Genomic DNA, 55,652 nt, shown 5'->3' on the forward strand with positions numbered 1-55,652 from the left:
CCGTCGACAAGGGCCTGCGCATACACGGGTGCGGGTGCGGCCGACGGCGTGCCGTCACGTATGGCGAAGGACGCGCTGGTCAGCCGTGCAAGGGTTCGGAGAACGGCATGGCGATGAGGTGTGTGTTGCGGCCCTCACTTCGACCTGACCGGCATCACCCGATCCGTGGCCGCACTGAAAACGCTCACCGGGCCAACTCGCAGCTCTTTGCCGATGACGGGGAGAGTCGGTCGCGGAACATCTTCCGGTTCCTCATGCGGGCGAAGACGTGCCCGACGCGGGCCCGGTCCCGCCTGTGGGACTTGTTGCGGTCCTCTTTCCGGTCCGGGAATTCGGTCTGGCCGCGCCGCCGACAGCGCGGCCGGCCGAGGCGACCGGGCGTGTGCCGGCGTCGGTGACGTCATGGTGGTTGGTGGAGTACCGGTGGCTCTTCGACCGCTCGGCGACGGCGTGGTCCCGGGTGGGTCCGCGTCCTCGCGCCGCGACACCGCCACCAGCTTCCCGAAGGCACGCGCGCTCGGCCCGGAGAGCGGGGGCGTCCAGGACGGCTCCGGCGTCGTGATCACACCGGTCACGGCAAGATCGTCGCACTGCTTCGGGTCCATCCGGCTCGAACGCGATACGGCAGCGTTCTACCCGGCCGGTCGCCCGATCCGTGTACCCGCGCATGACCTCGTAGGGGACGACGCGCTCGTCAGGGGTTCAGACGCGGACAGTCGGGTGCGGATTCGGTCCTCGTCCGGGACGTCTGTACCGGGGAGACAGCGCCGGGCACGTGGGCCACCGTGGCATCGGGGTTCTCGGCCGCCGCAGGCGCAGCCTCACTCGGCTCCACAGCCCGGGCGTCGTCGGGCAAGGCGCGGTGGAACGGGGCAGCGCAGAGGCGACCTGCGTGTCCTTCGGGTTCCCGGGACATGTCGGCAGGCTGCCGCAACCGCCGTGCCGGAGTCTCGCGGATGTCCCGGCTCTCACCCGGGCGCGACCCGGCCGGGTTTCGCGGGACGGCCCTCAGGCCCGGTCCGACGCCGCGAGACGCAACCGTTCGTACCGCCGCGAGATCGCGTCGAGTGCTTCTCCCAGCCCGCCGGGCCGCAGTACGCCGGCTTCCCGGGGCCCGCCCGCCCAGCCCGGACCGGCTAGCAGGACCACGGGCGATGTTCGGGCTCCTCGCGGTCCGAAGGCGGTGCCCGCCACTTGCGCGGCCAGGGGGCGGTCGGCCGTGGCGCGGGCCTGGGACCACAGGGCCACGACCGCGGGGCCGCACCGTCGCACCGCGGCGTCGAGCGCCTCGGCCGGGACCCCGTTGCCCAGGACGAGGACCGGTAGGGCCCGTTGGGCGAGTCCCGCGGCCAGCGCCTCCAGGGGGAGGGTGTGGTTCTCGGTGGGCGTGCACGCGAGGACGACGGGCGGTGTGCCCGAAGGGGCTGCGGGTCCTGCCACGATCATCTTGCGCAGGGCCGTCGAGACGTGCCACGACAGCAGGTGCTCGACCTCGACGTAGCGCTCCTGCGTCGATTCCCACTTCTTGCCGACCGCGTGGAGAGCGGGCGCGACGACCTCCTCCCAGGCGACGACCAGCCCGTGCTTCCGGAAGGCCCGCTCCAGCAGGTCGTCCATCGTCGGACCGTCCAGTCTCACCGCGGCGCGCGCCAGACCCCGGCATTCCGCGCGCACCGTGTCCGGAGGCGGGCCCTGACGCGGACCGGGCCGACGGGCACCTTCTGGAACGGCCGGGCTTTCGCTCGCGGCGGGAGGATCCGGCAGCCGGGCGGGGTGAGGGGAGCCACCGGTGGCCGTGTCGCGTTTCGTCAGGATCGCGCGCGCGGCCTCGGCGGGGGAAACCCCGGAGGCGGTCAGCCGGCACAGCTCTTCGAGCATCGAGACGTCCTCGGCCGTCCACCGCCGATGCCTCCCCTCCTCACGCGACGCCGGACGCAGGCCGTACCGCTGTTCCCAGGAGCGCACGGTGGTCGGTGACACCCCCAGGTGCCTGGCGACGGCCCCGGTGGTCATTCCGTATCGGTTTCCGGCCATGCCTTCGCTCCCCGTCGTGGAGCCGGTGGAGGACGGAACGTCCTCCTCTTCCCGGGTGCGGTGTGCTCACAGGTCTTCGTGCCCGGGACACCGGGCCGCTGTCCTGGTTTTCCGGCGGAGAGGGCGTACGGATGCGCCCGGCCGCGAGGACGAGTGGAGTCACCGGGGCCACCGGGCGCGTGGGCGAGGCGTCGCAGGGAGAGTCGACCGGACTGCATCCGCGTGGCGAACTTCGAAGAAGAATGTCCTGAATGAACCTTACGGGAGCTTTCGGAAGGTGAGGAGAGGGAATTGTCCAGAACCGAGTTGTTCCATCCCGGTGGTTGCACTCCGGGCGCAGGCACGTTCGTGTGCGACTGCTCCGAGGGGCATGTGTGGCGGATCGATCTGGCCGGCCACGTCTTCCCGTCCCTCCCGCCCTCGTGTTCCGGAACTTCGTGGCGGTTGACCGAGGAGTACGGGTCGTCACGGGATCCGGAGTCGCGGATCCCCGCCTGAACGGACAGGAAACCGGCTTTCGGAACCGGAGGCCCTCACGACGCAGGAGGAAAGATGATCGTCAAGAAGCTGCACGAGTCGGGTGTGCGCAGTGAGCACGCGTATCTGGCCGCCGTGGGATCGATCGGGCTGTCGTTGGTCTCGTGGTTGACGTCCAACCGGCAGGAGAACCTGGAGCGGGCCGACCGCTGGGGCATCTTCGTGGGGGAGTGGGCCCCGACCTTCTTCGCGCTCGGCCTCGCGCTCGCGAACTACGAACGTGACGAGACCGCACGACCCGACGGTCTCGGGGCGGACGCCTGACCGGCGGTCGTCGACCCGGCGCCGTGAAGCGCCCGCAACCTCCGGAGGCCCGGTGGGAAGGAGCGTTCCTCTTCTCACCGGGCCTCCCGGACATCATGCGTAGGGGCTGTCGGCGCCGGCCGCCGCGGGTCGTTCCGTCCTTGCCGGGCAGCAGCCGATGGGGCACAGGTCGTGGGAGGGTCCGAGGGCGCCCAGGGCGCACCGCTCCACCCTGGTCCCCCGCTCTGTCGCGGCCCGCTCCAGGACGAGGTCGCGGACGGCGGCGGCGAAGCGGGGGTCGGAGCCGACGGTGGCCGAGCGCCGGACGGGCAGGCCGAGTTCGGCCGCCTTGGCCGTGGCCTCGGTGTCGAGGTCGTACAGGACCTCCATGTGGTCGGAGACGAAGCCGATCGGGACCATGACGGCGGCGGGCGCCCCGGCGCCGTGCAGCTCCTCCAGGTGGTCGCAGATGTCGGGCTCCAGCCACGGGACGTGCGGGGCGCCGCTGCGGGACTGGTAGACGAGCTTCCAGGGGCGGTCGACGCCGGTCCGCTCGCGGACGGCGTCGGCGATCGTCCGTGCCACGTCGAGGTGCTGGCGCACGTAGGCCCCGCCGTCGCCGTGCCCGGTGGCCGGTCCCGAGGTGTCGGCGGCGGAGTCGGGGATGGAGTGCGTGGTGAAGGCCAGGTGGGCGCCGTCGCGCACGGCGGGGTCGAGGTCGGCGAGGGAGGCGAGGACGCCCTCGGTCATGGGCTCGACGAAGCCGGGGTGGTTGAAGTAGTGGCGGAGCTTGTCGACGCGGGGCAGCGGGAGCCCCTCGGCCTCCAGGGTCGCGAGCGCGTCGGCGAGGTTCTCGCGGTACTGGCGGCAGCCGGAGTACGAGGCGTACGCGCTGGTGGTGAGGACGGCGATGTGGCGCCGTCCGTCGGTGACCATCTCCCGGAGGGTGTCGGTGAGGTACGGCGCCCAGTTCCGGTTGCCCCAGTGGACCGGGAGGCCGAGTCCGGCCTGCGCGAAGTCCTTGCGCAGCGCGTCGAGGAGGGCGCGGTTCTGGTCGTTGATCGGGGAGACGCCGCCGAAGAGGAAGTAGTGCTGCCCCACCTCCTTGAGCCGTTCCTTCGGGATGCCGCGGCCGCGCGTCACGTTCTCCAGGAACGGGACCACGTCGTCCGGGCCCTCGGGACCGCCGAAGGAGAGCAGCAGCAGGGCGTCGTACGGGGCGGGATCGTGCTGATCGGACATGGGGAAGGGGATCTCCGGAAACGTCGCGGTGTGGTTTCCCCTTCTTCCGCGTGCGGGCCTCCCCGGATGCGGGCGACGCGGGACGACGTGCGGCCCCGCCTCGTACGCGAACGGCCACGAACGGCGCTTCGGTTTCCCCCTCGTCCGTACGGGCCACGGTCCGGTGTCGCGCGCCACGGGAGGTGGCTGGAAACCGTGCGCGATTGCGCCATGACGCGGTGCATCCGGAAGGGGCATATCGTTCGAAAGGTCCTCGAAGCGGCACTTTCGAGGTGTCGGCCACAGGAGGAACGGCGAACGCCGGGTACGGATCCGGCGGCCCCCCTCCCGACCACAGGAACGTGACATGAGCGTATGCGCGTCGGGCTCCGCGCCCTTCACGAACGCCGCGGCCGTCTGGCAAACGGGGCTGGCCCAGGCGTCGGTCGGACTCGTCGTCGTCGCCGTGATCATCGGCGCCTTCTTCCTCGGTGCGAGGATCAGGGACGAGGAACTTCCGCCTCCCGACCCCGGCTCCCAGCCCCGGCGTCCCGCGACCGACCGGCGGCCCGGCAGGACGTCGGAGTACCGGCACCCCGTCCGGGCGCCGTTCGCGGACCCGACGCGCCGGCTCAGGCCGTACCAGCTCCTGGGCGGCCGCACCGAGACGTCGTCCGAGCCGCCTGCCGAGGAGCGGCGCAGGTGGTGAGCGGCCCACGGGGGGCCCGCCGGCCGGCCCGGGTACGGCGAAGGCCCTGGCTACGGCCGGGCCGATCGCGCGAAGCGGGGACGACGCTTCGGCGAGAGCCGTCCCGGGCGGCGGAAGCCCGGCGCGTGCCGCATGCCTCTCGCGTCGCGTTTCGACGCAAGAACGACGCGGCTGGTACCCCTCTCCCGGTCGAGCGACGGTGGAGACGGCAGCGAATCCGCCCCACCGATCGGAGGAGAGGTCATGGCCGAACCGCTCGTGCCCCCCGAGGAGACCCCGCCCGTCGAGGGTTCCACCTCCTCCGCCCATCCCGAGCGGCCCGACGGGGGCGTCTGGGAGCACCCCATGCTCTGGGTGTCCCTCATCCTCCTCGGCTCGCTCTCCGTGGCGCTCTTCTTCGCGCTCCGGATCATCGACCTCTGACTCCGCGTGGGGGCTCCGGGACACCGACCGGGTCCTCGGACGCGGACGGCCGCACGGATCGACCGCGGCCGCTCCTGCGCCGGACCGGGTCCCGCGCGGGTGACGAGTCCTCCCTCGAAGGGGTGTACCGCCGTCGGGGTGGTCTCGTCCGTACGGTCGCCGCGCACAGGGTCGGGGACGTGGGGGAGGCGAAGGACGTCATCCGGCAGGTGTTCGTCGGGGCGCGGCGGAGCCGCGGGAACTTGGACCCGCAGCGCGGAGCGCTCAAGACGTGGCCCGTCCCAGGTCCGGATCGCCGAGTGCACCGGACTTCCGACCGGAACGGTGAAAGCGCGCGCACGGCGCGGTCTGACGCGTCTCGACAAGCGGTGGGAGGCGGGCGGTGGAGCAAACCGAGGAAGACATCCTGGCGGTGACGGCCCTCGGGGGAGGAGGCCGATCCCCAGGCCTCCTTTCACCTGTACGAATGCGACGCCTGCGGCCGCTGGTTCGAGCGCCCATGCCGTGTCGTCGCCGCGTCGCCCGCCGTCCCCTCCCGGACGGTGCGCTGATCGGCCCTCTGGACGGCACCCGGGACGCCATCGCACCTGAACCTGGCCTCCACAGCCGTGCCGCCGCCCCCGGCGCCCGCCCCGTCCGGGTGGCCGGACCCCGCCCCGAGCGCCACGGCACTTCGCCGTCGACCTGCGCGAGTGTTCCGTCGTGGACGTCTCCGGCCGGCCTTGTGACGGCACATCGGACCACTCCGGTGAAAGCCTCGTTCGGGGTGCCTGCACCGGGGTCCTGCTGCGGCTCGATGCCGTGAGCGGCACACCCTGACTCGTAACGATTGATTCTTTGAGTCTCTTGCATCTCCAATCCGTAATGCCTGATACTTCGTGGTGGGCGGCGCGCGAGTCGCCCGTACCGACAGCGAGGGACGGACATGCGACGCGAAGAGCGCGATCTCATCGGCGTGCGAGAAGTGCCGGAAGACGTGTACTGGGGCATCCACACCCTGCGCGCGCTGGAGAACTTCCCCCTCACGGGCATTCCGCTCTCGTCGCACCCCGAACTCGTCGTCGCGCTGGCCGCGGTGAAGGAAGCGGCCGCGCTGGCCCACATGGAGCTGGGGACCCTTCCCGGGGAACGGGCCGGGGCCGTCGTGGCGGCGTGCCGCGAGATCCGCGCGGGCCGCCTCCACGACCAGTTCGTCGTGGACGTCTTCCAGGGCGGTGCGGGCACCTCGGCGAACATGAACGCCAACGAGGTCGTCGCCAACCGGGCACTCGAAATCCTGGGACACCCGCGCGGATGCTACGAGCACCTCCACCCCAACGACGACGTGAACCGCTCCCAGAGCACCAACGACGCGTATCCCACGGCGGCCAAACTGGCGTTGTACGCCTCCGCGGGCCGGCTGCTCGACGCGATGACCGTACTGCGCGACGCCTTCGGTGACCGGGGCGGGCGCTTCGCGAAGACGGTGAAGCTCGGGCGCACCCAGCTCCAGGACGCGGTGCCGATGACGCTGGGCCGGGAGTTCGACGCGTTCGCCCTCACCGTGCGGGACGACGCCGAGCTCATCGGCCTGGCCGCCGCCTCCCTCCTGGAGGTGAACCTGGGGGCACGGCGATCGGCACCGGGCTCAACGCGGACGAGGGCTTCGCCCGGCTGGCCGTCACCCACCTCGAAACCGTCGCATCCGTGCCGGTCCGGCCCGCCCGCGACCTGGTGGAGAGCACGCAGGGCATCGGCGGATTCGTCCGTCTCTCCGGCTCCCTCCGTCAGTTCGCCGTACGGCTGTCCAAGATCTGCAACGACCTCAGGCTGCTCGCCTCGGGCCCCGGGGCGGGCCTCGGCGAGATCCGGCTGCCGGAGCTCCAGGCCGGGTCCAGCATCATGCCGGGCAAGGTGAATCCGGTGACGCCCGAGGCCGTGAACCAGGTCTGCTTCGACGTCATCGGCGCGGACGCCGCGGTCTGCGCGGCGGCCCAGGCGGGACAGCTCCAGCTGAACGCCTTCGAGCCCCTGATGGTCCACCACCTGCTCAACTCGGCGAACCGGCTCGCCGCCGCCTGCCGACTCCTGGCCGAGCGCTGCGTCACCGGCATCGAGACCGACGAGGAGCGGCTGCGCGCCCTGGTGGAGCGGAGCGCCGGCCTCGCCACCGCCCTGAACCCGGTCATCGGCTACCAGCGGTCCACGTCCCTGGCGCGGGAGTGCCGCGAGTCGGGGATTCCCGTCCGGGAACTGGCGGCCCGCGACGGGCTGCTCACCGACGGCGAACTCGACGAGCTGCTCGACCCGTGGCGCCTCGCCCGCCCGTGTCAAGGCCCGACGACGTGACCTCCCGGCCGGGCTGAGCCCGGCCGGGAGGACACGTGCGGTACGCCATGCGCGACGGGGGTTGCCCGTGGTGCCCGGGCGCGCGTGCGGGGGCCCCACGGCGGGGGAGGGCGTTAGCTTCTGGTGAGGGTGCAGGCGTAGGTGGCCGTGCCGGAGCCGCTGTAGGCTTCCACGTCGAGGTAGTAGGCGCCTGTTCCGGTCGCGGTCCTGGTGAACGACAGGGACTCGTCGGTGCCCGCCCCGTCGTTCACGGACCGGGTCAGGGTGCTGCCGTTCGCGTCGAGCCAGTACGCGTCGGCGTCGTAGGCGGTGGGCACGGCGCAGTTCATTGAGACGGTCTGGCCGGCCGCCACGGAGACCTTGAAGTAGTCGCGGTCGCTGGTCGACTTCATGCTGCCCGTGAGGGTGCCGGGCGAGGCGAGAGCGGTGGCGTCGTCGGCCGTGTCGCGCGTGTCGTTGGGCTCGCTCTCCGCGACCGTGGACCCGCCGCCGCCCTGGCTGCCGCAGTCGGTCAGGGGCGTCCCGTTGTAGGGGTTGGCGTCGGTCACGCCGTTCGTGACGCTCCGCAGGTAGTAGCCGCAGGTGGGGCGGTTCTTGAAGTCGAAGGTGGAGCCCGGCGTCAGGCGCCAGATCTTGAAGCTGCTGTAGGTGAGCGGCTTCCTGTCGACGGCCTGCTCCGGCTGGTGGTCGGCGAGGACGACATAGGCGTCCCTGCCGTACTGCGTCGCCATGCCGTTGCGGTCGAGGAACAGCGACCCGCCGCCCTCCTCCACGCCGACGCCCCAGGCGGAGCCGCCCGGCGCGAGGCCGTCCTTCACGGCGCGTGCCAGGAAGGACATGGTGCGGCCCATGCGATCGCGGGTCACGAAGTGGGAGTCGTTGATGACGGCGCCGTAGTTCGCCCACGTGAACATGCCGGTGGTGAAGCTGACGTACCGGTCGTAGGGGTTGGCGAGCGCTTCCGCGCTGGTGACGCTGCCGTTGCAGGCGTCGTACACGATCGGGCTGTTGATGTGGTGGCCTGCGCTGCCCCCGCCGGAGCCGCCGCCCTTGGCGGCGACCGCCTCGACGGAGGCCTCCAGGGCGGTGCCCTTCCAGGCGGTGTAGCGGCACTGGTCGCCGCCGGCGAAGTAGACGAACTCGGCGTTGCGGACGTCGGTGTTCATCTGGCTGTTGTTGCCGTCGGACGCCGTCGTCAGCGTCCACGTCGTACAGGAGTTCACGCCGGTCAGCCCCGTGATCGTGTCGCACTCCGGGGTCCTGCTGCCCGACGTCGGCGCCGACCCGGCCAGGACGACCACGTCGAGGCTCCCGGTGCCGCCGCGGATCTCGTCGATGGCCCGGGTCATCGAGGCCGTCACGATGCCGCCGGCTCCGTTCATCGTGAACGCCGGACCGTTCCACGCGCTGCGGCTGACGTCGGAAGCGCTGCCGAGCCGTGTGCGTTCGGCTGCCGCCTGCGCCGGCTGATGCGCCATCAGTACGGAGGCCGTCGTGGCGAGGAGGACGACGGCTGCCGCGGGGGCCCTGAAGGGATGGTGTGTCATGTGCACTCCTGAAAAGGGGCTGACTCGATGCCGCGGCCGTCGGATGAGGGCCGCGGGATTGGTAGCGGAACATACAAGTAATGGCCTTGGTGGGGAAGATGTAAGTCCGGAACGGCGCCCGACCGCCGAAAATGAGCCAAGAATGTGCGTCATAACGCCCAAATCACCCCCGTGGCGCGGCCGGATCTCTCGTTACGTGAACGTAATGCGGTTTACATCTAGTCATTGTGTTGGTTCATCTGTAACTTCGCAGCAGTGCCGGGCGGTCAGACTCCGTCGGCAGATAACCACCGAGAGGTTCCAGGCGATGAACGCTCTTATCGCACGCCCCGCGGCCGCCGCCGCCGTCGCGGCGACCGTGCTCCTGTCCCTGTCCGCCTGCGGCGGCGACGAGCCCGCCGCCCCGTCGGCCAAGGTCGTCATCGGCGGCACGGAGATCGTGAAGGACCAGAAGCTGCACGACCTGCTCCCCGAGAAGATCAAGAAGGCCGGCGAGGTGCGCGTCGCGACGGACGTGCCGTACCCGCCCTTCGAGATGTACGTGAAGGAGGGCGAGACCGAGCTGACCGGTCTGGACTACGACCTCGGCCAGGCCCTGGGCGCCAAGCTCGGCGTGACCTTCGCCTTCTCCCCCCAGAAGTTCGACGGCATCGTCCCCGCCATCCAGGCCGGCAAGTTCGACGTGGCGATGTCTGCCATCACGGACAACAAGGAGCGCCAGAAGGTGGTCGACTTCGTCGACTACTCCCAGTCCGGCTCCGGCATCCTCGTCGGTGACGGCAACCCGGCGAAGGTGACCACCCTCGACGACCTGTGCGGACGGAAGGTCGCCGTCCAGGCCGCCACCAACCAGCTCGACCTGCTCAAGTCCCACCAGGCCGCCTGTTCCGGCGCGGGCAAGGGAAAGATCGACATCCAGACCTTCCCCAAGGACTCCGACGCCCAGCTCGCGCTGCGCTCCGGCAAGGTGATCGCCCAGGTGCTGACCAAGCCGGCCGCCGGCTGGGTCGCCAAGACGGCCGACAGCGGCAAGGCCTTCGACCTCGTCGAGGACCCCGCGGCCCCGGGCGGCTACAACGCCTCGCCCAACGGCATCGCGGTCAGCAAGCAGCTGCCCGAGCTGACGGACGCCATCCAGAAGGCGCTGCAGTCCCTCATCGACGACGGCACCCTGACCAAGATCTACAACAAGTACGGCGTCCCGTCCATCGCGGTGAAGGAAGCCACCAAGAACGCGGCGGTGGACTAAAGATGGCCGGCACGACCAAGGTCCCGCAGAGCACCACCGCCACGGACCGGCCCCCCACCGGGGAACTCGAGATCGTCCCCGTCCGCAACTACGCGCGCTGGATCGCGGCCGTCGCCTCGGTCCTCGCCCTCGCCGGACTGGTCGGCTCCCTCGCCAAGAACGACAACCTGCACTGGGACGTCGTCGGCGACTACCTCTTCGCCGGCCTCATCTTCGACGGCCTGGCGACGACCCTCTGGCTCACCGCCGCCGCCATGCTCCTCGGTCTGGCCCTCGGCACGCTGATCGCCGTCATGCGGCTCTCGTCCAGCCCCGTGCTGTACGGACTCGCCAACGCGTTCGTCTGGGTCTTCCGCGGCACCCCGCTGCTCGTCCAGATCATCTTCTGGGGCTACGCCGCCGCGCTCTACAAGTACGTCAAGATCGGCGTTCCCTTCACCGACATCACGTTCTTCCAGGCCGAGACCAACGCGCTGCTGACACCGGCGATCGCCGCCCTCCTGGCCCTCGGCCTGAACGAGGCGGCCTACGCCTCGGAGATCGTCCGCGCCGGCATCCAGTCCGTCGACCCCGGCCAGGCGGAGGCCGCCCACTCACTGGGCATGCGGCCCGCGCTCACCATGCGCCGGATCGTCCTGCCGCAGGCCATGCGCGTGATCATCCCGCCGATGGGCAACGAGACCATCAACATGCTCAAGATGACCGCGCTCGTCTCGGTCATCTCCGCCCACGACCTGATGTCGAACATCCAGGACGTGTACGCCCAGAACTACCAGGTCATCCCCATGCTGGTCGTTGCCAGCATCTGGTACCTGGCCCTCGTCACCCTCCTCAGCGTGCCCCAGGCCTGGCTGGAGCGGCGTTACGGCCGCGGGACCACCCGCGCGGGACACGTCTCGCCCTTCCGTCGCCTCCTCGGCGGAACGGTGGAACGGCTCGGCAAGAACAGCAAGGAGCAGAACCGATGAGCACCCCCATGGTGCGCGCCGAGGGCGTACGCAAGCACTTCGGGAACCTGGAGGTCCTCAAGGGCATCGACCTCACCGTGGAACGCGGCCAGGTCTGCTGCCTCCTCGGTCCCTCCGGATCCGGGAAGTCCACCTTCCTGCGCTGCATCAACCATCTGGAGCGGGTGGACGGCGGCAGGCTCACCGTCGACGGCGAGCTCGTCGGCTACCGCCAGCAGGGAGACAAGCTGTACGAGCTGCGCGAACGCGAGGTCGCCGACCGCCGCCGCGACATCGGCATGGTCTTCCAGCGCTTCAACCTCTTCCCGCACATGACCGCCGTCGAGAACGTCGTGGAGGCCCCCGTCAAGGTCGCGGGCGTCTCCCGCGCCGACGCCCGGGAGCACGCCCACGCCCTCCTCGACCAGGTCGGTCTCGGCGACCGCGGGCACCACTATCCTGCCGAGCTGTCCGGTGGACAGCAGCAGCGCGTCGCGATCGCCCGCGCGCTCGCCATGAAGCCCAAGCTGATGCTCTTCGACGAGCCGACCTCCGCCCTGGACCCCGAACTCGTCGGTGACGTCCTCGACGTCATGCGGCAGCTCGCCGCGGACGGCATGACCATGGTCGTCGTCACCCACGAGATCGGCTTCGCCCGAGAGGTCGGCGACACCGCCGTCTTCATGGACGAGGGCGTCGTCGTGGAGGCGGGCGACCCCCGCCGGGTGCTCGTCGACCCGGAGCAGGAGCGCACCCGCGCCTTCCTGTCCAAGGTCCTGTGAGCGCCCCCGCCCGCCGCCAGGAGGGGCTCGACGACCTCCTGGACCTGGCCCGCGCCCGCCGCGCCGACTACCTGCGCGACCTGGAGGAGCTCGTCTCCGTCGACTCCGGCTCCTACAGCGCCGGGGGCGTCAACGAAGTCGCCGACTGGATCGAGCGCAGGCTCGAACGGATCGGCTTCACCGTGGAACGGGTCCGCCTCCCGTCGACGCCCGACGGACACCGGACCGGCGACGCCCTCGTCGGCCGCCGACGCGGCACGCTGCCCGAGGCCGAGGGCGGCCGCAGGATCCTCCTCGCCGGCCACATGGACACCGTCTTCGAGAACGGCACCGCCGCCGCCCGCCCCTTCCGGACCGACGGCTCCACGGCGTACGGCCCCGGTGTCAGCGACGACAAGGGCGGTCTGCTCGCCGGACTCACGGCCCTGGAGATCCTCGGCGACCTCGGCGTCGACGCGTACGACGAGTTGGTCCTGCTCGCCACCCCCGACGAGGAGATCGGCTCGCCCGCCAGCCGGCCGCTGATCGAGGCGACGGCCGCCGGGGCGCACTTCGGACTCGGTCTCGAATGCGCCCGGGAGAACGGCGACCTCGTCATCGCCCGCAAGGGCGTCGCCGACTTCCGCCTCACCGTCACCGGACGGGCGGCACACGCCGGCATCGAACCCGAGCGCGGTGCCAACGCCGCCCTCGCCGCCGCCCACCTCACCGTCGCCCTCCAGGACCTCAACGGCCACTGGGACGACGTGACGGTCAACGTCGGCGTCGTCCGGGCCGGAACCCGCGCCAACATCGTCTGCCCCCGGGCGGAACTGCGCATCGAGGTGCGCGCCGCCACGACGGCCGACATCCAGCGCGTCACCCGGGCCATCCGGGAAGCCGCCGACCGGCCCGGCGTCCCCGGCGTCACGGTCCAGGTCGAGCAACTCGACCTGTGCCCGCCGATGGAGGACACCCCCGCCTCCCGGCGGATGTTCGACCACGCGCGCGCCGCCGCCCGGACGGCCGGCATCGAGCTGGGCGCCGCCGCCACCGGCGGCGTGGGGGACGCCAACCTCATCGCCGGCGCGGGCATCCCCGTCCTCGACGGCCTGGGCCCGGTCGGCGGCGCCGACCACACGCCCCAGGAATGGCTCGACGTCACCTCCGTCCCGCAGCGCGTCGCCCTCCTCGCCGACCTGATCGCCTCCCTGGGCAGGGCCGGCACCACCTGAACGACGCCGACGCCTCCGGCGGCGCCGACCCCTACGCGTGGCGGAGGGAAGCTCCCCTCCCCTCCGCCACGGGTACGGCGCCGACGCCGCCGGAGGCGCCCGCCACGGGCCCCGGCCACGCGCCCCCGCCCCTCGCACAGTCCCGCCACTCATCCGACCCTCAACGGAGGCACCATGCGCGTCCCTTCCGCACCCGCACGCCGCACCGTCCTCGCCGGCGCCCTCGCCGTCTCCCTCCTCTCGGTCTCCTCGTCCGCCCTCGCCGACGCCCCGAAGGACCGGACCCAGGCGGGGGCCCTCGTCCTGATCGGCGGAGCCCTCGAGGAGAGCAACACCCAGGTCTACGGCGAGATCATCAAGCGGGCCGGCGGCCCCGGCGCCCGCATCGGGATCATCACGGCCGCCTCCGTTCCCGAGAGCCAGGACCCCCACGCCGGCGACCCCGAGCGGTGCAGCAACTCCGCCTGCAACGGCGCGTACTACGCCGACGTGTTCAAGCGGCACGGCGCCGCCGACGCCCAGTGGCTCCCGCTCGACATCGACCACGTCGTCAACGCCGACTCGGACGCCGTCGTCGCACAGGTCAACTCCATGACCGGTTTCTTCTTCGGCGGCGGCGACCAGTACCGGTACGTCACCACCCTGCTGCGCGGCGACGCGCACCGGGACTCCAAGGTGCTGGCCGCCATCCGCGCCAAGCTCGCCCGGGGCGCCGTCGTCGCCGGGTCCTCCGCGGGCGCCCAGATCGCCTCCGGCCCCGACATGGTCACCGGCGGAGAGTCGTACGAGGGGCTGAGGGACGGCAGCGCACCCGGCTACTTCGACGACGCGACGCGCCTCGGCCACCTTCCCGAGGGCGGCTTCGGATTCCTCCGCTCGGGGCTCGTCGACACGCACACCGGCGCCTACGGGCGCGAGGGCCGTGCGCTGCGCCTCGCCTCGGACACGGGCCACGACCGCGTCTACGGCCTGGAGGAGAACACCGCCCTCGTCGTCGACCGGCCGGGCAGCTCCCGTGAGCACCTCAGCGTCCTGGGGCCGAACGGCGTCGCCGTCCTGGACCTGCGCGACGCCCGCGCGCACGAATCCCGGGAAGGCTGGTCCCTGCACCGGGCCCGTTACAGCTACCTCACGGACGGGGACCAGTACGACGCGCGCACCTGGACGCCGCGCGTCCACCCGTCCAAGCAGCCCCTGAAGCCCGTCGGCACGGCGCCCGTCCCGGTCAACGCCGACGTCTTCTTCTCCGCGGCCAACCCGGACGGCGTCCCGTACGGCTTCCGGACCACCGCGCGGGCGCTCGCCTCGACGCGCGCGCAGAGCAGCGCGACCGCGACCACGTTCGAGAGCGGGCCGCGGTTCACGGTGACGTTCACCAAGGCGCGCGGCTTCGCCGCCTTCACCGGCGACGGCACGGACGCCCGTACGCTCCTCTCCCTGCGCGTCGACATCGCGCCGCGCTGACCGGCCGGCTCCTTTCGCGTCGTCGAGCGGACCGCGGCGCGCGGGCCGCTCACAGCAGGCCGGTGCGCCGGGCGACCCTCTCCGCTTCCTTCATGCGCTCGTGGCCGCTGCCGCCGATCCGGTCGAGGACGGCGGCGACGAGGGCCTCGACGACCGCCAGGGCCGGGACCAGACTGTCGTACGGGGAGTCCGAGGAGACCTGCGTGATGAACACGACGTCCGCGTGGGCGGCGGCGGGCGAGAGCCACGGGTCGGTGAACACGACGACCTTGCCGCCCCGCTCCCGGGCCAGTTCGGCGATCAGCGTCTTGTCGGCCTCGTAACGCCGGTAGTCGAACAGGACGGTGACGTCGCGTCGGGCGAGCTGCGTGAGGAAGGAGGTCCGCTCCACGTCCTTGTGCGGCAGGAAGCTCACCCGGTCGCGGAACTGCATCAGGTGCAGGCCCAGGTACTCGGCCATCAGGTGCGTGAAGCGCCCGCCCGCCACGTGCACGCGACGGCGGGGGTCGGCGAGAAGGCCGACGGCGTCCTCGAACTCGTGGGCGGCGACCTCGTCGAAGGTCTGGGCGACGGCCTGCCGCACGAGCGAGGAGCGCTTGCCGAGCTGGGTGGCGGCGGCGTCCTGCGGAGCCTCCGCCCCCTCGTGCTTCGGCGTACCGGCGACCGTGTAGAGCGTGATCGGCGAGGCGTTGCGGGCGTCGAGCTCGGACCGGAGGGCGGCCTGGAGGTCGGGAAAGCCCCGGTAGCCGAGCCGGGAGGCGCACCGCAGCACCGTGGGTGCCGAGACGCCCGCCCGCTCGGCGATCGTGGCGACCGTCTCGAAGACCGCGGACGGATACCCCGCCAGCAGCACCCGCGCGACCTTGCGCTCCGCGGGACTCAGCTCTCCGAGCCGACTGCGGATCTCGTCGGCCAGCGTGGGGCTCATGGCGTTCCCTTCTGCGGCGTGGGACCGCCGAGGTGGAAGGCAGCCGCCGAGGCCGCGTCCTCCGGCTTGCCACGTTTCAGATCAGCGAGTTTCAAGGATCGAATGTACCGTCTATTACGGAATCTGCCCAGTCCGGGGCGACGGTGCGACGGAGCGCTCACGGCGACGTCCCGCGCGGTGGCGCACCGCGCGGGACGTCGACGGCCGAAGAGCGGCCCGGGCGGGGGCCTGCCCCGCTACGGTCAGAAGACGCTGACCCCGTAGGCGCTCAGTGCCTCTGTGACGGGCTGGAAGAACGTGGTGCCGCCGGAGGAGCAGTTGCCGCTGCCGCCCGAGGTGAGGCCGAGGGCGGTGGTGCCGGAGAACAGGGCGCCGCCGCTGTCGCCGGGCTCGGCGCAGACGTTGGTCTGGATGAGTCCGTAGACGATGTCGCCGCCGCCGTAGTTGACGGTGGCGTTCAGGCCGGTGACCGTGCCGCTGCGCAGGCCGGTGGTGCTGCCGCTGCGCTGGACGGACTGGCCGACGTAGGCGTTGCCGGCGCCGGTGATGTCGCGGTAGCTGCCGTTGTAGAGGTAGACGCGCCCGTCGGCCGCGGAGGCGTTGGAGTGCCGGATGATCCCGTAGTCGTTGTTCGGGAAGCTGGTGCCCGCCCGGGACCCGAGCACGGTGGTCTGGGAGGAGTTCGTGTACCAGGTGCTGCCGTTGTTGGTGCAGTGTCCGGCGGTCAGCGCGTAGTACGTGGAGCCGCTGCGGACGTTGAAGCCGAGGGAGCAGCGGCCGCCGCCGCCGTAGATGGCCTGTCCGCCGGCGATCAGCTTGGTGATCCTGCCGTTGGTCCGTTCGATCTTGAGGTTCTTGGCGTTGGCTCCGGCGGCCTTGGCCAGGGCCGCGATCTCGCCCTCGGAGACGGTGCTGTCGACGCTGACGACGATCTTGCCGGTCTTCTGGTCGGTGTACCAGGCGGAGCCTGCCACGTCGGCGCGCAGGACCGCGTCGCTGGTGGCTTCCAGGGCCGCGGCGGAGGCGCGCGGGGCGTCGAGCTGCTGTGCGGACGAGGACGGGGCCGCCAGGGCAGAGGCGGCCACGAGGGCGCCGGCCACGGCGAGCATGCGCGTGGCGTGGGCGAGCTTTTCGCGGCGCAACGAACGGGACACTGTTTCCTCCGGTGGGGGAAGGGGGGCCGCTGGGTGGGCGGCCGTGTGGGGGCGGGCGGTGCACGGCGACGGGTGTTCGCCATGTACCTGCCAACTTGCACCCCGAATCCTTGGGGCACCCGCCCCTGGTGGCAAGGCGTCCTTTCGGCCACCTGCGGTCGTCCGGGAGTCCGATGCCGCACGTGGGGTCCCACGGGTCCGTGGCGATGGCCGGATTCTCGTTGACGGAACGTCGGAAGTTTCTGCAGCCGATTGCGGACTCGAAGGAATCGAGCCCCCCGTCCCGGTGGCGAGCCGTGGTGACGCTCCGGAGTCCACGCACGACGCGCGGCCGTGACGTCGCCCTCCGCGGGTCGCCGGCCGGCGCGCCCCCGCCCCTCGCATCCGCTGCGTCCGTGCAGAACGAGCGACGTGATGCGGGAGGGCCCGCAGATGCGCCGACCTGACGGCCGCCCAGGGCGGCCGACCGGAGGGGCGTCCGGTTCCCCACCCACGGTTCATGTTTCAACCGGTATGCGCCGTGGCCGGATCGGTGCGTCGGGGGCGGGTCATGTCGCGCACGGCTCCGTGGACGGCGCGCGCCGGTGCTCACCGGGCGGGTGCTCCTCGCGGAGGACGGAACCCGCTGATCGTATGCGTTCCGTACGAACGCGGGACCGCCCGGTCGACCACCGCCCGTGCCGTCGCGTCCCCTCGGAGACGACGCGACGGTGTCTCGCACGGAACCACCGTGCGGGACACCGTCACCCCCCGGCGTACGCGGCCCTACGCGAACGTCGCTCTCCACGTGGCGGGGCCGACGAGGCCGTCCACCGCCAGGCCCCTCCTCGACTGGAAGCTGCGACAGGCCGCGTCGGAGCCCGGACCGTACTGTCCGTCCACGGCGAGGCCGTAACCGTGCGCGCTGTTCATGCGGTACTGCCAGGTCGCCACGCTCGCGTGCACGGTGACCGGGGACTGCCGGAAGGTGACGCCCGGATGGGGCAGCGGGCCGCCCCCGGGGTTGACCTCGCCGCTGATGACCCGGGAGTACAGGTTCCCCGGGCAGCCGGTCGCGTGGTGGTCGCGGTGGCCGGTGATGGCCTGCGCGGCACCGCCGGACACCCGCAACCGGTTGACCCCGTACCGGATGGCGTCGATCAGCCCGGCGGGCCGTCACGGCCTGGAGACACCTGCCGAGCCTGTACCGCGGCATCGACCAGATGTCCGCACAGGCCCCCGGACAGGCGGCGATCCGGGCCGTCGAAGACCTCGCCGAGGCCGTGTGCACGTGGTGCGCAGGCGGACCACCGGCGAAGGCCCGGCTCATCACAGATGCTCCCCGCCCCGAGACCCTCGACCCCGACGCTCCGCCCGCCCTGGTCGCGCTCGCCGCTGCGGTGGCACGACTCCACCGTTGCCTCGGCACACCGGAACGCGTCTGACCCGCCAGGCAGGCAGCCGAGGCCCGCACCACCGAGTGATGCGGGCCTCGATTGAGCTTGTTCCGCTTTGACGGACACCTTTGGTGTGTTGGTCAGGCTGCCAAGGCAGTCTCGTATTCGGCGGGGCTGCGGTAGCCGAGGCTGCTGTGGAGGCGGTGCAAGTTGTACCAGCTCTCGATCCACTCGAATATCGCGGTGTGCGCAGCGGCCCGACTGGGCCAGGGCTGACTGTCGCCGAGCTCGTTCTTGAGAGTGGAGAAGAACGATTCGGCGAGGGCGTTGTCCCAGCACTGACCAGTGCGTCCGACCGACAGCCTGATGCCGAAATCCGTTGCCAAGGTGGCAAGTTCGCGACTTGTGTACTGGCAGCCGCGGTCGGAATGGAAGATCACCGGGCCGGTCGGGCGGCGGGTGCGGCAGGCGGTCGTGAGGGCGTCGGCGACGAGTTCGGTTCGCAGGTGGTCGGCGGTTGCCCAGCCGACGACGCGACGGGAGGCGATGTCGATGACGGTGGCCGGGTAGAGCCAGCCCTCGTCGGTGGCGATGTAGGTGATGTCGCCGCACCAGCGGGTGTCGATGGCGGCGGGGTCGGGCTGGAAGTCGCGAAGCACCAGGTCAGGGCGGGTCACCGCGTGCGGGTCGGGAACGGTGGTGCGGTGGCGGCGCCTGCGGTGCCGGCCAGCGAATCCTGCCGCATCAGGCGTGCCACCCGGCGGCGTCCGCAGCCGGCTCCTTCGCGTTGGAGGACCACGTGGACGCGCGGGGCACCGTAGGTGCCGCGGGAACGCTGGTGAACAGCGGTGATCTGCTCGGTCAGCTCCGCGTCCCTCACCGCCCGGGGGCCGGGGAGGCCGTTGCGGCGGGCGTAGTAGGCGGTCCGGGAGACCTTGAGGAGTTCACACGCCCGTTTGACGTTGTGACCTGCGATTTTCTCCGCCTCGATGAACGGGTCCATGTTCACCGGGTCTCCGTCGCGAAGAAAGCCGTCGCACGCTTGAGGATGTCGACGTCCTCGCGCAGCCTGCGGTTCTCACGCCGCAGGGCCACCAGTTCCTCGCGTTCGCTACTGGTCAGACCGTCACGTTCACCGGCGTCGACCTGGGCCTGGCGGACCCAGTCGCGGACCGCGGTCTCCGTCAGGTCGAAGTCCTTGGCGACCTGACCGACCGAGCGGTCACCACGTCGGCACAGCTCGACCATCTCGGCCTTGAACTCCGGCGTGAACGAGCGCCGAGGACGCGCCTTCCTCTTCCCCATGCTCTCCATGATGAACATCATCCTTCCGGGGCCCAAGCCCCTGATCTCCGATGTCCGTCAAAGCGAAGCAAGCCCATGCAGGCGATGCGTGACTACACGCCGGCCGACCTCGGGCAGGGCGGGGTGATGTGGACCCGGGCCTCGGTGCGGACCCTCATCCGTCTGGTGTGCGGGGTGTCGATGACTGAGCGGGGTGTGGGCAAGTGGCTGCGCCGGCACGGGTTCACCCCGCAGCGGCCCGCCCGCCGCTCCTACCGGCAGAAGGACGACGAGGTCGGCCGGTGGCTTCAGGAGGAGTATCCGGCGATCCGGGCCCGGGCGAGCGGGGAGAAGGCAGAGCTGGTCTGGGCCGATCAGTGCGGCCTGCGCTCGGACACCGCCCCGCCGGGACGCTCGTGGGCCCCGGCGGGGCAGACCCCGCTGGTGCGGGTGAACGGCCGCCGCTTCAGGGTCAACGTCATGTCGGCCCTCGCCTCCCGCGGTGCGTTGTGGTCAACCGTCTTCCCCGGCAGGTTCACCTCGCAGGTGTTCTGCGCGTTCCTCGAACGCATCGCCCGGCACGCCGGCCGCAAGGTCCATGTGATCGCCGACCGGCATCCGGTCCACCACAGCAAAGCCGTCCGGGCCTGGCTCGCCGAGAACGCCGAGCGCGTCGAACTGCACCTGATGCCCGGATACAGCCCCGAGCCGAACCCCGACGAGCTGCTGAACGCCGATCTGAAGCACCACGTCCACGCGGCCCGAGCCACCTCAGCCGACGATCTCGCCCACGAGACCCGCCGCTTCCTACGGCGACGCCAGAAGCAACCCCACATCGTCTGTGGCTACTTCGCCGTCCGCCACGTCCGCTACACGATCCAGTAGGAAACCCATCAGTTCCGGGTCAATATCAGTTGTGGGTGTTTGTGCTGGTGGTGTGACTGGGGAGGGCGTGTCTGGTACTGACGTGGAAGTGGTGTTTGGGGTGGCTTTCGCTGTCATGGGGCGGTACATCACCATGGTGTCCACTGCTACGGAAACGGTGCTTCTTACTCGCCACCGTGATGGCCGTCCTGGGCACCCTGTTGGGTGCTGTGGTCGCCGGTTTGATCCAGCACCGCACCACACGCGCCGCCCGGGATGCCGAGCGCGTCGACCGGCGCCGGGATTAGGCGCTGGAGGCTGTGACCGCGCTCGCTTCCGCGCTGGCCACCCACCGTAGGGCCCGGTTCGTCCGCGAGGAACTGCGCCTGGCCGACGCGGACCAGACCCGTCTCGATGCCGCCCGCACCGAGCTGCACGCCACCCGTGCCGCGACCGAGACCCCGCGCGTTCTGGTCGCGGTCCTCGTCCCCGCTCTGGCACCGGCCGTCGACGCGGCCGCGTAGGCCTCCTACGCCCTGCGCGAGGCCCCCGGCGCCGACCCCCTCGCCGCGCTCCGGGTTGTCCTCTGACACGCGATCTCGACCGTTTGCCAAGTGATCTTGACCAGCGCCCGGGTTCCTGTCGCTTGATCTTGAGCCGGGGCTCGCCGTTCCCCGGTCCGCCTTGTGGCCTGCGACGGGGATTCTCGGCTGCGGTGATGGGCATGGCCGGGCTAGCGTGGTGGTTTTGCGGAGCACGGGAGGGATTCGCGGTGCTGGTCATGCCTGGGCGGCGGACGTCGACGATGGAACTGTTGGCCGTCGAGGCGGCAGGCCGAGGGATGTCGGTCAGGGCGGCGGAGGAGTCCGGCCTGGCAGGCCCTGCGTACTGGTACGGCGGTCCGTTCGCGGGCGCGAGGCTGGCAGGCCGCCTCGGGTTCGCGTTGCTGGAACCGGCGGACGGCTGGCTCACCGAACTGTCGGAGGAGTTCACCGGCCGCCAAGTACGGGCGGGGACCGTCGCGGACGCCTGGGCGATCGACCGGCCGACGTTCGTCAAACCTCCCCGCGACAAGTCCTTCCCAGCCGACGTCTATACCGACGGCTCCCGGCTGCCCTCCGCACTGGACCCGGAGACACCGGTGCTGCTGTCCGACGTGGTGACCTTCGCGGCCGAGTATCGACTGTTCCTGCTGGACGGCAGGATCGCCGCGGCGAGCCGGTACGCGGTGTTCGGCCGGCTCGACCCCCGTCCACTCGGTACGGACCGCGCGGACCGGGCCACGGCCGCGCAGATCACAGAGTTCGCCGACCGGCTGGCTGCCGAGGCCGGGCACACGCTGCCGAGCGCCGTCGTCGTGGATGTCGGGCAGCTGCTCGACCCGTACCGCCCGGGCCACCGCTGGGCCGTGGTAGAGGCCAACATGGCGTGGTTCTCGCACGCCTACGCGGCCGACCCGGCGCGTGTGCTGGACGTGGTTCTGCGGGCAGCGGGCCCACGCGAGCACATGCGGCCACGAGATCTGGCGTTCGAACGGCACCACTGATCCATTCTGCGCGAACCGGGCCCCTCTGCGGCCGGCCCTGCCGTCGGACTCCAGGAACCGACGCTCCCCGTTCGTTCAAGATCGCCTGTCAATCAGTCAAGATCAGGTGTCAGAGGACAAAGTTGGACAGCCACTATGTTCCCGCCACTGATGCCACCCGAGACTCGGAGCCGCTGCGGCTGTCACCGACCCGCACCCGGGGACAGCGCCGCACGCAAAGCGAGCTCAGCCAGGGAGGCAGGCTCACCCGAGCAAGACGGCCGTACAGCGCCGGAAGGATTATGTAGGGGGTGCGGACGGCCGGTTGACGAATAGTTCACGGACCTCGGGTCGGTACGGGGCTGGTCAGTGCTGCGTCCTCCCGGCCGTGAACGGGCCGGTCGCGGGGGCCACGCACTTGTCCACGACGGGCTCCTCGCCACCCACCGAACCCTCCAGGCAGAGCCGTCCGCCGTTCTCGCGCAGGTCGAGGAAGAACTGCGTGGTCGCACCGGACTGCTTGAGGTCGTGAATGCGCTCGTCGGGGTAGCCGAGGCCGTTCAGGGCCGCCCTGACCTCGGCCGGGGTGGGGTCCGTCAGCTCTTGGACGGCCACGTAGATGCGCTGCTCGTGATGGTTGCTCGCGCACCAGTCACGCGCGTTCAGCTCCACCTCCGGACCCGCCGTGGGCATCACCGGCTCGACCGTGCCGGCCGGAGCCTCCTCACCGGGAGGAGCCGGCTGCGGGTTCGGCGGCCCCTCCTGGGGGGTTCCCGGAGCCGGGCAGGTCTGTGCGATGTACTTCTGTATCTCGGCAAGGGCCGGAGAGGACAGGCTTCCCACGGGCTTCGCGGGCGCGGCCGCCGTGGCCACCGCGGTCGAGGCCGACTCGCTGCCGCCGCTGGCCTTCGCTGTGCCGCAGGCGCCGAGTACCAGCACCGCAAGGGCCGTCAAGGCCAGGGTGAGCCGCGGCCGGCGCGAGGAGCGGGCGAACGTGCTGGTGGAGCTGTGGGTTCGGGTCATGCGCCCAGTCTCCGATCATGCCGAGCCCGGCGCGTGAGTACACATACTCACCTGGCCAGGGGGCAGTTGCTCAAGCCCGATCCGCCTCCGTGCGATGGCTTCGTGCCGCAGACCTACTCCGGGGACTCACCATCGCTAGGGCTGAACTGCTCGCCGATGTTGTTCCACATGGAGCCGTCCCGCCAGCCCGGCTTCGAGCGGGCCCAACCGAGCAGCGCCCCGAGGACCTTCTCTTGGGAGACAGTGAGCTCTCTCAGAGTGGCCACCAATCGGGTGACGTGCAGGAAGCGTCGGTGCAGGTCAGACCTTGTTGGCTGTCCTCGGCCGAGGCTCGAATTGCAGAAGCTCAGTTGGCCACACCTCGTCTACGCCTGGATCCACCGCCTCAGCACGTCGACCGTGTCCTCCGGCGTCGTGTTGAAGCACAGCCGGATCCCGGGAGCTGCCTCGACGAGGAGGTTGACCAACCGCTCGAACAGCAGAGCGTTCTCCGGCAGCATCCGCACGCCACCGCCGATCATCGCCAAGCCGAACGCGTGCTCCTGGAGCTGCTCCCGGACAGTCGCCTCGGCACGGTCCGGAGAGATGTCGATCAGGCACGGAACAGCATCGAACCCCGCTTCGCGCAGCGCCGCGTTCGCCGCCTCGATCCGGGCAGTGAGCACCGCCTCGTCGACACCGTCGGGCATCCGGCTGTAGTCGAGCGCACTCGGGTGCAGACCGATGGACAGTACCTTCGCGTCGCCCGGCACGGGAGTCGAGGTCATCGGTCGGCCCATGGACGGTGTCCTCTCTGCTCACGTCATGCTGATCGTCCCGGTGTATCAAGGAAGTTGGACAGAGGGCCCGCTCGGTTGGAAATCAGTAGACGATCTCGGCCGGCTCCCCCGGTACCTCGGCGCCAACGACCCGCTGATACGCGGACGGCTCCCGAGCGCAGCTCAGATCCACAGACCTTGACAATTACTCATTCAGCCCTGGTCACCGAGGCGTATGCCTCGATGACTTGCAACGCTCGGTCACTGCTGCATGGAAGCTGTGCCAGAACCGCTTGAAGTGAACGAAGCCGCAGGGGCGATGCGTATCCACCAGGCCGGTCTGGTCTGTGATTGGGAACGCTATGTGCTTACGCGGCGTCGTCGGCGAGGGACTCGTCGGGGAACTCGTCCTCGCCGAGGCCGCTCTCATCGAAGCCGTCCTCCCCGAGGCCTTCCTCCGGCATCATGACGCCGGCGAAGCCGCTCATGATCTCCTCCAGGTCCAGCTCGGTGGCTCCGGCCGGAGCCTCGGGCTTGACGCCCCCGCTCGTCTTCAGTACCAGGCCGAACTTCTTGACCTCGGCGTTCTCGGCCAGCTTGCCGAGGTCGACGTGCACCTCGGCCAGCTCGCCGTTCTTGAGTGTGAAGTGAGCCGCCACCTTGGCGTCGGGGACGTCCTTCAGGTCCTTGTCCGACGGCAGGTCAACACCGGGCGGCAAGCCCTTCACCAGCGGACGGATCTCACCGAGCAGTTCCCCGGCCAGGGTGCGGAACGGAGCTGCGGCGGTGATGTGCTCGGTGCCGTCCTCGCCCCCGGTGGTCTTGAACTCGACCTCACGAGCAATGACCTCGCGAAGGGCCTTGGCGAGTTTCTTCTGGGCCCCGGCGTCAAGGGTAGGGGCCGGAGACGGCACGGCGCTGGGCTCCTGGCCCGTCTCCCGGCCGGCCTCCTCCATCGCCTTGGTGTCGAACATGACCCACTTGCCCTCCAGCGCCTTCTTGAGGCCCTCGGCTCCCGGCGGCAGCTGGTCGGCGGTCGGGAGGGGGGCGCCCATCGTCTTGCTGAGGGTCTTGACGTCGGACCGGACGTAGGTGCGGTCACCAACGGTCCGGTACTCAAGGAGGTCACCGTCAGGAGAGCTGACCTTCACGGCCGTACCGACAAAGTCCTTCCCCTCGGAGTCGGCGATCGGCTTCTTCGACTCCACTGTGACGCTGACCTTCAGACCGCTGATCAGCTCGGCGGCCTCGTCAGGGATCTCCTCGCCGGGCTCTGGATCCGACGAGGCGTCCATCAGCTTGAGGGTCTCGGCGTCCACGTCCAGATCCAACTCGAAGGAGATCGACTTCTCCTTGCCCAGCTTCTCGAAGGCCTTGTCGAGCTTCTGCCCGGCAGACAGCTGCTCCACTGTGCCGCAGGCGGCCGAACCCACAAGGACGGCGCCAATGACTGCGGTAGCGGTAAGGGTCTTGCGTATGGCGGCGATGGTGGTCTCCTTGTAGGTGCGATCACCCATGTGATCGTCAAGGAGACTCGCAACCCTGCCGGAAGGTTGCCTCACCGTTTTCTGCTGACTCTCACTTCAGCGCCTGAGTGTCTTCTCGTTCTGGGGTCCGGGGGAATGCGGACCTGGTGGGTGTGTCCTCGACACGTGGTGAGGCGGCGACGGGCCCCTCGCGAGAATGCCCAGTGCAGCGAAACGAGAATCAGCACCCAGCCCGTATGGCAATGGGCCGGCCTACCCTGGTGCTCCGCCCGGTGCGGGTAGGGTCCGTGCCAACCTGTGCCGGTATGGCGTACACGGGTAGAGCCCGGCACCCAGATGCGCTCTGGGATGCAGTACCACCGGGCCGCCCGCCTTCCGCTCCGCAGAGGCCTCCGCCACTGCCCGCTGGTACGCCGCGTCTCGTTGCCCGTTGACAATCCGTGGAGGCAACGGGCAAACCCTGTCGGCACGGCGGCTCGGCCCCGCTCGCCATCTGTGCCCGTGGTGGGGCCCATCTGTGAGGTGCATAGGCCGTTTTTCCAGGTAGACGTGGATTTACGTGGCTGTGGGGGACTTACTGGGGGGGCCTGATGGAGTGGCTGCGGCTGACGTTCGCCAGGCGATCTTGACCGTTTGCCAGGCGAGTTTGACCGGCCAAGTACCGGCAGGTCAGAGGCTCGGCCGGTCGCGGGGTAGCACCGCGTCGCGCTCTCGGACGAAGTCCATCGCCTCGCGCGCCGTGCAGCCGGAGGCGTCTCGGTACACCTTGATCGCGTGAACGAACCGGCCACTCAGGATCTCGCGATCCACGTTCTCCAGCAGGTTGTCCATGGGCTGACCCTACCGACGTCCGTTCGATGGTGCCGGTCAATATCACTTGGCAATCGTCCAAGATCACCTGGCAAAGGACAGCGGCCGACTTCTGTCAGATGGTCTTGAGCGATTGGCAAGTAGTTCTGACCGTCAGTCGCAGGCACCGGCCTCGCCGGGCAGCGGCCGGGGCTCCAGGGGGCGGACGGCGGGGCCTTGGATCACGGAGCCATCGGTGTCGAACCGGGATCCGTGGCAAGGGCACTCCCAGGCCCGTTCGGCGTCGTTGAAGTGGACCAGACAGCCCAGATGGGTACAGCGCGCGGATACGGCGTGAGCCGTGCCGCTCTCGTCGCGATAGACCGCGCAGCGCCGGCCGCCGACCCGTACGACCGCCCCCGAGCCGGGCGCGATGTCCTCGACGCTGTCCACGTGGGAGGCGCGCAGCCGGTCACCGACGAAGTGCTTGAGGACAGACCCCTGAACCTTAAGGAGGGAGGACGTCTCCCGAGGGTGCAGGCGCCGCGGGTCGTACAGGGAGGTCCAGGGCAGCTCCTCACCCGTGATGCGCGCGGTCAGGAGCTGGCCCGATATGACGCCGTTGCTCATGCCCCAGCCGCCGAACCCGGTCGCTACATACACATGCCGGGCGCCGGGGTGGAAGCGTCCGACATACGGCACCTGGTCGGTGGTCGTATTGTCCTGCGCCGCCCACCGGTGGGTGATCCGCGCGAACGGGAACCGCTCCTCGGTCCAGGCGGCGAGCCGCTCGTAACGCTCACCCACCTCGCCGACACCGGGCTTGAACTTCTCCCCGGTGACGATGAGCAGCCGCTGGTTCTCGCCGTACGGAGCGGTGCGCACCGACCGGGTGTTCTGCTCCTGCGTGATGTACATGCCCCCCGGATCGCGGTCGGCGGGAACGGTCGCCGCGACGACGAGCTCGCGGTGGGGTTCGAGCCGGGAGAACAGCAACGCGCGGTCGAAGACCGGGTAGTGCGTGGCCACCACGACATCACGGGCGACGATCTCCGCTCCCGCTTCGGTGGTGAGCCGGCACGGCTCGCCCTCGTCGAGGGAGACGACCCGGGTGCGTTCGTACACCTTCCCTCCCCGGCCGACGAGGTCGGCGACGAGCGCCAGGAGGTACTTACGTGGATGAAACTGCGCTTGTCCCTCCACCCGGACGGCGCCCGCCACGGGGTACGGCAGGCCGGTGTCCGTCACGAACGACGCCGCCAGTCCGGCTTCGCGCGCCGCATCCGCCTCGGCCTTAAGCTGGTCGACCGCTTCCGTCGACTCGGCGTACACGTATCCCGGCAGGCGCTCGAGGTCGCAGTCGATCCCCAACTCCGCCGCGACGCGCTCGACGTACTCGACGGCCTCCTGCTGCGATCGCCCGTACTGCCGCGCCCCTACCGCACCGAACGACTTGCGCAGCTGCGCGTAGATGAGCCCGTGCTGGGCGGAGAGCTTCGCCGTGGTGTACCCGGTGACGCCGGCTGCGACGCGGTCGGCTTCCAGCAGAGCGACGCTCCGGCCGGCCCGGACTAGTTCCCACGCCGTGCAGATGCCGGCGATGCCACCGCCGACCACCGCGACATCGACCTCCAGACGGTCGGTCAGGCCGGGGTGCCGGGGGCCCTCCGCGGTCTCCATCCAGTACGACTCGTAGGTGCCGGGCAATCGCGTCATGTCAGCGTTCTCCTATCGCAGGTGTCTCCAGGCGCCGCTCCCCGCGCCAGACGGGTCGCCACCGGTGGACGAGGTCGGTCTTTGGGCTGGACGCCCCCTGGATCTGCGGGCGCCGATGTCTGCTCGGCCGGTGTGCCCGACGGCGGCGTCGCGACCGGATCACGGTCGGAGGCGATCTCGACGAACCCGGTGTAAGGTTCCGATGCCATTCGGTCCAAAGGGATGCCCTCCGTACGATCCTCGGTCTTCTCGGCTCCCTCTTCGGACTCCGCCTTGACAGCAGCCAGGAGCTTTCCGTTACCCGTTCCCCCCAGCGGTATCCCTCTTGGCGCTCGCCGTGCCAGGCACGACACGCTCTTGCCCCCGGCTCTCCGAGCTGGGGCGAGCTCCCGGTTCCGTGGTCTCGAACGTGGGCACGGGATTCTCCTCCGGGCAGCACGACGAGGCCCCCGGTGGATACCGGAGGCCGAGTGAAGGTTCGGGGTGAAGCAGGAAGAGTGCGCTACGTGGTGTTCAGTTCGGCTGGAGGCTGCATCCGTCGGCGGTCGTGACCAGCGAGGTGCAAGGCCAACCTGTACGACCGCCGCGTCGGTCGTACAGGTTGGCCTTGCATATTCGATGCCGTGCCTCGTTGTCCCGGTACTCAGTGGCCGCCGCGCGGCTCGAAGCAGCCGGTTTCCAGGAATCGACCGTTGACCTTGACCTGGTAGTTGGTCGATTGCAGGAACGCGGTTACACAGGCGTCGCGACCGATGTTGAGGGCGACGCTGGCACCTGGGTTGCTGTCGAGGTCGTGGGCCCGCACGAAGAGCGTTCCGCGCCCGTCTTCTCTGTCCGGTCCCTCATCTCGGTAGCCGAGCTTGAGCAGCTCCGCCCGCACCCGCTCAGCATCCCAGGCCTTGGCCTTCCAGAGCCGCTTGAGGATGGGCTCGATGCGGGCGGCTTCTGCGCGGGCGGCCTCCTCAGAAGCGGGGGATATTTCCTTGGGGATCTTGGAGCCGTTGTTCTCCCGGTAGTGCGGGGCTCCGTCGTGCGAGTCGGGCTCCACGTTGCCTCGTGCAGGGACGGTGGAGAAGCGGGTGGGCGAGGGAGATAGAGGACCGCTGTGGCTCGGGGCGGAGTCGGCCGCTGTCGCTCCTGCGTGCTGCTGGCCGCAGGCGGTCAGGACCAGGACGGTGCCCAGGCAGAGGCCCGCGGCAGCGTAGCTAGATCTGGATATCCGCATGAGGAGGAGCCTGCCACGGCGTCGATGTGGTCAGCACCCACTTACCAAACCGCATCTGTCCGCAAGATCCGACGGGGATGCGCAGCGTCAGATTCAAGGTGAAGTGGGAAAGTGCAGGGTCCAGCCGGACAGGACACGTGGTGCTGATAGGCGTCAGACAACAGGTAGGGGGTGGTGCCGGAGAACGATGACACTCCGGGCCGGCCCCGGGCCGTATCCCGCCCGGCGGGACGCGGGCGGGAAAGTCGGGCTCTTCTTCCCGCCTGGCGGGACGCGGACTGGATGGGCCTTTTCTTGCCGGTCAGCGCGGTGTGGCGTGGTGGTCATGATGGATGTCAGGTTGATCAGACGCGGTCAGATGTACCGCTACTACCTGCGGCAGGTCGTCGTCGGTGACCATCTCCGCCTCGCCCGCACGTCCCTCGGTGAAGCCCAGGCGAAGGCAGGTGTCCCGCCGGGCCGGTGGATGGGGCGAGGCCTTGGCGACCTCGGCCTGCGCGCCGGGGCGATCGTCACCGAGAACGAGCTCCGCCAGCTCTTCACCGAGGGCCGGCACCCGCACGGCGACCGGCTCGTCGCTGAGCAGCTTGCCGCCGGGAAGACACCGGCGGTCGCGGCCAGGGCCGGGAAGCTCGGCCGCGCGGTGGAGGTCACCGGAGCGGATCTCGTCTTCCGCCCGCAGCCGACCATCGAGCTCGTCTGGGCGCTGGGGGAGGAGGAGACGCGGCGGGTGATCGAGGCCGCGCACGAGTGGGCGATCGAGGCGACGCTCGCCTGGATCGAGGACCACGCGGCGACCATCCGCGTCGGAGCCCAGGGCCGCTACCCCACCCGGCCGGTCCACGGTCTGGCCTTCGCGCGCTTTCGCCACTATGAGTCGAGGGCCGGAACCTCGCTCCTGCACGACCATGTCCTGGTGTCCCTGCGCGGGCTGCGCCCGGACGGGAAGTGGGGTGCGGTGCACTCCACGACGCTGCTGGAGAACGTGGTCGCGGCCTCCTCTCTCTACAACGAGCTCGTCATGGCCGAAGTGTGCGAGGAGCTGGACGTGGCGTCCGAGCCGCGCACCGTCAGTGCCGGGCGCCGGCCGGTGATGGAGATCGCGGGGGTGCCGCACGAGCTGATCGGCTGGATGTCGAAGCGAGGCCGCGAGATCGACCTGTGCCGCAGCGAGCTGGAGCACGAGTACGTCACCGCCGTCGACGAGGACGGCAACCTCAAGTTCGCATCCGTCGTCTCCGAGGAGGCCCGCACGAAGCTCAACCGGATCGCGGCCCGCAAGACGCGCCCGCCGAAGCCGGAGGCCCGCTCCCTCGCGCAGCTGCGTACCGACTGGCGGGTGAGCGCGAAGGAGTTCCTCGGCGAGGCCGCCGAGCTCGTCGACATGCTGTTGGAGCGGGCCTGGGCCGCGGCCGTCGCGATCCGTGCCCGGGTCGCCGAGACCCTGGACGTCGCCCTGGCCGCCCTCGGCGTCAGCGCGATGGTGTTCGTGATGAGCAGCAACGGCCTCCTCCACCGCCGCCACCTGCTTGCCGAGACCCGCCGGTTCCTCGCTCTGGTCCAGCGCGGCCGCCAACGCGAACCCGGCCTGGACGACGAGATCGTGAACGCGGCGATCGCGACGTACTGCCTGGACGTCACCGAGCCGAAGACCACCCGCGGCCTCTTGGCGGACTACCGCCTCTACACCACCCACTGGGCCCACCCCGACCCGGCCCGCAGCCGCCGGCGCGCACCGGAAGCGGTCCCCGACGTCGACCACCGGCCCCCGGCCGGGCTCACCGCTCCGAACGTCCCGGCCCCGCCGGGGAAGCCGGGGAGTGGGATATCCCCCGCGACGCTCCGGTCCTGCCGGTGGAGCTGGGGGAATGGGACATCCCCCGCGTTCCGCTCCGCTACGACCGCGCGGTCATCGCCTCCACCGCCCTCACCCACCAACTGCGCGCCGCGCGCGGCGCGGGACGAGCCCGCTATTACGAGGGCATCGTCGCGCACCAGCAGGCCGCGATGCCCGAACAGCTCCTCCTCTTCCCTGACACCGACGTTGAGGAGCCGGAGGACGGGGGCGAGCCGGCGGACTACATGGAGAGGCTGCGGGCGCTGCGGAAGGAGCGCGCCAGGGCGGGCGTACAGGACCTGACCGTCGAGCAGATCAGCAGCATCCAGATCCGCATCGAGGAGATGAAGAGGCGCGGCGAGGCGCTCCGGAAGCGCTACGAGCGCCGCCCCGAAGCTCCCGTTCCCCGGCTGGTCCTCGAGGACCAAGAGCGCGGACAGCGTCCCGGGCAGCCCGGTACAGGACACGGAGGGGCGAGCCGCTGAGTGGACTCCACCGAGTGGAGCCCATCGGGTGGAGCCCCACCTTTTCGTACTCCGGTCCGCTGGGTGGGCCGGGGGCCGAAGTCGCGGCCGCACCACTTGGGACGCGGCTGGCGGCTGCGCCCTGGCGGTGGGGGAGGGAGACGAGGGTGGGAGGGGCCGGTCACCGATGTACGGAGGTCTTCGTCGTGGTCCACCCGATCTCGGATCTCACGCCCGAGTACATGGAGCGCCTGGAGCAGATCACGGACGCGGTCCGGCTGTGGGCGGTGCTGTACGCGGCGCCCGCCGTGCCTGCGCCGGTGAGGGGGCGCCGGACGCGGCAGTACCCCGGGGGCCGGCCGAACTCGCCCAGGGCCGTACGCCCCCACCGCTCCCGCCGACGCTGACCCCACCCCTCCACCCGGCCCGGTGTGCGCGCCCCGGGGTGTGCCGCACCGTGCCACCAGGTGGAAGTGGGCTCCACCGGCCCCGGGACAAACGGTGCGGTCAAGGGGTAGTCAAGGGGTAAAACAGACACCACCGTTCACGGTCTCCACCCGACGAAGAGCCCGTGCTTACGATGCAGCCCACCCGTCCGCATGCCTCGCCGTCGAGGACGGTGCTTTCGTCGCGGATGCTCGTCAGCGGGGTGGCGGGGGCTGTGGGGGTGTGTGTACGGCCACCCAGCGGCGGGCCTCGGCGAGCGCGGTCTCCAGGGGTCCGAGGAGTTGTGGTGTGGCGGGGACGATGCCGCCGGGGCCGAGGCGGGCGGCGGTGCCGGAGCGTTCCAGGAGCCGGAGCAGGGCGGGCTCGACACCGCACAGGATGAGCCGGCCGCCCTAGTCGTGCAGGCGGGTGGCGTAGCGGCCGAGGAGCTTGAGCATCGCCGAGGAGGGCACGTCGGGCAGGGCGCGGACGGTCAGGACGAGCACCGCGCCCCGGGCGCCGTCGACGGCGGGGAGCTGGTTTTCGATCCGGGGCAGTTCGGCGAAGAAGGAGGATCCTGCGTAGTCCAGGACGGTGACCGTGCCCGGCGTGAGGGCGGCGGGCGGCTGGGTGGTCTCCCACTGTCCGGGGGCTTCGGCGCGTTCCGGCATGCGGCGCAGGGCGACAAGTTTCGCCTGTCGTGCGGCCTGGGCGCAGTAGAGCAGGAGGGAGAGGACGGTGCCCAGGACGATGGCCTGCTGGAGGGGAAGCTGGGTGGTGGCCAGGAAGGTGAGGACCATGGCCGCCGACGACATCCGCGAGGTGTGCAGGACGAGGAGGATGTCGTGGCGCTTGCCCCAGATCAGTTCGCCGCCGACGACCAGGATCAGGCCGCCGATGACGGGCATGGGAATGCGTTCGGCGAGCGAGCCGGCTACGAGGACGACCAGGGCGAGGAAGACGCCGGAGACGACTCCGGCCCAGCGGGTGCGGGCGCCGGCCGAGACCGCGACGCCGGTACGCGAGAGCGAGCCGCCCGACGGCATGGCCTGGAACAGGCCGCCGGTGAGGTTGGCGTAGCCCTGGGAGCGGAAGTCGCCGTTGACGTCGGAGCGGGTGCCGTCCGGGTTCGGCATCGACGGTGCGATCCCGGCGGCCTGGGCGAGGGCGACCAGTGCCACCGAGAACGCCCCGCCGATCAGGTGCGGCACGGCGGACAGGTCGGGTGCGGTGAAGGAGGGCAGGGCCGCGGGGATGGCGGCGATGTCCTTCACCAGCTCTACGTCGGTGGCCAGGAGGGCCACCCCGGCGCTGGTGAGGACCATCGCGATCAGCAGGGCGACGGGTTGAAGGCGCTTGGCGGCCCTGGCCGCCGCCCAGAGGGCCACGGTGACCGCAGCGACGGCGGTGGTCGCGCCCTTCCAGTCCCCGACGTGCGCCAGCCAGTCGAAGAGCTGGTACAGCTTGTTGTGTCCGTGAGGTCTGTACCCGGTGGCGTCTTTGAGGACGCCGGTGATGATCTGCAGCGCGATGCCAGCGGAGAAGCCAGTCATCACGGCGTTGGAGACGAAGCTCATCACCGCGCCGAGCCGCAGGACGCCCATGAGCAGCATCACCGCGCCGACCATCACCGTCAGCACCGCCACGTTGCCCGCGTCCTTCGCATCCAGGCCCGCGTCGGCCAGCACGCTCTGCGAGGTCAGGGCGATCGCGCTGGTCAGGGTGGTGACCATGAGGACGGTGCGGGAGGTCAGCGAGCCCACGACGGCGGGCACGACGCCCGCGTACAGGCCGGCGACCGGGTTGAACCCGGCGATCGAGGCGTAGGCCATGCCCTCGGGGATCGAGAACAGGCCGGTCACCGCCCCGGAAGTCACGTCCGAGGTCCGGGGCCGGCCCAGCCGGGCGAGCGCGCGGCGGGCCCGGCTGGTAACCGTCTGCTTCACGACAGGCCGGTGAGCGCGTCGCCGATGTACTTGGTGCCGAGAACGGCCAGGACGGTGGTCATGATCGCCGCGTTGTGAAGGGACATCCACTCCTTCCACCCGCTCAGCACGTGGGCCGAGCGGCTGCCGCCTAGCAGGTAGACGCCGAGCGGCAGCAGCGTGCACAGCGAGCCGATGAGCACCATCAGTGCGGTGGCCAGCGTCTTGCCGCCGGCCCCGGTGCCACTGGTGGCGATGGAGACGGCGCCGCCTACGGCCAGGACCAGGTTCTTGGGGTTGGCGGCCACCAGCACGACGGCGAGTGCGGCGGCTTTGGCCGCGGTGAACCGGTCGATGGCCCGCATCCACTTCGGTGCCGCGGCCTCGTGCCCCTCGCGTGGCCGGCCCCGCCACTGCTTGAACGCCATCAGCACGAACAGCACGCCCAGGGCCAGCTTGAGCCAGTACGCCCAGGACGGTTTCTCTCCAGTGGTGTGCAGCCCGCTGCCCGCCGCCGCCACCACGACGGCGACGACGGCCGCGAGGCCGGCCACCCAGCCGGCCGTGAACGCGATCCCGTTGACCCGGCCCTTCGGTGTGGCCAGCATCAGGATCACCGCGATCAGCGGCAGCGGACTGATCGCGATGCCCACCGCCGATGTGAGCATCGCCCCGATCGCCTCGCCCATGACTCTCGCTCCCTTCACCGTGGTGACGGCGTATGCGTGCGACGGAGCCACCGACGCGCCCACGCCGTGGACATCATGTGCGCGGCGTCAGTTGAGGGCCTCGAAGTCGCCGGGCCGCCACGAGCCGTCGAACGCCGCCTGTCCGGGGCCGTAGATGCGGAAGTAGGCGAACCAGCCCCGCCCGGGCACCGTCTGGATCCAGCGGCCCTGCGCCCCGGCCGGTTCGGTCGGGCCGAAGTGCAGATCGACGTGGTCCGCACCCTCGGGCGCCAAGTCGTCGAACAGCGAGCGCAGCGCCGCCTGCCCCTGGTCAGCGACGATCTCGGAGCGGGTGGCCGCGTCGTACACGGTGACCGACCAGAACAAGGTCTGCGGGACCGGCAGCGGGACCCGCAGCCGATAGGTACGCCCGCCGTCGAGGTAGGTGCCCTCCGCGTCGCGCAGACCGAGCCAGTACAGCGAACCCGCGCCCACCTCGCGACGGAACATCGCCGGCGATGCCACGATCGCCTGCGCGAACCACCGGTCACGGGCTTCCACGTCCAGTGATCCGGGCCGCTCGAAAGTGCCGTTCTCGGGCCGCAGCCCCGCCCACTCCCAGGTGCGGTCCGCCCACACCATCCGGTCCGGGCGCCGCGAGGCGAACGCGGAGACCAGCATCTCGTCCCGGCCCTGAGCGGCCGCCTCCGCCAGGACCTGCTCCATGCGCGCGTCCGGCGCGAACGGACGGCCCGCCTCGATCCCCAACTCGGCCAGCAGCCCCAGCATCGGCCGCAGCTCCTCCACCGGCGGCTCCGTATCGATCACCGCGTGCAGGACCCGCCAGAACTCGATGTTGTCCTCCCACGCCAGCGGCGTGGTGTCCATCGGCTGCTCGTCCCGGTCGAGGAAGGTGAAGGCCGGCGGGTCGTCGCGGCGGTCGAACGGATAGATCCGCACCGAGGCGAGCAGCGCGTTCGCCGCGGCGACGTCCCCGCCCAGCGGCAAGGCCCGCAGCGCGCACAACACCTGCCAGGTATCGCAGCGCACCACCTCGAAGTCGTCGCCCTCGGCCGGTACCTGCCCCTCGTACCCGGGCGGCAGCAGCAGGACCTTCCCGCCCCTGGGCCCGTTGCGGCCCGGCAGCCCCAGATCCACCAGCCACCGGTGGTAGTGGTCGTCGACCAGACCCACCAGCGGCCCCGCGGGCAGCTCGACCACCAGCGGCCCGCTCTTGCGCAGATCCAGGCCCCCGCCGAGATAGGGGGTGTCGGAGTTCAGGGTGAAACCGGCATGATGCGGGCGGGCCACGACCACGGGCGCGGACTCGTTGTCCACCGCCCCCGCCGCCCGCGTCCCGCGCAGGATTCCCTCCAACGACACCACCGGATAGAAGAACCGGTACGCCTCCACCGCACGGTGCCGGTCACTGCGCTCGTACGACTCCCGCGCACTCGACGCCACCGGATACCCGCCCTGGAACTCCACCCGCTCCACGAACACCGCCACCTTCCCTGCCACGCCGTCCGGCCGGGCCACCATCCATACGCTCCTGTGGCAACACCCTTGCCCGATCCCCGCGCGCGGGCGACCGCTGCCCGCCGAACGGATGATCAGGAATACTGCGGGTACAGCTGTGGCCCCAAGGCATCGCTGGTCAACGCGGGAAGGTGAAGGAAACCTACCGTCAGACGGCCAGCAGGCCAGACGGTCAGCAGGCAAAGGCATCCGACACCCCACCTCGCACCTCGACGACGAACCGATCAAAGAGACACGCCCTAGTCGTGACCCCTTGCCCAGCTCTGCTACCGACCCGATGGCCGACACGTTCTCCAGGGACTGGATCGTGATGCCGCTCACGGACAGACCCGCACGACAGGGGCCTAGTCGAGGAGGAATCGAACATTGGGTGCCGGTGGCGGTCAGACCGCGGTCAAGGGGGTGCTTTCGACGGTGGCCTCGGCCCGTACGCACATCCGCGTACGGGCCGGACGCTCACCGACCCGGCCCGCAGGCCGGGGGAAACCGAGGACACCGTGCCCACCGAACCCATGCCCGACCCCACCCACGAGCACCACGCGGCCCACGAGCGCCAGCCTTCCGAGGACGTCGACCAGGTCCCGCTGGCCCTCTCCACGGGCCCCTCCATCGCCCCCTCCACGGCCGCTCCGCCCGCCGGCCGTGAATCCTCAGGTCAGCCCCGGAAATCAGGGCCCCGCGAGGCGTTCGACAACCCTCCTGGGTCTACAGAGGCATGGAAGCCGACCGGAGTGCGAAGGCAGGAAGTGCTGAGGGCTCTGGGAATCTTCCAGAGGGCTACTCCTGAACACCTGTGGCGGATGCTGCGACCCGGAGACCGGCACGACCGGTGCACCAGGGACACCCTGAACGCGTTGAAGGAGACGGGCATGGTCCGGGTGGAGAGGCGTGTGAAGTCGGGACACCAGTTGTGGGTGCTCACCGAGACGGGTCACAGGGAAGCCAAGGGGCTGCTGCCGAGGAACGTGCGGATCCCCGCGCTGTGCAAGCAGAAGTACGACACCAAGGGCAGGCCGATCCCGGGGCAGGGCTACGACGAACACGCCGCCGCCGTCACCCTCACAGCCGCCGTCCTGACCGGCGCCGGCTACGGCACCCCGCTGTCCTGGCAGACCGAGATCGCCCACAAGCTCCCCTACGGCTACACCCAGTACGCCGACCTGACGATGCGCGCTCCCGACGCCGGGGTGCCCGCGATGCTCCTGGAGGTCGACCGGGTCAACGAGCCCGTCGACGACCTGGTGGACAAGCTGCGCCGCTACACCGACTGGTTCGAGCTCCTGGCACCGAAGGCCGACCCGAACAAGGAGATGGCGGCCTGCTACGAGCAACTGGGTGGGAAGGTGCAGGAATTCAGGCTGTGGCCGCGTCTGTATCCGGCATCCAGCCGGGAGGGCTACGTGCCGGTGGCGTTCGTGTTCACCGGGAAGACCGCCGAGCAGCGCGAAAGCCGCATGCAGCGTTTGGAGCAGGCCGGCCGCCGCTACTTCGCCGGGGAGCCGTATCCGGGCCGGGGCGCGGGGATCACGGCCGTCGACTACAACCAGGCGGTGCCCGTTCTCGTCACCGAGCTGGAGCGGATCACCGCCGACCCGGCCGGGGCCGCGGGGAAGGTGTGGCGGCGTCTCGGCAGGGAGGAGTGGCAGACGCTCACCGAGGCTTTGGACAACCCGGACGGGGACCGGCTGTACCTCGTGCAGTGGAGGGAGGCCAAGCGCCGGCGGGAGGAGCGCGAGGCCGCCGAGCGGGAGGCGCAGCGTCCGGTGTGCACGCAGTGCGGGGCGAAGTTCACCGACGAGCGTTGGGAGTACCTGCTCGGGCGGGGAAGGTCCTGGGGCGACCGTACCGACGAGCTGTGCGGGCCGTGCCGGGGCGAGCACTTCGCCCGGCTCGAGGCCGAGCGTGCCGCGAGGCGGCAGGCGGAGGAGGACGCCGCGCGGGATGCGGCACAGGCGGAGGGAAGGGCGAGGAAGGGACGTGGCCTGTTCCGCCGCCGGACCTGACCCGGCAAGCCGCTCGCGGAGGCGGACAAGCCGGAGACGATCCCGGGCGCTGCGGCAACCGGTGCCGGGCAGGACGAGACGGTAGCGGTGGGGGTGTCGTACGTTCCCGGGCACTCAGCTCCGGCGTGTACGTCTTCACCGTGAAGACGGGCCGGAGAGCGAGCGGGAAGGAACACCACCGTGAAGACCATCGAAGAAGGCCTCTACGTCCACAACGGGTTCGCCTACGGAGTGCTCGCGGACGCGGCGCTGCGCCGTTTCGCCGAGACCGGCCGACGGATCTACCGGCCTCCAGGAGGAGGCGGACACGATGACGGACGCACAGCTCTTCTACGAGATGTACCGCGCCCTGAAGCACTACACGCAGGGGGAGGTGAATGCCACCCAGGTCGCACACCTCGTCGGACAGATACGCCGTGGGGTCCGGCTGGAGTGGAGCGTCCCGGAGAGGCTCCCCTGCGCCTGACCCTTCGCGAAAACGGCCGGGCCCCTCGAGCCGAACAGGCCGAGGAGCCCCCACGGCCTCGTACCGCACCCTCCTGGCGCGCAGACGGTCTGCGGCTGCCACTCTCCGGATGTCGGTGGCGGCTGGGAGGCTGGCCGGCATGAATGGTGACGAGCAGCTGCTGCGCGGCCGGGTCTACGGCCGCGACCACGACGACCCCGACCCGGGCCCGAGACCGGGCCGGACCTACGCCGAGCTTGTCGGCGGTCCGCTGGACGGTCTCCTGCTGGACATCCACGGCTGGCGGGCCGAGGAGGTCGACGACGGCGTCGCTCTGACCACCGAGCTCGGCCGGTGGCCCGGCGGCCGCGCGGCTGTACGACCCCCGCCCCGGCGATCCGCGTAAGCCCGGTCCGGGCGTCGCCTGCCGCTTCTACTACACCGGCGACACCCCCCTGACCGGTACCCCGCTCACCGAGGCGATGACTGCCAGCTGCTCCGGAGTGGGTAGGGTCCGTGCCAGCCCGTGCCGATATGGCGTGCACGGGTCAGGCCCGGTGCCCAGATGCGCTCTGGGGCGCAGTACCACCGGGCCGCCTTCCTCACCCCGTACGGCACCCTTGCGCCCATATCCCGATACACCGCGTCTCGTTGCCTGTTGCCCGTTCTTGGAGGCAAAGGGCAAGCCCTGTCGGTGGCCTTGAAGCCGGGCGAGGCTGGGGGACATGCAGACCACCCACCTTCCCGGGCGCGGCCTGGTCGCCGCCGTCATCTCCTCGATCGGCATCTGTTACCACGGCGCCCACGCCCTCGTCACAGACCGCCTCTACCTCGACCTCGGCCGCGTCCTGCGCAACCCAGCCGACGACCCGACGATGCGCTACCGTACCGGCCTGGACGACGACGTCTACGCCCACGTCCTCAAAACTCCCGGCGCCCTGACCCTGATCAACCGGACCGCCGTCCAGCTCCGCGCCCTGGCCGACGAGGTGTCCATGGGTCGCCTGGTCCGGCTCACGGTGGCGTGTCAAGGAGGCCGTCACCGGAGTGTCGCGGCGGTCGAGACGGTCGGTCGGCTCGTCTGGGAGGCGTGGGGCGGCGCGTATGGAGCTGGTATTGAGCACCACTACGCCGACCATCCCGGCCGGCCTCGACGGTGAACCTCGATCGCCCGCCGTTGAGGCCGGGCATCTGTCCGGCGGGTAGGTTGCCCCCTGATACGGGAACGAGTGGAACGAGGGGTCAATGACACAGCAAAATGGCGAGGAAGAGGGGGTCCTGCCTTCGTCGGTGGTGGACTGTGCGCTGTATGAGGACGGTCACCGGATTCCCGGGCAGGCGAGCCTGGAGGCGATCAAGAAGCGGATGGACCCGCAGACCGGGCGGTTCGCGTGGATCGGTCTGTACGAGCCCACTGCGGAGCAGTTGCAGGAGGTCGCCGACGCCTTCGGCCTGCATCCCCTGGCGGTGGAGGACGCCGTTCACGCCCATCAGCGTCCCAAGCTGGAGCGCTACGGCGACATGCTGTTCCTGGTGCTGAAGACGATCGTCTACGTCGACCACGAGGAGATCACCGCGACCAGCGAGATCGTCGACACGGGCGAGATCATGGTCTTCGCCGGCCCCGGCTATGCCGTCACCGTCCGGCACGGCAGCGCGCCGCCGCTGGAGGGTGTGCGCCGTCTGCTTCAGGAAGACCCCCAGCATCTGGGCTGCGGTCCCGCCGCCGTCCTGCACGCGGTGGCCGACATGGTCGTCGACCGCTACGTCGATGTCGCCGACGCCTTCGCCGGCGACGTCGACACCCTGGAAGCCGAGGTCTTTTCCCCTGACACCCCCGTCGACGCCGCACGCATCTACCAGCTCAAGCGGGAACTGCTGGAGTTCAAACGTGCCGTCATGCCCCTCACCACCTCACTGCAGCGTCTCGGCGACGGCTCCGTACAGGGCATCCCGCCGAAGGTGGCCACCTACCTCCGGGACGTCGCCGACCACCACCAGCGCGTCATCGAACAGGTCCTGTCCTTCGACGAACTGATCACGGGCATGCTCACCGCCAGCATCGCCCAGCTCGGCGTCCAGCAGAACGCCGACATGCGCCGCATCAGCGCCTGGGCCGCCCTCATCGCCGTCCCCACCATGATCGTCGGAATCTACGGCATGAACTTCGAGTACATGCCCGAACTCACCTCCCCCTACGGCTATCCCGCCGTCTGGCTGACCATGATCACGGTATGCACGGTCGTCTATCGTGCGCTCCGCCGCAACAAGTGGCTCTGACCGGCGTTGCCGTCAAAACGGTTTTACCCGATGCCGACGGCGCCGGTCTCGTGAAAGAAGGGCCACGCGGCAGACCAGTCCTCGAAGCCGGTGTCCCTGATCGACACGGGGACAGCAGAGGGGCTGGCAGGACCGCCCCTCGCGCGATGGCGCCCCGTCTCACCCCGGCCCCTTCGCAGGCGGGGCCAAGGAGGCGATCTCACTTCCCGGTGTCCCTGCTTCGGAAGTCCCCCGGCGTCTCCCGCCGCAGCAGTACCCGGGCCGTGCCGTCATGGGCCGCCACGACGGCGGGCGGCCGACGAGGTTGTACCCGCAGGCCATGGACAGGTGGTGGGCGACGGCCACCGGTACGACGAGCAGGCCGTCGGCCTCGCAGTGCCGGCCCACCCCGGTGACCGTACGGGCGGCCGTTGAGCGGCGGCAGACGAGACGGGGCGCGTAGCGCGCTCCGTACAGGGCGGGCGCGGGTTGTCGCTCATGCCGTCGTCCACAGCGGCGAACACCTTCTCGCTGGTGTGCTTGACGGCGAGCACCCGGTACAGGGCGATCCCGGCGGGCCCGGCCACAGCCCGTTCGGGCTCGACGAGGAGCCGGGGGAGGGGCAGCCGGGCGGCGGCGCAGCCCTCGGCGAGCTCCGCGCGCAGCCGCCGGACGAGGGTGGAGACATGCAGATCACACATCTCCCTGGGCGCGGCCTAGGTCGTTTCGTTTGGATCATCTGATCGTTGGTCTTGGTGTGCCATTGACTGACGTGCAGTGGGCGCGGATCGAGCCGTTGTTGCCAGACCGGACGCCGCAGCGGGGTGGCCGGTGGCGGGATCACCGTGAGGTGATCGATGCGATTGCCTGGAGTTCCAGACCGGATCGCAGTGGGTCCACCTGCCCGAGAAGTACGGGAACTGGAGGGGCGTCTACAACAGGCTGCGGATGTGGGCCATCGACGGCACCTGGGAGCGGGTGTTCACCGCACTCATCGCACAGGCCGATGCCGAGGAAGACCTTGGCCGGGCCGTCTCGGTCGACTCCACTGCCGTGCGCGCGCATCAGCACGCAGCCGGGGCCTGCAAAAAGGGGCCCCGGCCGACGAGCCCGATGACAATGCCATCGGCCGGTCTCGTGATGGACTGACCACGAAGACATCTCATGTCGCTGGAGGTCAACTCGGTGGGTAATGGCGTCACGTCCAGCCCCAGCGGTCGGAGGTAATGGGCCTGGCTTGTCGGAGCCGCCCGATAGCATCGCCCCGCGTCATAAGGCGGACACCAGAGAGGACCGAACATACAGATCGCTGGCGTTGAGTTTCGGGTGAATCACCCGGTTCTGGCGCTGGGGTCGACCGACTGGCTGCCGGTGTTGGAGCTGGGAGGCGAGGCCGCAGTCGGGTGCGACACCCATGCGGCGGTCCGGGTTCAGGCTCAGGTGCAACTCATCAAGGTCCGGCTCTTCACCGAGCCGCTCGACGAGGGGCTGGGGCCGGATCCTTCCTTCACGACTGTTTTCGAGGGGCCGATCTCGTTGGCTGACGGACGCCTGGTCGTCGGTGATGTCATGGGTGCGATGTGCCGGCTTCATAACAGTGAGGCCGTGGCAGTGACGGGTAGACAAGAGAGGGATGTTCTTGCAGGTCTTTGGCCTACAGCGACGGCTGGTCACTGAAACGAAGTGGTGTTCGGTGTTCTGGTGGCTGACATGACGTGGTACATCCTCAAGCCGCCCGCTGTCATGTAGGCGGCACATCGCAGCCCTTAGCTTCCCGAACAGGCGCGGGCTCAGCCCGGTGAACGGGGCTATCCAGGACGGCTCCGACGCCGTGATCACACCAGGCACAGTGCATGGGACCATAACGGCCATGTCAGGTCAGGTCTTGGTATCCCTCATATCCTTGGGCGGTGTTGTCCTGACGACTGAGCTGTCCCAGTTGCCCGGCGGCCGTGCCCTGTACGACCCGCGTCCCGGTGAGCCGCCCGAACCGGACCCTGGGATCGCCTGCCGCTTCCACTGCACCGGCCACACCTCCTGCCCGGCGCGCTCGTGTGGACCTGACGGGCTGTCCGTCGACTCTGGCGCCGGGTGGTGCGGCACCGCGAGGATGGGCAAGACACTCAAGGACAGCCACAGGGGGAAGGGCGCTGATGGAGGACTTCTTCGCGAAGGTGGGCCGGTTCTGGCCTGCGGGCCGCCGTGATCTGCACTGGCACATCCTGCCAACTCCGACCGAGGCCGACGCCCTCATCGCTCCCTATCGGGGTGTAGGTTCTCAGATCCCGTGTCATTTTCTCAGTCGCGATGTCATGTGACTGGCCGAACTGACACGGGATTGAGAATCGCTGCCACTGCCGTCACTCATTCGGAAGGCCTTGCCTCAGGTCCGGCGTGGGCCCCTCACGCGGATGCGAACCTAGCGCTCGCGGAGGAGGCTGCCCACGTTCACTCGTTGGGGGAATCCGTTGCCAGCGGGATACCGCACCGCCAGCAGTCGTTCGCGTGGTCGTCCTGGCAGACGTAGCCGATGGCACCATCCACGCACCATTCGGCGGCCTCCTCGGACAGCAGGTCGGGCCCGGCAAGGAGCAGCCGACGAAATTCCGTGGTGTCCGCAATGTCGGCTGGGCGGTTGGTGAACCACTCGTCGAACCAAGGCTCGTCCCGGCGCATGCGCCAGTGCGCATTCTCCCGGTCGTTGACAGCCGCAAGGAAACGATCGACGATGCGCCCCCAACTCGGTGCTCCGAACCAGCCGTTGTCGAACGCGCAGAAGAATTCGATCAGGGTTCGCAGGCCGAACTCCCTCTCGCGAAGGCGGTACGTTCGTCCCCAAGCGATCGCGTCCTGTGCCATCTCCGCGAGTTCTTCGCGCGGATCAACCTCGTGTGCCGGGTCGTCAGGGTTGTGGCAGGCCAGCCCGAGTTCGAGCACGGACTGCCCGGTCGGTAGAACCCGGGACGGGTTGACGATCGCGAGACCGAGACCGATCCAGTCGACATGGTCGAACGACAGTATTGAGCGCACGAGCCGGGTGGTTGCCGTGTTGATCCGCATCATCGTGCCGTCGTGCAGCGGACTCTTCCCGGCATGCCAGTTCTCGACGGGTGTGTTGCGCCACACGGCGAGCGTGATGCGGGTGGCAGCGAGCCACAGCAGGGCGTCGTCGTCGAGGTGCCCGAACCGCTTGGCGCACTCCTGGGCGCCGTGGGTGATCAACTCTTCCGGTTTCGGCCACCTGTGGCTGTCGGGCTCTTCGGGCGCGTACTCGTAGTCGTCGGCGTACTCGTCGAGGATCGCGCTCAGCTCCGCAGCGCTGTGAGCCTCGCTGTACTCGGAGCCGTCCGGCCCCTCGACGGTGTACATGTCGTGGTCCCAGGAGACGAACACGTCGCCCCAGAGCACGACGTCATCGCACTCGTCGGCGGTGTCCGTCACAACCGGCCTGATGGTGATCGGGGCAGTACGCCCGTCGGTTCGCTCGTCGTCCTTCTTGGCGGCCCATGCGGTGATGACCCCGAGCGGCTTCGGAAGGAGAGGACCGACCTCGGTGATGCTGAACGGCTCGACGTCGTCCTCGGTGTCGAACCGGCTGTTGACGAACGCGACTGCCTCGGAGGGCGTGCTGACGATGGACTCGCTACCACTCTCGTTGTCAACTACACGCCACAACGCGCTGTTCTTCACGGTGCTCTCCGATCGCGGTGAGTGCACCCGGGGCGGGTGCGATGCGCCGGGTCGCTCGGCACTGACTCAGATTATGGGTTGATCACCCCGTCCATAGTCCCGCAGGCGCTTGTCGGTGGCGACGCTCGGGATGTTCGTGTGCAACCTTCTTTTCGCGACCGCAGCGACACAAACGAGATCACGCAAGGTGCAACGGCGTGTCCGCGCAACCTGCGCTGCACGTCAACTGGACAGCCTGAGGGAATGACACCGATCTGAGACAGCCGCCTGCCGACAGATCGTGAGACTCAAGGGAAATATACAGGTCACAGGGTCGGCGTCTGACACTGAAGTTGAGACCCTACAGGAGCTGTAGGGTCTCAAAATTCGCGGCACAGTCTCAGCCGCAATGGCACCGCTTCGGCACTTGTGCCATCCATCTGAGATTCGCGGGGCGAGTGCCTCGCCTGCCGGGTGACTCTGCGCGAGGCTGGCACCGTCGCGGTTGCCGGGCTGGCGCCGTGGTCACCAGGGCGGCTGCCAAGGACCGATGGGCGGGCGTCTTGGCCCTGTTCGCCCGTTGCGTCCTGTCCTGTTTTCAGGTCGGCGGGAGGTGCGTGGTGCGCTCCTGCCGCGCTGCTGTGCGGAGCGCCGCGATGACGGCTGCGGTCGTCGGGTTGGTCGTTTCGGTTCGGCGGGTCGCGGCGAACAGAAAGCGCTGGATCGGGTTGTCCCCGATGGGGGCCGCGCGGATTCCTGGCGTGGCCGGGTCGATGGCCGTCCGGGGGACGAGCGCGGTGGCGAGGCCGGACCGGGCGAGGGTGAGCTGGGCGGCGATGTCAGCGGTGACGTAGCGGGGCGTGGGGGTGAAGCCGGCCTGCTGGCAGGCTTGCAGGATGGCCTGTCCGCAGTCCGTGGTCGGCGGTGGCACGACGAGGTGGTCCGTGGCCAGTTCACGCAGGCCGACGGGCCGTCCGTCGGAGCCGCTGACGGCTCCGTCGGTGGCGGTGACGACGAGCAGCGGGTCGTCGAGCAGCGGCGAGACCGCGATGCTCTTGGGCGTGGTCTCCGGCATGTGGTGGTAGTGCTGCCCCAGCACCACGTCGACGGTGCCGAGTGTGAGTTCGCGCAGTTGGGCCTGGTCGGTGACGAGACAGGTCACGGCGAGCTGCGGATGGTCCGTGCCCAGCGCGGTGAGCGCGGGGGCCACGATCCTGGCGACGGTCGACGGCAGCGCGGCGAGCGTGGCGGTGGCGCCGATCGTGCCCTTGACCGCCGCGACGGCGCATTCGGCTTCCTCCATGGCGGCGAGGATCCGGTCGGCGTGTTCGAGGAGGACGCGGCCCGCCTCCGTGAGCGCTACGGTCCGCCCGTCAGGACGCAGGAGATCAACCCCGACGTCGTGTCTCAGCGCGGCCAGCTGCTGGGACACGGCACCGGCGGACAGCGCCAGCGACTGGGCGGCCGCGGTGATGGAGCCACGGGCAGCGACGGTCCTGAGCATGTGCAGACGGCGGATATCCAGCATGACTCGATAGTTTACCTAAATGGTTCCATCAGAAATCATCCCCTTGACCTGCTGAGTCGGAGTGAGCGACCTTCTGCGCATGGAGATCTTCGACTGCATCGCCGCCGTGGCCAGGCCGGTCCACGACTTCGGTGACGAGTTCATGTCCGACGACGCGACCGCCGCCATCGGCCTGCGCGCTGGGTTCTCCCCGGGGCGCGGCTTCTACTGCCGCGGCCGGTTCGGGGTGCTCGGCGAGGCGCCGGCCTCGGTGGTCCAGGCGGTGCAGGGGTTCCTCGGCCCTGATCTCGTCGCCACCGGCTGGCGGGACGGCCGGCCCGTTATGCCGGCGGAGGAGGCCGTCGCCTGTTACGCGGAGGCCGTCCGGACGTGGGGGCGCGCCTTCATTCCCGCCGACGCAGATGTGGAGCACTTCAACTGCCTGGCGCAGCAGCTGATCGACGCCGCCGACGCCGACGCGCTGCCCCTGTTCGCCGGCTGGCGAGCGCAGCCCGTGCCCGGCGACGATCCGGTCGGAGCGGCGATGCAGCGCATCCACGTCCTGCGGGAACACCGCGGCGCCTGCCATCTCGCGGCGGTACGCCTGTCCGGGCTGAGCGCCCGGGAGGCGATGGTCGTCAACCTCGGCGTCGAGCAGGCGACCCACTACGGCTGGCGCGAGCCGGGTCCGGTCGCCGCGGCCCTGATTCCCCATCGGCAGCGCGCCGAGCGGCTCACGGACGAGCTGCAGGCGCCGCTCTACGCCATGCTGACCGCCCGGCAGCGTGCCGATTTCGCCAGGCTGGTCGACGCGTTGACCGGCGCCCGGCCCTCGTAACCGTATATCGCAGACACTGGCAGGCATACGAAAGGACGGCTGATCGCGGCCATGCTTCTCACTCACGAGGGCCGTTCGCCCTCCGTCCACCCCACGGCCTATGTCGCTCCGAACGCCACGCTGTGCGGGGACGTGCGCGTGGGAGCCGGGTGCCGGGTGCTGTTCGGCGCCGTGCTCACCGCCGAGAACGGGCCGGTGGAACTGGGAGAAGGCTGCATCGTCATGGAGAACGCGGTCCTGCGTGGCACCCGACGGGATCCGCTGGTCCTGGGGCGGCAGGTCCTGGTGGGCCCCACCTCCTACCTGACCGGCTGCCGGGTCGAGGACGAGGTCTTCCTGGCCACCGGCAGCCGCATCTTCAACGGAGCACGGATCGGGACCCGCTCCGAGGTACGGATCAACGGCATCGTGCACCTGCGCACGGTCCTGCCCGCCGACTCGACGGTGCCGATCGGCTGGGTCGCCGTCGGCGACCCAGCGCGCATCCTCCCGCCGGAGGACCACAACGGGATCTGGGAAGTGCAGAAGGAGCTCGACTTCCCCGGCTACGTGTTCGGCCTGGACCGACCCGGCGAAGGCCAGAGCCTGATGCCGGCCATCTCCGAACGCTTCGGCCGCAGCCTCGGCCGCCACAGCGACGACCATCAGATCTGAGCCCCGCTTGGAGCGCGAGGGGCCAGGGTTGAAGAACACCTGGTGAGCGGACACCACAAGGAAGTGCCACGTTCGTGAGACTGAACGGCTGTGCCATCGACCTGAGACAGCGGAAGAGTGGCTTCGTTCACTTCAAACGGTTCTGGCTCACTTTCCGTGATGTGCGCACCGTGGGTGACGGTTGAAACTGCTCCTGCTGTTCGAAGAGACGGTGCTCCGACTGGAGGAGCTGTTGTTCCCCGCGGATCGTGGCCGGGGCGGGGTCAATGCCGCTCGGGCGCCGTGTCCGTCCCGCGCTGCCCGCACTGCGGGCAGCGCTCGCGGCCGTCCCATGCGGACCAGCCGAAGTCGGCCGGGGTGAGGGCGTGGCCCTCCAGCTCGTTGCGGACGGCCTCGCGGTAGGCCCAGACCGCGTCCAGGTAGGGGTGGTAGATGTCGTGGAACGCGAGGGAGGAGATGCCAGCGCCCGCGGCGACCGTCCTTCGGAGAGCCCGGAGGTGTTCGAACATGGTCTGGCCCGTTCTCGCGATCCGGGCGCTGGCGTCGAGGAAGAGGCGCTCGCGCACCTCGTAGATGCGGGCGTCCGTCAGAGCCAGGCGGCTTGCTTCCTCCAGGACGGTCGCCTCGGCGCCGCTCTGCGCGAGGCGGCGCAGTTCGGTGTGGGCCGCGCCCGCCGCCGTGATGAACTCCGTGTAGACGTCCCGGCGGCGCGCCTGAAGACCGCGGCGGTGTTCCTGACGAGTGCGCAGGCGATCGGCCAGCACCGTGCCCGCTATCGCGATCAGACCGCCGCCCAGTGTGGCGACCAGCGTTCCCCACTCCATAACGTGTCCCCCAGTCGGTGTTCCGGAAGGGCATGCCCCACGCCGTCCCGTCCAGCAGATCATGCCCGACGGCCGGAGCCGGCCGAGTACACCTCGACTCAGATATCCGGCCGGGCCGGCCACCGGCTTCACACCCAGTCAGCCCTTCACGGAAAGTGAGCCCGAACCTGAAATGGTGAACATCTGCTGTCCGTTCTCGGTTCTGGCACAGATCTTGGGGAGCTGTCGCGGAGCGTTATCTGGGGTGTTCGGTTGTGAGGAGTCGGACTCGTGCGGGACGGCGTACGCCATGTCGCTGACAGCCGGAAGTGACGCTCCTTCAGGTTCCTCCCGTTCGCCGCTGTGGTCAGCAGTGAGTTGCCGCCAACTTGAAGTCGCAGGTCAAGGGGCTGGTGTGATCCGTCTTCGGAGTACTCGTGCTGGGCGTGGGCGGAAGCCCACGGAGAAGATCATCCGTCAGCGGTTGACCTCGAGGTTCGTCAGAACGAGCAGGGCGCGCAGGAGTCGGGTGGCGCGGGTGGGGTCGGTGCGGAGTTTGGTGAGAATCCGCTAGTTCTTGAGGTGGGCGAAGCCGTGCTCGACCGGTGCGCGTCCCACGGCGAGGACGCGGTTAGCCTCCTTCTGGCCCGGGGTGAGCTTGTGGGTGCGGCTGGCGGCGTAGCCGGTGACGATCACGGGGTCGAGGATGTTGTTGTCCAGGCCGCGGAAGCCGAGGTCCGCGAGAGCCCCGAGGCCGGCGGTGCCCAGGTGGGTCAGGATGTGGTCGTGGCGGGTGGCGGTGTTGTCGTGGGTGCGCCCGGGCCGGGCGGCGGATATCCAGATCAGGCGGCCCCTTTCGTCGGTCAGGGTGAGGAAGTGCAGGCCATGGCTGCGGTGCTTGCCGGAATAGTTCCGCCGGTCAGCACTCTCGGTGCGACGCTGGGTTCGGATGAGGGTGCCGTCGATCAGGACCACCTCCCCGCCCTGCTTGGCGATCTTCCTCAGGGCGCGGTCCAGGCGCGGCGCCTGGACGGCAAGCAGCCCGATCAGCTCGTCGCGCCAGCGGCGGACGGTGGACTCGGACACGTCGTTGCCGCCAGCCATGTCAGCCAGGCGCTGGTCGTGGCGCAGTATGGCCAGGACGATCACGGCGATCTTTCCTGGCGGCAGGATCCGCCACCGGGACCGAATGGCCTTCAGGTGGCGCCTGAGTAGATCTGCGAGGTGGTTGATGGTGCGCGTGGACAGCGACAGGCGGCACTGGTAGACAAGCTGGCAGGTGTCCTCGGCAAGCTCTTTGGTATTCGTCACACGATTGCAACGGTGCTCGGGGGCACCCGGGTTACGCCCGTGCGGAGCCGCTCTGAGCGGCCGTGTTGCTGGTCATAGGCGGGTGGTGAACCGGCCGTCGGGCTGCTTCCGCAGCCAGCCGCGATCGACGAGTCTGACCAGCTTGCTGTGTAGAGGCCGCCATAGGCATGATCCTTACGGTCCCGGACCCCACCGTGAACCTTCGCAAGGTCCTCTTCAAGGCTCGAATCGACAAAATCAAGGCGCTTCTTGCTCCGCCTCCTGGGAGTTCTCAGGACGTCGACCTCAAGGCCATCGACGAGGCCCGCTTGCGACGCAACCGCATCGTCCACGCGCCGGTCGTCACGATCTTCAACTACACGCCCTACCTGACTGGGAGCGACGACTGGGTATCCGTCCTGACCGTCCAGGGAGAGGACGAGGTCGACCTTGGCATCCTCTGGGACGACCTCGCGCTTCAGCAGAACGCGATGCGAGCCGCCGTCCGCCTTTGGGCCGACGTCACCGGCCAGATGCCCTAGCGGGCCGGGATCTGTAGGGCCACTGACCAGCCATGGGGATCTAGTTGGCGTCGGGCTGCATCTCGTCGGTGAGGATCATGATGTCCACGGTATCTGGTACCCCCAGGTCGGGGGCGGCCCCGCTGATCGCGGCATCCTCAAATGGCGGGCCTGTGGACAGAGCCCGGCCGCCCGAGAGGAGAACTCCCCTCCTCCGGGTTGATGAGACTTTGATCCGCACTTGGCCACGTTGATTTCCAGTTGGCCGGAAACGATTCGCGATCGAACTCGTTGGCGTCTCGCGGTTATCCACCAGTTGGCCTGGACCACTGACTGGTGCCCGGCCGGGCCTTGACCCCGGATTCTGAACACGTCTATGCGGCTTGGGCCATGGTAGTTGCTGCTGCTTGGAAGTCGTTCTCGTAGGCGATCGGGGACCGCTGACCGAGGTGGGAGTGTCGGCGTCGGGTGTTGTATCGGGTCAGCCAGCGGAAGGCGTCGAGTCGCGCCTCACGCTCGTTCGACCAGCCTTTGCGGCCCTTGAGTGTCTCTCTCTTGAAGGCGGCGTTGAAGCTTTCCGCGACGGCGTTGTCCGCGCTGGACCCGACCGCGCTCATGCTCTGGTGCACCCCTGTTGACCTGCAGATTTCAGCGAAGGCTCTGCTCGTGTATTGCGAGCCGTGATCGGTGTGCATCACCGCTCCGGCTAGGCTCCCGCGGGTCCGCTCGGCTGCCGCCAGGGCGTCGATCACGAGCTCGGTTCGCATGTGGTCGGCGATCGCCCACCCGGCCAGGCGGCGTGAGGCGAGGTCGATGACGGTCGCGAGGTAGAGCGGCTTCGTGCCGCTGACCGGCAGATACGTGATGTCGCCGACGTACTTCGTGTTTACCGCGGCCGCGGTGAAATCACGGCCGATCAGGTCCGGCGCCTTCGGCTCCGCCTGGTCCGCGACGGTGGTGCGGTGCCGGCGGCGCAGACGGACTCCCTCGAGCCCGAGGCTCCGCATGATCCTCGCGACGTGCTTGTGGTTCACCGCCGGGCCGCCCTCGTCGCGGAGTTCGGCGGTGATCCTGGGGGCTCCATAGGTGCCGTCGGAGTCTTGGTGGACCTTGTGTATCCGTGCTGCGAGTCGGGCCTCGACGTTCTGCCGGGCCGTCCGCGCGGCCGCGGTGTGGCGCCAGTAGTAGAAGCTCGAGCGGGAGAGGCCGAGAATGTCGCAGAGCCGCTCCACGCCGTGACGGCGGTGGTGGTCGTCAACGAACTGGCAGCGGTTCACCAGCGCGTCTCCGTCGCGAAATACCGGGCCGCCTCACGGAGAATGTCGCGTTCCTCCTCCAGCTCGCGGATCCTTTTCCGTGCCGCGGCCAGCTCCGCCTGAACGTCGCCACCGCCCGCCTGCACAGCGGCCGGCGGTGCAGAGTGGACACCGGGGCGGCGCCCGTCGGCGGCCCGGATCCAGTTCCGCAGCGTCTCGGTGTTCGCCCCGAGATCGGCGGCGACCGACTTGATCGTCGCTCCCGGCCTCGACCGGTACAACGCGACCGCGTCCGCCTTGAACTCGGCGGGATAGTGCTTCATCCCCACAGGGACTCCGTTCTCCTGGACCATCAAGATCCAAGTCTTTCCGGTGTCCAAAATCCGGGGTCAAGGCCCAACCGCCTCAAGAGGAACCGTGCTGTCGCCACGCGGTACGACAAGCTCGCGGTCCGCTACGAAGCGACCGTGCTCATCGCGGGTATGGGTGAGTGGCTGTGATCGGCGGAACGCGCGCTGGGTACTTCCCCTCTGGTAGAGGCGGGGAAGCGAGCATCGGGTCGACCAGGTCACGGGGCCTGATCGCGCCTCGCTAGCTCGGGGCGGGCGGCTGGAAGTGCCCCGGCTGCCGAGGAGCGATGCTCCTTTCTCTGGGCGACCGGCACGCCCCGGGCGCCGTTGTTCACGGAGCGCCGGGGCCCGGGATCGTCACAGTGGTGTGACGGTCAGCGTTCGAGGAGAGAGATGCGGATGGCGCGCTCGACGTGGGCGGCGGTGTTGGCGTGGCCCTGGGCGTTGGGGTGCACCAGGGTGGCGCGCTTGTTGATGAGGCCGCAGTTCAGGATGGTGCCGGGAAGACTGGCGGGCCAGTAGTCCGCGGCGTCACCGCAGATTCCCTCGACCCACTTCTCCTCGGCGGGCTGGCATGCGTCGTGGCCGACGCTGGAGGAGTACACGTCGACGTAGCGGTCGCCGAAGAACTGCGTGACCTGCTGGATCGTCTTGTTGAGCGGGATGAGGGCGTTCTCGCGCAGCCAGTCGACGTCGGCGTGCTTGATCGAGCCCAGCTCGGTCAGGGCGGGGCGGTTGCACGTGCTGCCCTCCGCGGGCAGGACGGCCGGGTAGCCGACCGTGATCACCTTGGCGTTGGGCGCGGCCTCGTGCACCTTGGCCAGCATCTCGACGTACTCGTCCTGGACCCGGGCGAGCTTGTCCTGGATGCCCTCCTCGCCCTCGGGCGGGTTGGTGTAGTACTCCTGGCAGGTCTTGCCGGGGATCGCACCCAGTTGCAGGCACTTGAGGAGCATGCCGCCGAACGGCAGGCTGTTCCCGCCGACGCCGATGGTGACGACGTCGGTCTCCTCGCTCAGCTTGGCCCGCTTGATCTGCGTGTCCACCGCGGACCACCCCTCGGCGGGGGGCTGGACCGGGCTGACGGGCGTCTGCCTGGTCTCGGCGATGTCGGCGATGGTGGCGTTGCCGCAGCTGACGTTGGTCAGCCGGACGTACTTGCCCGGCGGGAACTCCTCCAGCTCCCGGGCGACGACACCCGGGTAGGCGTCGCTGGTGCGGTCACAGCCGTCACGGGACTCATCGCCGAGCGCGGGAAGCGGCTCCCCGACGAAGCCGCCGGCGGTGTACGAGTCGCCCAGGGCGGCCCACTGATACTGGTCAGCCGCACCGGCGGAACCCGAGGGCACGAGCGCGGATGCCGCCAGCGCGAGTCCTACGGCCAGAGCTCGCGTGCGCAGGCGGGAGACAGGGTGTCGCATGGATCCTCCAGAATCTGCGGAAGACGACCCGGGACCGGAACGCGCCCCAGGCCGGAAGGCACCTCGGCCAAGATCATCCAGGCGATTCTGTAACCCCCTCACAGGAATCGGACCTACAACCCCCGATCGAGCTAAATGATCAGATCTTTCCGCCGCCACCTGCCGCCGCCCACTCCACCCCGCCCGAGGTGCCAACCCCGACTACGCCCACGCAAGATCACTTTCGACACACGCCCTACGGGTCGAGAGCCGGAACCCCGTTGCTCCACGACCATGTCCTACTGATCTTTTCGTAAGTTCGGTGGGTGTGGTGGGTGGATGGTCAGGCCGGTGTGGGTGAGGAATGACCACGGCAGTTGAGGGTTGGTGTTGATGCGGTGGATGCCTTGTTCGGTGGCGTCGGCGACGTCCGCGAGGTGGTCGCCGGCGAGGTTGGCGAGCTCGCGTTTCTTGAGCGAGGACCACAGCAGTTCTACCGGGTTCAGTTCGGGCGCGTAGGCGGGTAATCGCTCGAGTGTGAGCCAGTCCTGTTCGGCGACCCAGGCCCGCATCGTCCGGCTCCAGTGGGCGGACAGGCCGTCCCACACGAGGACGACTTTTTCGCCGCGGTAGAAAATCTTCATCTGCTCCAGGACCTCGATGAGCCCGGCGGTGTCGTAGCTGCCGGGCTTGAGGTGAAAGCACAGGCGGGCCCCACGGTCGGGGTCGGTGGAGTGGTAGCCCAGTGCCCCGGCCATCGACGCGCGCTTCCAGTTCAGGCGGTGCCGCAACAGCGGGGTGCGGCCCCGGGGCGCGTAGGTGCGACGGACCTGCGGAAGGAGCGAGACGCCTGATTCGTCGAGGAAGACGATCCAGGCACGTGTGTTCACGACCCCTTTTTGATGCGCGGCCACTCATGCGCGATCCAGCGGGCGATCTCGGACTCGTCGCGCTCCACCGCACGCCGTTCGGGACGCTGCAGACTCCAGCCGAGCCGGCCGGTCAGTAACCGCCACACCGAGGCCCGCGACAAGGTCACTCCCGTCACCCGCTCGACGACCAGGCCGACCCGCTCCAGCGTCCACAGATCGGCCTCGAAACCATGCGCCTGGGCACCTTGTTCAAGTGCGGCCCGCACCCGCTCGACCTGGGCATCGTCCAGCTTGGGCGGACGACCACTGGCCGGACGCCGACGCAACCCGTCAGCCCCGCCCTTCTCCCAGACGCGTCTCCACCGCCGTACGCTCTCCTCGCTGACGTCCAGCATCCGCGCGATCTCGGCACCCGAACGTCCCTGGTCGAACAACTCGGCCGCCCGCACACGCCGGGCCTCGGCCAACTGAGGAACCACGGGCGAAGGCTTGAAAGACACGCCATGAGGATCCCACCAACGACGTCATCGCACCCACGGAACTAAAGAAAAGATCAGTAAGGGCTGTCCCGTAACTCCAGATACCGCCTGCCAGTGTCCGGTTCGACCTGCATGGCCCGGCTCCAGATGAGGCCGCGAGTCGGTGCGTAACCGGACAAATGGGTCTGCTTGTGGTGACGTGCCGGCCCGCACCCTGAGTTACGGGACAGCCCTTAGCACCGTGCCTTGCACGGACTTCTTGTGGATCATGTAGGTCCCTCCCCGGCATCGTAAAACCAGGCGAGCGTATACGACTTGGCTGGGCTCACGGTTTCCGGCGGCAACCCTGCACGGCGAACAGCCCGGGGGACGAGGACCCCGACTGGCCAGGGGCTGCCCGGGCAAGCACGACCGCTGGGGGCGGATCTGCGTCCTGGGCTACGGCCACGAGGCCGCGTTGGAGGAACCGCACTGGGGCCGCAACGGCGAAGGGCAGCCGATCGTGTGGGTGGTCAGCGCACCTGACGGCTGGTGAGTCCACCAGGCCGCTCCGTCCCACGAGCGGGAAGAGGCCCGGGCGTACGACGCGTCCGGGGCCCTTCGCCGTCTGGGGCCGACGGCGTCGCACTGCAGGGGTCTGCACGCACCTCCGTGCGATGCCGCAGCTCAGAGGGTGTTGTCAGGTTGAGTGGGGCTCTTCTCCAGTGACATGATCATCTGCCTGGTCGGATCCTGGAGGGCTGTTCGTGGATATGGTGTCGTACCGCGGGTTCCGGTTCCCACCGGAGGTCATCTCTCATTGTGTGTGGCTGTACCACCGGTTCGGTCTGAGCCTGCGGGATGTCGAGGAGCTGATGCTCGAGCGCGGCATTGAGGTGAGTCACGAGATGATCCATCAGTGGACACGCCGGTTCGGCCCCGCCTACGCGGCCGCCTTACGCCGGCGCCACCCGCGGCCGGGCGGCAAATGGCATCTCGACGAGGTTTTCGTCAAGATCCAGGGTGTGCGGAAGTACCTGTGGCGGGCCGTCGACCAGCACGGGAATGTCCTGGACATCCTCCTGCAGAACCGCCGGGACACCGCCGCGGCCAGGCGTTTCTTCCGGAAACCGCTGAAGAAGACCCGGACCGTGCCCCGCGTGATCGTCACGGACAAGCTCGCGTCCTACGGCGCTGCCCACCGCACCGTGATGCCCTCGGTCGAGCACCGTTCCCACAAGGGCCTCAACAACCGGGCCGAGGTCTCCCACCAGCCGACCCGGCGACGGGAACGGGCGATGAAGGGCTTCCGCTCGATGGGCGCGGCTCAGAGGTTCCTCGGCGCGTTCAGCGAGATCTCGCCGCACTTCCGGCCCCGACGCCACCTCATGACGGCCACCCGCTACCGCACCGAGATGATCATCCGCTTCGCCATCTGGGACCAGATCACCGGCACCACCGGCCGGCCCGTCACGGCCTGAACTACAGCCACCACGGCCCAGCACACCCCGGACCGGCCCACCTCGCCCACGGCTCACTCAACCTGACAATGCCCAGTGGGCCTATCCGGTGGCCGCGCTCTAGCAGCCTCCGCCGTCGTGAACGCCGGAGTCGGTGCCGGATTCTCCTGGGCGGTCAACG

At 69.7% G+C, this 55,652-nt stretch carries 54 protein-coding genes and 6 pseudogenes (1 of these 60 cut by a window edge); 31 read left to right on the forward strand and 29 right to left on the reverse strand.

All coding sequences use genetic code 11. From position 1 onward, the window contains the following. Window positions 1-229: 229 nt before the first annotated feature. Together CP977_RS35095 and CP977_RS33550 are read right to left on the reverse strand one after the other, a co-directional pair. A pseudogene (locus CP977_RS35095) lies at window positions 230-465 on the reverse strand (IS5/IS1182 family transposase); the annotation flags it as partial. Between the two features lie 543 nt (window positions 466-1,008). Further along, complete coding sequence (locus CP977_RS33550) at window positions 1,009-2,034, reverse strand: MerR family transcriptional regulator (protein WP_062760346.1); 1,026 nt, start codon at window positions 2,032-2,034, stop codon at window positions 1,009-1,011. Window positions 2,035-2,586: 552 nt separating this feature from the next. Here CP977_RS33550 and CP977_RS33555 point away from each other — a divergent pair. Further along, the gene (locus tag CP977_RS33555) at window positions 2,587-2,835 is read left to right on the forward strand and encodes a hypothetical protein (RefSeq protein WP_062760347.1); all 249 of its coding nucleotides are present in this window, start codon (window positions 2,587-2,589) and stop codon (window positions 2,833-2,835) included. Window positions 2,836-2,928: 93 nt separating this feature from the next. On the opposite strand, the gene CP977_RS33560 is transcribed toward CP977_RS33555, so the two are convergent. Further along, window positions 2,929-4,056 carry a ferrochelatase gene (locus CP977_RS33560; protein WP_109184878.1) on the reverse strand — a complete coding sequence of 376 codons (1,128 nt, stop codon included), beginning with the start codon at window positions 4,054-4,056 and terminating at the stop codon, window positions 2,929-2,931. A 346-nt stretch (window positions 4,057-4,402) separates the two neighbouring features. Here CP977_RS33560 and CP977_RS33565 point away from each other — a divergent pair, with 346 nt between their 5' ends. The 4 genes and pseudogenes from CP977_RS33565 (at window position 4,403) to CP977_RS33580 (ending at window position 7,495) form a co-directional block, all read left to right on the forward strand. Beyond that, window positions 4,403-4,744, forward strand: a complete 342-nt coding sequence (locus tag CP977_RS33565; RefSeq protein ID WP_152371421.1) for a DUF6479 family protein — start codon at window positions 4,403-4,405, stop codon at window positions 4,742-4,744. A 243-nt stretch (window positions 4,745-4,987) separates the two neighbouring features. Further along, the gene (locus CP977_RS33570; RefSeq protein WP_062760349.1) at window positions 4,988-5,167 is read left to right on the forward strand and encodes a DUF6480 family protein; all 180 of its coding nucleotides are present in this window, start codon (window positions 4,988-4,990) and stop codon (window positions 5,165-5,167) included. 122 nt (window positions 5,168-5,289) lie between these two features. Next, a complete protein-coding gene (locus CP977_RS35620; protein WP_167309024.1) occupies window positions 5,290-5,583 on the forward strand; it encodes a sigma factor in 294 nt (97 codons plus the stop codon). Window positions 5,584-6,092: 509 nt separating this feature from the next. Continuing rightward, window positions 6,093-7,495: pseudogene (locus tag CP977_RS33580) on the forward strand (aspartate ammonia-lyase). A gap of 113 nt (window positions 7,496-7,608) precedes the next feature. Here the strand turns inward: CP977_RS33580 and CP977_RS33585 are convergent. Continuing rightward, the gene (locus CP977_RS33585) at window positions 7,609-9,042 is read right to left on the reverse strand and encodes a pre-peptidase C-terminal domain-containing protein (RefSeq protein WP_229991525.1); all 1,434 of its coding nucleotides are present in this window, start codon (window positions 9,040-9,042) and stop codon (window positions 7,609-7,611) included. Window positions 9,043-9,349: 307 nt separating this feature from the next. On the opposite strand from CP977_RS33585, the gene CP977_RS33590 reads away from it, so the two are divergent. From CP977_RS33590 to CP977_RS33610, 5 genes are all read left to right on the forward strand, one after another. Next, the gene (locus CP977_RS33590; RefSeq protein WP_062760351.1) at window positions 9,350-10,291 is read left to right on the forward strand and encodes an ABC transporter substrate-binding protein; all 942 of its coding nucleotides are present in this window, start codon (window positions 9,350-9,352) and stop codon (window positions 10,289-10,291) included. Window positions 10,292-10,293: 2 nt separating this feature from the next. Beyond that, on the forward strand, window positions 10,294-11,259 hold the full coding sequence (locus CP977_RS33595; RefSeq protein ID WP_152371422.1) for an amino acid ABC transporter permease: 966 nt from the start codon (window positions 10,294-10,296) through the stop codon (window positions 11,257-11,259). Beyond that, the gene (locus tag CP977_RS33600) at window positions 11,256-12,020 is read left to right on the forward strand and encodes an amino acid ABC transporter ATP-binding protein (RefSeq protein ID WP_152371423.1); all 765 of its coding nucleotides are present in this window, start codon (window positions 11,256-11,258) and stop codon (window positions 12,018-12,020) included. The genes CP977_RS33595 and CP977_RS33600 overlap by 4 nt, the downstream gene beginning before the upstream one ends. Beyond that, window positions 12,017-13,234 (forward strand): M20 family metallopeptidase, encoded by a 1,218-nt coding sequence (locus CP977_RS33605; protein ID WP_109184885.1) that lies wholly within the window; start codon window positions 12,017-12,019, stop codon window positions 13,232-13,234. Before CP977_RS33600 ends, CP977_RS33605 begins: the two co-directional genes overlap by 4 nt. Before the next feature lie 174 nt (window positions 13,235-13,408). Beyond that, a complete protein-coding gene (locus tag CP977_RS33610; protein ID WP_062760354.1) occupies window positions 13,409-14,698 on the forward strand; it encodes a cyanophycinase in 1,290 nt (429 codons plus the stop codon). Window positions 14,699-14,747: 49 nt separating this feature from the next. Here CP977_RS33610 and CP977_RS33615 read toward each other — a convergent pair whose 3' ends face one another. The 3 genes from CP977_RS33615 to CP977_RS33625 all read right to left on the reverse strand — a co-directional run bounded on the left by CP977_RS33615 (window position 14,748) and on the right by CP977_RS33625 (window position 17,884). Continuing rightward, window positions 14,748-15,626 carry a MurR/RpiR family transcriptional regulator gene (locus tag CP977_RS33615; RefSeq protein ID WP_062760355.1) on the reverse strand — a complete coding sequence of 293 codons (879 nt, stop codon included), beginning with the start codon at window positions 15,624-15,626 and terminating at the stop codon, window positions 14,748-14,750. Window positions 15,627-15,868: 242 nt separating this feature from the next. Next, the gene (locus CP977_RS33620) at window positions 15,869-16,735 is read right to left on the reverse strand and encodes a S1 family peptidase (RefSeq protein WP_062760521.1); all 867 of its coding nucleotides are present in this window, start codon (window positions 16,733-16,735) and stop codon (window positions 15,869-15,871) included. Window positions 16,736-17,545: 810 nt separating this feature from the next. Next, a complete protein-coding gene (locus CP977_RS33625; protein ID WP_229991524.1) occupies window positions 17,546-17,884 on the reverse strand; it encodes a peptidoglycan-binding domain-containing protein in 339 nt (112 codons plus the stop codon). A 98-nt stretch (window positions 17,885-17,982) separates the two neighbouring features. Between CP977_RS33625 and CP977_RS33630 the strand changes: the two genes are divergently transcribed. Next, a complete protein-coding gene (locus CP977_RS33630; protein ID WP_152371424.1) occupies window positions 17,983-18,204 on the forward strand; it encodes a hypothetical protein in 222 nt (73 codons plus the stop codon). Window positions 18,205-18,296: 92 nt separating this feature from the next. Here CP977_RS33630 and CP977_RS33635 read toward each other — a convergent pair whose 3' ends face one another. Genes CP977_RS33635 through CP977_RS33645 form a run of 3 tightly spaced genes read right to left on the reverse strand, consistent with a single transcriptional unit; the run spans window position 18,297 to window position 19,461 of the window. Further along, window positions 18,297-18,833 (reverse strand): IS3 family transposase, encoded by a 537-nt coding sequence (locus tag CP977_RS33635; RefSeq protein ID WP_208421523.1) that lies wholly within the window; start codon window positions 18,831-18,833, stop codon window positions 18,297-18,299. Beyond that, a complete protein-coding gene (locus tag CP977_RS33640; RefSeq protein WP_104860312.1) occupies window positions 18,830-19,159 on the reverse strand; it encodes an IS3 family transposase in 330 nt (109 codons plus the stop codon). The genes CP977_RS33635 and CP977_RS33640 overlap by 4 nt, the downstream gene beginning before the upstream one ends. Window positions 19,160-19,161: 2 nt before the next feature. Then, complete coding sequence (locus CP977_RS33645; protein WP_167309025.1) at window positions 19,162-19,461, reverse strand: transposase; 300 nt, start codon at window positions 19,459-19,461, stop codon at window positions 19,162-19,164. Between the two features lie 84 nt (window positions 19,462-19,545). Here CP977_RS33645 and CP977_RS33650 point away from each other — a divergent pair, with 84 nt between their 5' ends. The 3 genes from CP977_RS33650 to CP977_RS33660 all read left to right on the forward strand — a co-directional run bounded on the left by CP977_RS33650 (window position 19,546) and on the right by CP977_RS33660 (window position 21,850). Then, window positions 19,546-20,325, forward strand: a complete 780-nt coding sequence (locus tag CP977_RS33650; RefSeq protein WP_167538851.1) for an IS630 family transposase — start codon at window positions 19,546-19,548, stop codon at window positions 20,323-20,325. 299 nt (window positions 20,326-20,624) lie between these two features. Further along, on the forward strand, window positions 20,625-20,828 hold the full coding sequence (locus CP977_RS33655) for a hypothetical protein (RefSeq protein ID WP_079131548.1): 204 nt from the start codon (window positions 20,625-20,627) through the stop codon (window positions 20,826-20,828). Window positions 20,829-21,109: 281 nt separating this feature from the next. After that, window positions 21,110-21,850, forward strand: coding sequence for an ATP-grasp domain-containing protein (locus CP977_RS33660; RefSeq protein ID WP_062760523.1), 741 nt, complete (start codon window positions 21,110-21,112; stop codon window positions 21,848-21,850). Window positions 21,851-22,195: 345 nt separating this feature from the next. On the opposite strand, the gene CP977_RS33665 is transcribed toward CP977_RS33660, so the two are convergent. From CP977_RS33665 to CP977_RS33685, 7 genes are all read right to left on the reverse strand, one after another. Continuing rightward, window positions 22,196-22,852 (reverse strand): hypothetical protein, encoded by a 657-nt coding sequence (locus tag CP977_RS33665; protein WP_152371428.1) that lies wholly within the window; start codon window positions 22,850-22,852, stop codon window positions 22,196-22,198. A 113-nt stretch (window positions 22,853-22,965) separates the two neighbouring features. After that, window positions 22,966-23,118: a hypothetical protein gene (locus CP977_RS34340; protein WP_159057840.1), complete on the reverse strand. Its 153-nt coding sequence runs from the start codon at window positions 23,116-23,118 to the stop codon at window positions 22,966-22,968. 99 nt (window positions 23,119-23,217) lie between these two features. Then, a complete protein-coding gene (locus tag CP977_RS33670; RefSeq protein WP_167309029.1) occupies window positions 23,218-23,619 on the reverse strand; it encodes a hypothetical protein in 402 nt (133 codons plus the stop codon). Between the two features lie 359 nt (window positions 23,620-23,978). After that, a complete protein-coding gene (locus CP977_RS33675) occupies window positions 23,979-25,127 on the reverse strand; it encodes a hypothetical protein (RefSeq protein WP_236072312.1) in 1,149 nt (382 codons plus the stop codon). A gap of 639 nt (window positions 25,128-25,766) precedes the next feature. Then, on the reverse strand, window positions 25,767-25,928 hold the full coding sequence (locus tag CP977_RS34345) for a hypothetical protein (RefSeq protein ID WP_167309026.1): 162 nt from the start codon (window positions 25,926-25,928) through the stop codon (window positions 25,767-25,769). A gap of 132 nt (window positions 25,929-26,060) precedes the next feature. After that, complete coding sequence (locus CP977_RS33680) at window positions 26,061-27,602, reverse strand: FAD-dependent oxidoreductase (protein ID WP_152371430.1); 1,542 nt, start codon at window positions 27,600-27,602, stop codon at window positions 26,061-26,063. Between the two features lie 643 nt (window positions 27,603-28,245). Beyond that, complete coding sequence (locus CP977_RS33685) at window positions 28,246-28,650, reverse strand: hypothetical protein (protein ID WP_229991523.1); 405 nt, start codon at window positions 28,648-28,650, stop codon at window positions 28,246-28,248. Between the two features lie 505 nt (window positions 28,651-29,155). Here CP977_RS33685 and mobF point away from each other — a divergent pair. From mobF to CP977_RS33700, 3 genes are all read left to right on the forward strand, one after another. Beyond that, window positions 29,156-30,967 (forward strand): MobF family relaxase, encoded by a 1,812-nt coding sequence (gene mobF, locus CP977_RS33690; protein WP_279605600.1) that lies wholly within the window; start codon window positions 29,156-29,158, stop codon window positions 30,965-30,967. Next, window positions 30,910-31,149: a hypothetical protein gene (locus tag CP977_RS33695; protein ID WP_152371433.1), complete on the forward strand. Its 240-nt coding sequence runs from the start codon at window positions 30,910-30,912 to the stop codon at window positions 31,147-31,149. Before mobF ends, CP977_RS33695 begins: the two co-directional genes overlap by 58 nt. 185 nt (window positions 31,150-31,334) lie before the next feature. Further along, window positions 31,335-31,535 (forward strand): hypothetical protein, encoded by a 201-nt coding sequence (locus tag CP977_RS33700; protein WP_152371434.1) that lies wholly within the window; start codon window positions 31,335-31,337, stop codon window positions 31,533-31,535. A 432-nt stretch (window positions 31,536-31,967) separates the two neighbouring features. Here the strand turns inward: CP977_RS33700 and CP977_RS33705 are convergent, their stop codons facing one another. From CP977_RS33705 to CP977_RS33715, 3 genes are all read right to left on the reverse strand, one after another. Continuing rightward, window positions 31,968-33,500 (reverse strand): SulP family inorganic anion transporter, encoded by a 1,533-nt coding sequence (locus tag CP977_RS33705; RefSeq protein ID WP_229991522.1) that lies wholly within the window; start codon window positions 33,498-33,500, stop codon window positions 31,968-31,970. After that, a complete protein-coding gene (locus CP977_RS33710) occupies window positions 33,497-34,186 on the reverse strand; it encodes a GAP family protein (protein ID WP_229991521.1) in 690 nt (229 codons plus the stop codon). Before CP977_RS33710 ends, CP977_RS33705 begins: the two co-directional genes overlap by 4 nt. A 69-nt stretch (window positions 34,187-34,255) precedes the next feature. Next, complete coding sequence (locus CP977_RS33715; RefSeq protein ID WP_208421524.1) at window positions 34,256-35,689, reverse strand: DUF1254 domain-containing protein; 1,434 nt, start codon at window positions 35,687-35,689, stop codon at window positions 34,256-34,258. A 509-nt stretch (window positions 35,690-36,198) separates the two neighbouring features. Here CP977_RS33715 and CP977_RS33720 point away from each other — a divergent pair. The 5 genes and pseudogenes from CP977_RS33720 to CP977_RS33735 all read left to right on the forward strand — a co-directional run bounded on the left by CP977_RS33720 (window position 36,199) and on the right by CP977_RS33735 (window position 40,414). Next, the gene (locus CP977_RS33720; RefSeq protein ID WP_152371717.1) at window positions 36,199-37,689 is read left to right on the forward strand and encodes a replication-relaxation family protein; all 1,491 of its coding nucleotides are present in this window, start codon (window positions 36,199-36,201) and stop codon (window positions 37,687-37,689) included. 310 nt (window positions 37,690-37,999) lie between these two features. Beyond that, entirely contained in the window at window positions 38,000-38,155 is a 156-nt protein-coding gene (locus CP977_RS34350) for a hypothetical protein (RefSeq protein WP_167309006.1), read from the forward strand. Between the two features lie 139 nt (window positions 38,156-38,294). Then, window positions 38,295-38,589 (forward strand): annotated as a pseudogene (locus CP977_RS33725) (hypothetical protein); the annotation flags it as partial. A gap of 270 nt (window positions 38,590-38,859) precedes the next feature. Then, complete coding sequence (locus tag CP977_RS33730) at window positions 38,860-39,294, forward strand: RapZ C-terminal domain-containing protein (RefSeq protein WP_152371435.1); 435 nt, start codon at window positions 38,860-38,862, stop codon at window positions 39,292-39,294. Window positions 39,295-39,379: 85 nt separating this feature from the next. Further along, the gene (locus tag CP977_RS33735) at window positions 39,380-40,414 is read left to right on the forward strand and encodes a magnesium and cobalt transport protein CorA (protein ID WP_152371436.1); all 1,035 of its coding nucleotides are present in this window, start codon (window positions 39,380-39,382) and stop codon (window positions 40,412-40,414) included. 199 nt (window positions 40,415-40,613) lie between these two features. On the opposite strand, the pseudogene CP977_RS33740 reads toward CP977_RS33735, so the two are convergent. After that, a pseudogene (locus CP977_RS33740) lies at window positions 40,614-41,085 on the reverse strand (diaminopimelate decarboxylase); the annotation flags it as partial. An 80-nt stretch (window positions 41,086-41,165) separates the two neighbouring features. Here CP977_RS33740 and CP977_RS35625 point away from each other — a divergent pair. The 3 genes and pseudogenes from CP977_RS35625 to CP977_RS34355 form a co-directional block, all read left to right on the forward strand. Continuing rightward, window positions 41,166-41,317, forward strand: a pseudogene (locus tag CP977_RS35625) (transposase); the annotation flags it as partial. Window positions 41,318-41,341: 24 nt separating this feature from the next. After that, a complete protein-coding gene (locus CP977_RS35100) occupies window positions 41,342-41,542 on the forward strand; it encodes a hypothetical protein (protein WP_229991519.1) in 201 nt (66 codons plus the stop codon). A gap of 177 nt (window positions 41,543-41,719) precedes the next feature. Then, the gene (locus tag CP977_RS34355; protein ID WP_167309007.1) at window positions 41,720-42,070 is read left to right on the forward strand and encodes a hypothetical protein; all 351 of its coding nucleotides are present in this window, start codon (window positions 41,720-41,722) and stop codon (window positions 42,068-42,070) included. Window positions 42,071-42,841: 771 nt separating this feature from the next. Here CP977_RS34355 and CP977_RS33755 read toward each other — a convergent pair. Further along, entirely contained in the window at window positions 42,842-44,083 is a 1,242-nt protein-coding gene (locus CP977_RS33755; RefSeq protein ID WP_152371438.1) for a hypothetical protein, read from the reverse strand. A 577-nt stretch (window positions 44,084-44,660) separates the two neighbouring features. Then, window positions 44,661-45,590, reverse strand: coding sequence for a LysR substrate-binding domain-containing protein (locus CP977_RS33760; RefSeq protein WP_152371439.1), 930 nt, complete (start codon window positions 45,588-45,590; stop codon window positions 44,661-44,663). 79 nt (window positions 45,591-45,669) lie between these two features. Here CP977_RS33760 and CP977_RS33765 point away from each other — a divergent pair, with 79 nt between their 5' ends. Next, window positions 45,670-46,407 (forward strand): SCO6745 family protein, encoded by a 738-nt coding sequence (locus CP977_RS33765; RefSeq protein ID WP_167538852.1) that lies wholly within the window; start codon window positions 45,670-45,672, stop codon window positions 46,405-46,407. Window positions 46,408-46,458: 51 nt separating this feature from the next. After that, entirely contained in the window at window positions 46,459-47,061 is a 603-nt protein-coding gene (locus tag CP977_RS33770) for a gamma carbonic anhydrase family protein (protein WP_152371441.1), read from the forward strand. Window positions 47,062-47,324: 263 nt separating this feature from the next. Here CP977_RS33770 and CP977_RS33775 read toward each other — a convergent pair whose 3' ends face one another. Together CP977_RS33775 and CP977_RS34360 are read right to left on the reverse strand one after the other, a co-directional pair. Then, entirely contained in the window at window positions 47,325-47,885 is a 561-nt protein-coding gene (locus CP977_RS33775; RefSeq protein WP_152371442.1) for a CchlQ, read from the reverse strand. Between the two features lie 549 nt (window positions 47,886-48,434). After that, complete coding sequence (locus CP977_RS34360) at window positions 48,435-49,175, reverse strand: transposase family protein (protein WP_244412644.1); 741 nt, start codon at window positions 49,173-49,175, stop codon at window positions 48,435-48,437. A 194-nt stretch (window positions 49,176-49,369) separates the two neighbouring features. On the opposite strand from CP977_RS34360, the gene CP977_RS33785 reads away from it, so the two are divergent. Next, the gene (locus tag CP977_RS33785; protein WP_152371443.1) at window positions 49,370-49,696 is read left to right on the forward strand and encodes a hypothetical protein; all 327 of its coding nucleotides are present in this window, start codon (window positions 49,370-49,372) and stop codon (window positions 49,694-49,696) included. Between the two features lie 353 nt (window positions 49,697-50,049). Here CP977_RS33785 and CP977_RS33790 read toward each other — a convergent pair. Continuing rightward, a protein-coding gene (locus CP977_RS33790; RefSeq protein WP_152371444.1) for an IS3 family transposase occupies window positions 50,050-51,260 on the reverse strand; the annotation gives its coding sequence in 2 pieces (ribosomal slippage) (window positions 50,050-50,969 and window positions 50,969-51,260; 1,212 coding nt in all). 69 nt (window positions 51,261-51,329) lie between these two features. Between CP977_RS33790 and CP977_RS35105 the strand changes: the two are divergent. Continuing rightward, a pseudogene (locus CP977_RS35105) lies at window positions 51,330-51,431 on the forward strand (IS5 family transposase); the annotation flags it as partial. 224 nt (window positions 51,432-51,655) lie between these two features. Here the strand turns inward: CP977_RS35105 and CP977_RS33800 are convergent. The 3 genes from CP977_RS33800 to CP977_RS35295 all read right to left on the reverse strand — a co-directional run bounded on the left by CP977_RS33800 (window position 51,656) and on the right by CP977_RS35295 (window position 54,053). Further along, a complete protein-coding gene (locus tag CP977_RS33800; protein WP_152371445.1) occupies window positions 51,656-52,702 on the reverse strand; it encodes an SGNH/GDSL hydrolase family protein in 1,047 nt (348 codons plus the stop codon). A gap of 278 nt (window positions 52,703-52,980) precedes the next feature. Beyond that, window positions 52,981-53,571: an IS630 family transposase gene (locus tag CP977_RS35290; RefSeq protein ID WP_152371446.1), complete on the reverse strand. Its 591-nt coding sequence runs from the start codon at window positions 53,569-53,571 to the stop codon at window positions 52,981-52,983. Continuing rightward, window positions 53,568-54,053: an IS630 family transposase gene (locus CP977_RS35295; RefSeq protein WP_152371447.1), complete on the reverse strand. Its 486-nt coding sequence runs from the start codon at window positions 54,051-54,053 to the stop codon at window positions 53,568-53,570. The genes CP977_RS35290 and CP977_RS35295 overlap by 4 nt, the downstream gene beginning before the upstream one ends. Window positions 54,054-54,784: 731 nt before the next feature. Here CP977_RS35295 and CP977_RS33815 point away from each other — a divergent pair. Together CP977_RS33815 and CP977_RS33820 are read left to right on the forward strand one after the other, a co-directional pair. After that, the gene (locus CP977_RS33815) at window positions 54,785-55,492 is read left to right on the forward strand and encodes an IS6 family transposase (RefSeq protein WP_152371718.1); all 708 of its coding nucleotides are present in this window, start codon (window positions 54,785-54,787) and stop codon (window positions 55,490-55,492) included. Between the two features lie 117 nt (window positions 55,493-55,609). Beyond that, window positions 55,610-55,652, forward strand: partial view of a hypothetical protein gene (locus CP977_RS33820; protein ID WP_152371448.1) — the 5' end (the start) only. Its footprint extends 317 nt past the window's final position; only the first 43 of its 360 coding nucleotides appear in the window; it begins with the start codon at window positions 55,610-55,612; the stop codon falls past the right edge of the window.

This window comes from Streptomyces cinereoruber, assembly GCF_009299385.1.
Classification (GTDB): Bacteria; Actinomycetota; Actinomycetes; order Streptomycetales; family Streptomycetaceae; genus Streptomyces; species Streptomyces bikiniensis.

Bases quoted from the DNA above. Each gene is read 5' to 3' on its own strand.
- CP977_RS33550 (WP_062760346.1), bottom strand. From the start codon at position 2,034: ATGGCCGGAAACCGATACGGAATGACCACCGGGGCCGTCGCCAGGCAC.
- CP977_RS33555 (WP_062760347.1), top strand. From the start codon at position 2,587: ATGATCGTCAAGAAGCTGCACGAGTCGGGTGTGCGCAGTGAGCACGCG.
- CP977_RS33560 (WP_109184878.1), bottom strand. From the start codon at position 4,056: ATGTCCGATCAGCACGATCCCGCCCCGTACGACGCCCTGCTGCTGCTC.
- CP977_RS33565 (WP_152371421.1), top strand. From the start codon at position 4,403: ATGAGCGTATGCGCGTCGGGCTCCGCGCCCTTCACGAACGCCGCGGCC.
- CP977_RS33570 (WP_062760349.1), top strand. From the start codon at position 4,988: ATGGCCGAACCGCTCGTGCCCCCCGAGGAGACCCCGCCCGTCGAGGGT.
- CP977_RS33585 (WP_229991525.1), bottom strand. From the start codon at position 9,042: ATGACACACCATCCCTTCAGGGCCCCCGCGGCAGCCGTCGTCCTCCTC.
- CP977_RS33590 (WP_062760351.1), top strand. From the start codon at position 9,350: ATGAACGCTCTTATCGCACGCCCCGCGGCCGCCGCCGCCGTCGCGGCG.
- CP977_RS33595 (WP_152371422.1), top strand. From the start codon at position 10,294: ATGGCCGGCACGACCAAGGTCCCGCAGAGCACCACCGCCACGGACCGG.
- CP977_RS33600 (WP_152371423.1), top strand. From the start codon at position 11,256: ATGAGCACCCCCATGGTGCGCGCCGAGGGCGTACGCAAGCACTTCGGG.
- CP977_RS33610 (WP_062760354.1), top strand. From the start codon at position 13,409: ATGCGCGTCCCTTCCGCACCCGCACGCCGCACCGTCCTCGCCGGCGCC.
- CP977_RS33615 (WP_062760355.1), bottom strand. From the start codon at position 15,626: ATGAGCCCCACGCTGGCCGACGAGATCCGCAGTCGGCTCGGAGAGCTG.
- CP977_RS33620 (WP_062760521.1), bottom strand. From the start codon at position 16,735: ATGCTCGCCGTGGCCGGCGCCCTCGTGGCCGCCTCTGCCCTGGCGGCC.
- CP977_RS33630 (WP_152371424.1), top strand. From the start codon at position 17,983: ATGTCCGCACAGGCCCCCGGACAGGCGGCGATCCGGGCCGTCGAAGAC.
- CP977_RS33640 (WP_104860312.1), bottom strand. From the start codon at position 19,159: ATGGACCCGTTCATCGAGGCGGAGAAAATCGCAGGTCACAACGTCAAA.
- CP977_RS33645 (WP_167309025.1), bottom strand. From the start codon at position 19,461: ATGGGGAAGAGGAAGGCGCGTCCTCGGCGCTCGTTCACGCCGGAGTTC.
- CP977_RS33650 (WP_167538851.1), top strand. From the start codon at position 19,546: ATGCGTGACTACACGCCGGCCGACCTCGGGCAGGGCGGGGTGATGTGG.
- CP977_RS33660 (WP_062760523.1), top strand. From the start codon at position 21,110: ATGGAACTGTTGGCCGTCGAGGCGGCAGGCCGAGGGATGTCGGTCAGG.
- CP977_RS33665 (WP_152371428.1), bottom strand. From the start codon at position 22,852: ATGACCCGAACCCACAGCTCCACCAGCACGTTCGCCCGCTCCTCGCGC.
- CP977_RS33670 (WP_167309029.1), bottom strand. From the start codon at position 23,619: ATGACCTCGACTCCCGTGCCGGGCGACGCGAAGGTACTGTCCATCGGT.
- CP977_RS33675 (WP_236072312.1), bottom strand. From the start codon at position 25,127: ATGGGTGATCGCACCTACAAGGAGACCACCATCGCCGCCATACGCAAG.
- CP977_RS34345 (WP_167309026.1), bottom strand. From the start codon at position 25,928: ATGGACAACCTGCTGGAGAACGTGGATCGCGAGATCCTGAGTGGCCGG.
- CP977_RS33680 (WP_152371430.1), bottom strand. From the start codon at position 27,602: ATGACGCGATTGCCCGGCACCTACGAGTCGTACTGGATGGAGACCGCG.
- mobF (WP_279605600.1), top strand. From the start codon at position 29,156: ATGGATGTCAGGTTGATCAGACGCGGTCAGATGTACCGCTACTACCTG.
- CP977_RS33695 (WP_152371433.1), top strand. From the start codon at position 30,910: ATGGAGAGGCTGCGGGCGCTGCGGAAGGAGCGCGCCAGGGCGGGCGTA.
- CP977_RS33715 (WP_208421524.1), bottom strand. From the start codon at position 35,689: ATGGTGGCCCGGCCGGACGGCGTGGCAGGGAAGGTGGCGGTGTTCGTG.
- CP977_RS33720 (WP_152371717.1), top strand. From the start codon at position 36,199: ATGCCCGACCCCACCCACGAGCACCACGCGGCCCACGAGCGCCAGCCT.
- CP977_RS34350 (WP_167309006.1), top strand. From the start codon at position 38,000: ATGACGGACGCACAGCTCTTCTACGAGATGTACCGCGCCCTGAAGCAC.
- CP977_RS33730 (WP_152371435.1), top strand. From the start codon at position 38,860: ATGCAGACCACCCACCTTCCCGGGCGCGGCCTGGTCGCCGCCGTCATC.
- CP977_RS33735 (WP_152371436.1), top strand. From the start codon at position 39,380: ATGACACAGCAAAATGGCGAGGAAGAGGGGGTCCTGCCTTCGTCGGTG.
- CP977_RS35100 (WP_229991519.1), top strand. From the start codon at position 41,342: ATGTGGGCCATCGACGGCACCTGGGAGCGGGTGTTCACCGCACTCATC.
- CP977_RS33760 (WP_152371439.1), bottom strand. From the start codon at position 45,590: ATGCTGGATATCCGCCGTCTGCACATGCTCAGGACCGTCGCTGCCCGT.
- CP977_RS33765 (WP_167538852.1), top strand. From the start codon at position 45,670: ATGGAGATCTTCGACTGCATCGCCGCCGTGGCCAGGCCGGTCCACGAC.
- CP977_RS33770 (WP_152371441.1), top strand. From the start codon at position 46,459: ATGCTTCTCACTCACGAGGGCCGTTCGCCCTCCGTCCACCCCACGGCC.
- CP977_RS33775 (WP_152371442.1), bottom strand. From the start codon at position 47,885: ATGGAGTGGGGAACGCTGGTCGCCACACTGGGCGGCGGTCTGATCGCG.
- CP977_RS33800 (WP_152371445.1), bottom strand. From the start codon at position 52,702: ATGCGACACCCTGTCTCCCGCCTGCGCACGCGAGCTCTGGCCGTAGGA.
- CP977_RS33815 (WP_152371718.1), top strand. From the start codon at position 54,785: ATGGTGTCGTACCGCGGGTTCCGGTTCCCACCGGAGGTCATCTCTCAT.